56 protein-coding genes and 1 tRNA gene (2 of these 57 cut by a window edge) are annotated in these 56,020 nt (G+C 64.1%); 36 read left to right on the top strand and 21 right to left on the bottom strand.

Going from position 1 to position 56,020, the window contains the following annotated elements; translation table 11 throughout:
* The 5 genes from pstC to phoB all read left to right on the top strand — a co-directional run.
* On the top strand, positions 1-761 hold the 3' portion of the coding sequence (gene pstC / locus CK489_RS02375; protein WP_050630055.1) for a phosphate ABC transporter permease subunit PstC. It extends 229 nt beyond the left edge of the window; the window shows 761 of its 990 coding nt (coding positions 230-990); its start codon lies beyond the left edge, outside the window; it ends in the stop codon at positions 759-761.
* A 4-nt stretch (positions 762-765) separates the two neighbouring features.
* Positions 766-1,611 carry a phosphate ABC transporter permease PstA gene (gene pstA, locus CK489_RS02370; protein WP_050630056.1) on the top strand — a complete coding sequence of 282 codons (846 nt, stop codon included), beginning with the start codon at positions 766-768 and terminating at the stop codon, positions 1,609-1,611.
* Positions 1,608-2,426, top strand: coding sequence for a phosphate ABC transporter ATP-binding protein PstB (pstB, locus tag CK489_RS02365; protein WP_050630057.1), 819 nt, complete (start codon positions 1,608-1,610; stop codon positions 2,424-2,426). Before pstA ends, pstB begins: the two co-directional genes overlap by 4 nt.
* Before the next feature lie 107 nt (positions 2,427-2,533).
* Positions 2,534-3,253 carry a phosphate signaling complex protein PhoU gene (gene phoU, locus CK489_RS02360; RefSeq protein WP_021076558.1) on the top strand — a complete coding sequence of 240 codons (720 nt, stop codon included), beginning with the start codon at positions 2,534-2,536 and terminating at the stop codon, positions 3,251-3,253.
* A 60-nt stretch (positions 3,254-3,313) separates the two neighbouring features.
* Positions 3,314-4,024, top strand: a complete 711-nt coding sequence (gene phoB, locus CK489_RS02355; protein WP_016844067.1) for a phosphate regulon transcriptional regulator PhoB — start codon at positions 3,314-3,316, stop codon at positions 4,022-4,024.
* A 186-nt stretch (positions 4,025-4,210) separates the two neighbouring features.
* On the opposite strand, the gene CK489_RS02350 is transcribed toward phoB, so the two are convergent.
* Positions 4,211-4,723, bottom strand: a complete 513-nt coding sequence (locus CK489_RS02350) for a GcrA family cell cycle regulator (protein ID WP_018269585.1) — start codon at positions 4,721-4,723, stop codon at positions 4,211-4,213.
* A 498-nt stretch (positions 4,724-5,221) separates the two neighbouring features.
* Here CK489_RS02350 and CK489_RS02345 point away from each other — a divergent pair, with 498 nt between their 5' ends.
* The 3 genes from CK489_RS02345 to CK489_RS02335 all read left to right on the top strand — a co-directional run bounded on the left by CK489_RS02345 (position 5,222) and on the right by CK489_RS02335 (position 8,546).
* A complete protein-coding gene (locus tag CK489_RS02345) occupies positions 5,222-6,424 on the top strand; it encodes an aspartate aminotransferase family protein (protein ID WP_198960806.1) in 1,203 nt (400 codons plus the stop codon).
* Positions 6,424-7,350, top strand: a complete 927-nt coding sequence (gene argF, locus CK489_RS02340; RefSeq protein ID WP_095731199.1) for an ornithine carbamoyltransferase — start codon at positions 6,424-6,426, stop codon at positions 7,348-7,350. The genes CK489_RS02345 and argF overlap by 1 nt, the downstream gene beginning before the upstream one ends.
* Before the next feature lie 194 nt (positions 7,351-7,544).
* Positions 7,545-8,546: an Hsp33 family molecular chaperone gene (locus tag CK489_RS02335; protein WP_050630058.1), complete on the top strand. Its 1,002-nt coding sequence runs from the start codon at positions 7,545-7,547 to the stop codon at positions 8,544-8,546.
* Between the two features lie 78 nt (positions 8,547-8,624).
* Here the strand turns inward: CK489_RS02335 and apaG are convergent, their stop codons facing one another.
* Positions 8,625-9,023 (bottom strand): Co2+/Mg2+ efflux facilitator ApaG/CorD, encoded by a 399-nt coding sequence (apaG, locus tag CK489_RS02330; RefSeq protein ID WP_050630059.1) that lies wholly within the window; start codon positions 9,021-9,023, stop codon positions 8,625-8,627.
* A 273-nt stretch (positions 9,024-9,296) separates the two neighbouring features.
* Between apaG and CK489_RS02325 the strand changes: the two genes are divergently transcribed.
* The 5 genes from CK489_RS02325 (at position 9,297) to CK489_RS02305 (ending at position 16,581) form a co-directional block, all read left to right on the top strand.
* Positions 9,297-10,550, top strand: coding sequence for an OpgC domain-containing protein (locus tag CK489_RS02325; protein WP_095731136.1), 1,254 nt, complete (start codon positions 9,297-9,299; stop codon positions 10,548-10,550).
* Positions 10,547-11,320: an SGNH/GDSL hydrolase family protein gene (locus CK489_RS02320; protein WP_095731135.1), complete on the top strand. Its 774-nt coding sequence runs from the start codon at positions 10,547-10,549 to the stop codon at positions 11,318-11,320. The genes CK489_RS02325 and CK489_RS02320 overlap by 4 nt, the downstream gene beginning before the upstream one ends.
* Positions 11,321-11,334: 14 nt before the next feature.
* Entirely contained in the window at positions 11,335-12,348 is a 1,014-nt protein-coding gene (locus tag CK489_RS02315; protein WP_095731134.1) for an SGNH/GDSL hydrolase family protein, read from the top strand.
* Between the two features lie 225 nt (positions 12,349-12,573).
* Positions 12,574-14,076: a glycerol kinase GlpK gene (gene glpK, locus CK489_RS02310; protein ID WP_095731133.1), complete on the top strand. Its 1,503-nt coding sequence runs from the start codon at positions 12,574-12,576 to the stop codon at positions 14,074-14,076.
* Positions 14,077-14,136: 60 nt separating this feature from the next.
* Positions 14,137-16,581 (top strand): penicillin acylase family protein, encoded by a 2,445-nt coding sequence (locus tag CK489_RS02305; protein WP_095731198.1) that lies wholly within the window; start codon positions 14,137-14,139, stop codon positions 16,579-16,581.
* 356 nt (positions 16,582-16,937) lie between these two features.
* Here CK489_RS02305 and CK489_RS02300 read toward each other — a convergent pair whose 3' ends face one another.
* Positions 16,938-17,213: a hypothetical protein gene (locus CK489_RS02300; RefSeq protein ID WP_050630063.1), complete on the bottom strand. Its 276-nt coding sequence runs from the start codon at positions 17,211-17,213 to the stop codon at positions 16,938-16,940.
* A gap of 148 nt (positions 17,214-17,361) precedes the next feature.
* Here CK489_RS02300 and CK489_RS02295 point away from each other — a divergent pair, with 148 nt between their 5' ends.
* The 6 genes from CK489_RS02295 to CK489_RS02270 all read left to right on the top strand — a co-directional run bounded on the left by CK489_RS02295 (position 17,362) and on the right by CK489_RS02270 (position 23,533).
* Entirely contained in the window at positions 17,362-17,955 is a 594-nt protein-coding gene (locus CK489_RS02295; protein WP_095731132.1) for a GNAT family N-acetyltransferase, read from the top strand.
* 328 nt (positions 17,956-18,283) lie between these two features.
* Positions 18,284-18,910 carry a glutathione S-transferase family protein gene (locus CK489_RS02290; RefSeq protein WP_095731131.1) on the top strand — a complete coding sequence of 209 codons (627 nt, stop codon included), beginning with the start codon at positions 18,284-18,286 and terminating at the stop codon, positions 18,908-18,910.
* A 476-nt stretch (positions 18,911-19,386) separates the two neighbouring features.
* Positions 19,387-20,802: a threonine synthase gene (gene thrC / locus CK489_RS02285; RefSeq protein ID WP_198960805.1), complete on the top strand. Its 1,416-nt coding sequence runs from the start codon at positions 19,387-19,389 to the stop codon at positions 20,800-20,802.
* The gene (locus CK489_RS02280) at positions 20,802-22,091 is read left to right on the top strand and encodes a M16 family metallopeptidase (RefSeq protein ID WP_095731129.1); all 1,290 of its coding nucleotides are present in this window, start codon (positions 20,802-20,804) and stop codon (positions 22,089-22,091) included. Before thrC ends, CK489_RS02280 begins: the two co-directional genes overlap by 1 nt.
* A 58-nt stretch (positions 22,092-22,149) precedes the next feature.
* On the top strand, positions 22,150-22,737 hold the full coding sequence (locus CK489_RS02275) for a GNAT family N-acetyltransferase (protein WP_021076543.1): 588 nt from the start codon (positions 22,150-22,152) through the stop codon (positions 22,735-22,737).
* Positions 22,738-22,885: 148 nt separating this feature from the next.
* A complete protein-coding gene (locus CK489_RS02270; RefSeq protein ID WP_095731128.1) occupies positions 22,886-23,533 on the top strand; it encodes a hypothetical protein in 648 nt (215 codons plus the stop codon).
* A 158-nt stretch (positions 23,534-23,691) separates the two neighbouring features.
* On the opposite strand, the gene CK489_RS02265 is transcribed toward CK489_RS02270, so the two are convergent.
* From CK489_RS02265 to CK489_RS02245, 5 genes are all read right to left on the bottom strand, one after another.
* The gene (locus tag CK489_RS02265) at positions 23,692-24,177 is read right to left on the bottom strand and encodes a F0F1 ATP synthase subunit B family protein (protein ID WP_095731127.1); all 486 of its coding nucleotides are present in this window, start codon (positions 24,175-24,177) and stop codon (positions 23,692-23,694) included.
* A gap of 3 nt (positions 24,178-24,180) precedes the next feature.
* On the bottom strand, positions 24,181-24,747 hold the full coding sequence (locus CK489_RS02260) for a F0F1 ATP synthase subunit B (protein ID WP_050630068.1): 567 nt from the start codon (positions 24,745-24,747) through the stop codon (positions 24,181-24,183).
* A gap of 83 nt (positions 24,748-24,830) precedes the next feature.
* Positions 24,831-25,061: a F0F1 ATP synthase subunit C gene (locus tag CK489_RS02255; protein WP_016847054.1), complete on the bottom strand. Its 231-nt coding sequence runs from the start codon at positions 25,059-25,061 to the stop codon at positions 24,831-24,833.
* A gap of 55 nt (positions 25,062-25,116) precedes the next feature.
* Entirely contained in the window at positions 25,117-25,866 is a 750-nt protein-coding gene (locus tag CK489_RS02250) for a F0F1 ATP synthase subunit A (RefSeq protein ID WP_095731126.1), read from the bottom strand.
* A gap of 72 nt (positions 25,867-25,938) precedes the next feature.
* Positions 25,939-26,310, bottom strand: coding sequence for an AtpZ/AtpI family protein (locus CK489_RS02245; RefSeq protein ID WP_050630070.1), 372 nt, complete (start codon positions 26,308-26,310; stop codon positions 25,939-25,941).
* A gap of 275 nt (positions 26,311-26,585) precedes the next feature.
* Here CK489_RS02245 and CK489_RS02240 point away from each other — a divergent pair, with 275 nt between their 5' ends.
* The 3 genes from CK489_RS02240 to CK489_RS02230 all read left to right on the top strand — a co-directional run bounded on the left by CK489_RS02240 (position 26,586) and on the right by CK489_RS02230 (position 28,381).
* On the top strand, positions 26,586-27,209 hold the full coding sequence (locus CK489_RS02240) for a 2-hydroxychromene-2-carboxylate isomerase (RefSeq protein ID WP_095731125.1): 624 nt from the start codon (positions 26,586-26,588) through the stop codon (positions 27,207-27,209).
* Positions 27,210-27,240: 31 nt separating this feature from the next.
* The gene (locus CK489_RS02235; protein ID WP_095731124.1) at positions 27,241-27,750 is read left to right on the top strand and encodes a hypothetical protein; all 510 of its coding nucleotides are present in this window, start codon (positions 27,241-27,243) and stop codon (positions 27,748-27,750) included.
* A gap of 157 nt (positions 27,751-27,907) precedes the next feature.
* Positions 27,908-28,381, top strand: a complete 474-nt coding sequence (locus CK489_RS02230; protein WP_095731123.1) for a secondary thiamine-phosphate synthase enzyme YjbQ — start codon at positions 27,908-27,910, stop codon at positions 28,379-28,381.
* 58 nt (positions 28,382-28,439) lie between these two features.
* On the opposite strand, the gene CK489_RS02225 is transcribed toward CK489_RS02230, so the two are convergent.
* Positions 28,440-30,104 carry an MFS transporter gene (locus CK489_RS02225; protein ID WP_050630074.1) on the bottom strand — a complete coding sequence of 555 codons (1,665 nt, stop codon included), beginning with the start codon at positions 30,102-30,104 and terminating at the stop codon, positions 28,440-28,442.
* Positions 30,105-30,413: 309 nt separating this feature from the next.
* Here CK489_RS02225 and CK489_RS02220 point away from each other — a divergent pair, with 309 nt between their 5' ends.
* On the top strand, positions 30,414-31,088 hold the full coding sequence (locus tag CK489_RS02220; RefSeq protein ID WP_050630075.1) for a response regulator: 675 nt from the start codon (positions 30,414-30,416) through the stop codon (positions 31,086-31,088).
* A gap of 99 nt (positions 31,089-31,187) precedes the next feature.
* Here CK489_RS02220 and CK489_RS02215 read toward each other — a convergent pair whose 3' ends face one another.
* Positions 31,188-31,823 (bottom strand): helix-turn-helix transcriptional regulator, encoded by a 636-nt coding sequence (locus CK489_RS02215; protein WP_095731122.1) that lies wholly within the window; start codon positions 31,821-31,823, stop codon positions 31,188-31,190.
* A gap of 92 nt (positions 31,824-31,915) precedes the next feature.
* Between CK489_RS02215 and CK489_RS02210 the strand changes: the two genes are divergently transcribed.
* On the top strand, positions 31,916-33,322 hold the full coding sequence (locus CK489_RS02210) for an MFS transporter (protein ID WP_158226396.1): 1,407 nt from the start codon (positions 31,916-31,918) through the stop codon (positions 33,320-33,322).
* A 21-nt stretch (positions 33,323-33,343) separates the two neighbouring features.
* Here CK489_RS02210 and CK489_RS02205 read toward each other — a convergent pair whose 3' ends face one another.
* The 6 genes from CK489_RS02205 to CK489_RS02180 all read right to left on the bottom strand — a co-directional run bounded on the left by CK489_RS02205 (position 33,344) and on the right by CK489_RS02180 (position 43,247).
* Positions 33,344-36,853 (bottom strand): PAS domain-containing hybrid sensor histidine kinase/response regulator, encoded by a 3,510-nt coding sequence (locus tag CK489_RS02205; protein WP_095731120.1) that lies wholly within the window; start codon positions 36,851-36,853, stop codon positions 33,344-33,346.
* Between the two features lie 114 nt (positions 36,854-36,967).
* Positions 36,968-38,197, bottom strand: a complete 1,230-nt coding sequence (hemA, locus tag CK489_RS02200) for a 5-aminolevulinate synthase (RefSeq protein ID WP_095731119.1) — start codon at positions 38,195-38,197, stop codon at positions 36,968-36,970.
* Positions 38,198-38,377: 180 nt separating this feature from the next.
* Positions 38,378-39,442: an MBL fold metallo-hydrolase gene (locus tag CK489_RS02195; protein WP_095731118.1), complete on the bottom strand. Its 1,065-nt coding sequence runs from the start codon at positions 39,440-39,442 to the stop codon at positions 38,378-38,380.
* A 130-nt stretch (positions 39,443-39,572) separates the two neighbouring features.
* Positions 39,573-41,717, bottom strand: coding sequence for a methyl-accepting chemotaxis protein (locus tag CK489_RS02190; protein WP_095731117.1), 2,145 nt, complete (start codon positions 41,715-41,717; stop codon positions 39,573-39,575).
* Between the two features lie 217 nt (positions 41,718-41,934).
* Positions 41,935-42,681: an outer membrane protein gene (locus CK489_RS02185; RefSeq protein WP_095731116.1), complete on the bottom strand. Its 747-nt coding sequence runs from the start codon at positions 42,679-42,681 to the stop codon at positions 41,935-41,937.
* A 245-nt stretch (positions 42,682-42,926) separates the two neighbouring features.
* Entirely contained in the window at positions 42,927-43,247 is a 321-nt protein-coding gene (locus CK489_RS02180) for a hypothetical protein (RefSeq protein ID WP_095731115.1), read from the bottom strand.
* 104 nt (positions 43,248-43,351) lie between these two features.
* Here CK489_RS02180 and CK489_RS42570 point away from each other — a divergent pair, with 104 nt between their 5' ends.
* Positions 43,352-43,477, top strand: a complete 126-nt coding sequence (locus CK489_RS42570) for a hypothetical protein (RefSeq protein WP_283807239.1) — start codon at positions 43,352-43,354, stop codon at positions 43,475-43,477.
* A 1,610-nt stretch (positions 43,478-45,087) separates the two neighbouring features.
* Here CK489_RS42570 and CK489_RS02170 read toward each other — a convergent pair.
* Genes CK489_RS02170 through CK489_RS40505 form a run of 3 tightly spaced genes read right to left on the bottom strand, consistent with a single transcriptional unit; the run spans position 45,088 to position 45,924 of the window.
* Positions 45,088-45,513 carry a hypothetical protein gene (locus CK489_RS02170; RefSeq protein WP_095731113.1) on the bottom strand — a complete coding sequence of 142 codons (426 nt, stop codon included), beginning with the start codon at positions 45,511-45,513 and terminating at the stop codon, positions 45,088-45,090.
* A complete protein-coding gene (locus CK489_RS40510; RefSeq protein WP_143278075.1) occupies positions 45,491-45,715 on the bottom strand; it encodes a hypothetical protein in 225 nt (74 codons plus the stop codon). Before CK489_RS40510 ends, CK489_RS02170 begins: the two co-directional genes overlap by 23 nt.
* Positions 45,712-45,924, bottom strand: coding sequence for a hypothetical protein (locus CK489_RS40505; protein WP_143278074.1), 213 nt, complete (start codon positions 45,922-45,924; stop codon positions 45,712-45,714). The genes CK489_RS40510 and CK489_RS40505 overlap by 4 nt, the downstream gene beginning before the upstream one ends.
* A 114-nt stretch (positions 45,925-46,038) precedes the next feature.
* Between CK489_RS40505 and CK489_RS02165 the strand changes: the two genes are divergently transcribed.
* The 3 genes from CK489_RS02165 (at position 46,039) to CK489_RS02155 (ending at position 47,942) form a co-directional block, all read left to right on the top strand.
* Positions 46,039-46,347, top strand: coding sequence for a hypothetical protein (locus CK489_RS02165; RefSeq protein ID WP_095731112.1), 309 nt, complete (start codon positions 46,039-46,041; stop codon positions 46,345-46,347).
* A 235-nt stretch (positions 46,348-46,582) separates the two neighbouring features.
* Entirely contained in the window at positions 46,583-47,164 is a 582-nt protein-coding gene (locus CK489_RS02160; RefSeq protein WP_095731111.1) for a hypothetical protein, read from the top strand.
* Positions 47,154-47,942 (top strand): hypothetical protein, encoded by a 789-nt coding sequence (locus tag CK489_RS02155; RefSeq protein WP_095731110.1) that lies wholly within the window; start codon positions 47,154-47,156, stop codon positions 47,940-47,942. The genes CK489_RS02160 and CK489_RS02155 overlap by 11 nt, the downstream gene beginning before the upstream one ends.
* Before the next feature lie 13 nt (positions 47,943-47,955).
* Here CK489_RS02155 and CK489_RS02150 read toward each other — a convergent pair whose 3' ends face one another.
* Both CK489_RS02150 and CK489_RS02145 read right to left on the bottom strand, forming a co-directional pair.
* Positions 47,956-49,233 carry a tyrosine-type recombinase/integrase gene (locus CK489_RS02150; RefSeq protein ID WP_143278073.1) on the bottom strand — a complete coding sequence of 426 codons (1,278 nt, stop codon included), beginning with the start codon at positions 49,231-49,233 and terminating at the stop codon, positions 47,956-47,958.
* Between the two features lie 98 nt (positions 49,234-49,331).
* Positions 49,332-49,406 (bottom strand) — tRNA-Thr (locus CK489_RS02145).
* A 317-nt stretch (positions 49,407-49,723) separates the two neighbouring features.
* On the opposite strand from CK489_RS02145, the gene CK489_RS41650 reads away from it, so the two are divergent.
* From CK489_RS41650 to CK489_RS02105, 8 genes are all read left to right on the top strand, one after another.
* Positions 49,724-49,933 (top strand): hypothetical protein, encoded by a 210-nt coding sequence (locus CK489_RS41650; RefSeq protein WP_167350171.1) that lies wholly within the window; start codon positions 49,724-49,726, stop codon positions 49,931-49,933.
* Positions 49,934-49,975: 42 nt separating this feature from the next.
* Complete coding sequence (locus CK489_RS02135; RefSeq protein WP_095731108.1) at positions 49,976-51,676, top strand: FAD-dependent oxidoreductase; 1,701 nt, start codon at positions 49,976-49,978, stop codon at positions 51,674-51,676.
* 8 nt (positions 51,677-51,684) lie between these two features.
* Entirely contained in the window at positions 51,685-51,993 is a 309-nt protein-coding gene (locus CK489_RS02130; protein WP_050630083.1) for a UBP-type zinc finger domain-containing protein, read from the top strand.
* Between the two features lie 170 nt (positions 51,994-52,163).
* On the top strand, positions 52,164-52,664 hold the full coding sequence (locus tag CK489_RS02125; RefSeq protein ID WP_095731107.1) for a hypothetical protein: 501 nt from the start codon (positions 52,164-52,166) through the stop codon (positions 52,662-52,664).
* A 148-nt stretch (positions 52,665-52,812) separates the two neighbouring features.
* Positions 52,813-53,637, top strand: a complete 825-nt coding sequence (locus CK489_RS02120; RefSeq protein ID WP_095731106.1) for an alpha/beta fold hydrolase — start codon at positions 52,813-52,815, stop codon at positions 53,635-53,637.
* A gap of 432 nt (positions 53,638-54,069) precedes the next feature.
* Positions 54,070-54,498, top strand: a complete 429-nt coding sequence (locus CK489_RS02115; RefSeq protein WP_050630086.1) for a DUF2948 family protein — start codon at positions 54,070-54,072, stop codon at positions 54,496-54,498.
* Between the two features lie 110 nt (positions 54,499-54,608).
* Positions 54,609-55,904, top strand: a complete 1,296-nt coding sequence (hisD, locus tag CK489_RS02110; protein WP_095731105.1) for a histidinol dehydrogenase — start codon at positions 54,609-54,611, stop codon at positions 55,902-55,904.
* Positions 55,901-56,020: the 5' end (the start) of a UPF0262 family protein gene (locus CK489_RS02105; protein WP_050630088.1), read on the top strand. The gene runs 387 nt beyond the window's last position; 120 of the gene's 507 nt are visible here — the first part of the coding sequence; the start codon lies at positions 55,901-55,903; its stop codon lies beyond the right edge, outside the window. Before hisD ends, CK489_RS02105 begins: the two co-directional genes overlap by 4 nt.

The following is a 56,020-nucleotide window of genomic DNA, read 5'->3' as shown; positions in this document are numbered from 1 at the left end:
CCGATCCGCCGGTGCTCGGCGCGCTCGGTCCGATCTACGGCACGCTGATCACCTCGATCATCGCGATGCTGATCGCCATTCCGGTCGGCATCGGCATCGCGGTGTTCCTTACCGAGCTGTGCCCGCAAGTGCTGCGCCGCCCGATCGGCATCGCCATCGAGCTGCTGGCCGGCATCCCCTCGATCATCTACGGCATGTGGGGCTTCTTCGTGCTCGGCCCGTTCCTGGCCAACACGTTCCAGCCCTTCATGATCAGGATCTTCGAGGGCGTTCCGGTGCTGGGCGCGGTGTTCGCGGGCCCGCCGTCCTATCTCAGCCTGTTCAACGCGGCCCTGATCCTCGCCATCATGGTGCTGCCCTTCATCACCGCGATCTCGGTCGACGTGTTCAAGACCGTGCCGCCCGTGCTGAAGGAGGCCGCCTACGGCATGGGCTGCACCACCTGGGAAGTCGTCCGCAGCGTGGTGATCCCCTACACCCGCGTCGGCGTGATCGGCGGCGTCATGCTGGCGCTCGGCCGCGCCCTCGGCGAGACGATGGCGGTGACCTTCATCATCGGCAACTCGTTCCGCATCTCGTCGTCGATCTTCGCGCCGGGCACCACGATCTCCGCGGCGATCGCCAGCGAATTCGCCGAGAGCGACGGTCTGCACCAGTCCGGCCTGATCCTGCTCGGCCTCCTGCTGTTCGTGCTGACCTTCTTCGTGCTCGCCGGCGCGCGGCTGATGCTGATGCGGCTTGAAAAGAAGGCGGGGAAGTAACGCCATGAACCCGATCTACAAATCCCGCCGCCGCAGCGACATCGTCATCCGCACGCTCTGCGTCGGCGCGGCGCTGTTCGGCGTCACCTGGCTGGCGCTGATCCTGATCACGCTGCTCTACAACGGCCTTGCCGGCCTCAGCGTACAGCTGTTCACCCAGAACACGCCGCCGCCGGGCTCCACCGATGGTGGCCTGCTCAACGCCATCGTCGGTTCGGTCATCATGACCGTGATCGGCGTCGGCATCGGCGCGCCGCTCGGCCTGTTCGCCGGCACCTACCTCGCCGAGTACGGCAGACACGACAGGCTCACCTCGGTGATCCGCTTCATCAACGACATTCTGCTCAGCGCGCCATCGATCATCATCGGCCTGTTCATCTATGGCGCGGTGGTGGTGCCGATGCGCGGCTTCTCGGCAATCGCCGGCGCGCTTGCGCTCGCCGTGATCGTGATCCCGGTCGTGCTGCGCACCACCGAGGACATGCTGCTGCTGGTGCCCAATCCGCTGCGCGAGGCGGCCTCTGCGCTCGGCCTGCCGCGTTCGCTGGTGATCAAGCGGATCGCTTATCGTGCGGCCAGGTCGGGTCTGATCACCGGCGTGCTGCTGGCGACCGCGCGCGTCGCCGGCGAAACCGCGCCGCTGCTGTTCACCGCGCTGTCGAACCAGTTCTTCAGCCTGGATCTGACCAAGACGATGGCCAACCTGCCGGTGACCATCAACAACTTCGTGCAGAGCCCCTACGCCTACTGGAAAGAGCTGGCGTGGAGCGGCGCACTGCTGATCACATTCACCGTGCTCGCGCTGAATATCGGCGCGCGTATCCTTGGTGCCGAAAGGGCCGCAAAATGACCGAGCTTTCCGTCTCCACGACTGCCGCGGGCCACGTTCCCCAGGTTCCGCTTCCGGAAGCGCCGCCGAAAGTCACGGTGCGCAACCTCAACTTCTATTACGGCGAGCACCACGCGCTGAAGAACATCAACCTGACGCTGGGCACCAACCGCGTCACGGCGTTCATCGGCCCGTCGGGCTGCGGCAAGTCGACCCTGCTGCGCATCTTCAACCGGATGTATGACCTTTATCCGGGACAGCGCGCCACCGGCCAGCTGATGCTGGACCAGACCAACATCCTCGATCCCAAGCTCGACCTCAATCTGCTGCGCGCGCGGGTCGGCATGGTGTTCCAGAAGCCGACGCCGTTCCCGATGACGATCTACGAGAACATCGCCTTCGGCATCCGCCTTTATGAGAAGATCTCGAAGTCCGAGATGGACGACCGGGTCGAGAAGGCGCTGCGCGGCGGTGCGCTGTGGAACGAGGTCAAGGACAAGCTGAACGCCTCCGGCCTGTCGCTCTCCGGCGGGCAGCAGCAGCGCCTGTGCATCGCGCGCACCGTCGCGGTGCGCCCCGAGGTGATCCTGTTCGACGAGCCCTGCTCGGCGCTCGACCCGATCTCGACCGCCAAGGTCGAGGAGCTGATCCAGGAGCTCTCCGAGGACTACACGATCGCGATCGTCACCCACAACATGCAGCAGGCGGCGCGCGTCTCCGACAAGACCGCCTTCATGTATCTCGGCGAGCTGATCGAGTTCGACGACACCAACAAGATCTTCACTTCGCCGAGCGATCGACGCACCCAGGACTACATCACCGGCCGGTTCGGTTGACCGGCGCATGATCCGGAAAAGTGGAGACCGGTTTTCCGATCGGATCATGCTAAAATTCAGGACACGAAATCATGATCCCCGGGATCATGATTGAGGGGAGACAAGCGATGGCTTCTGAACATACCGCCAAGGCATTTGACAGCGACCTGCAGGAGTTGACCCGCCTGGTCGCCGAGATGGGCGGCCTCGTCGAGCGGATGATTACCGAGTCGGTCGACGCGCTGATCCGCCGCGACGTCGCGCTCGGCAAGCGCGTGGTCGCCGCCGACATCGAGATCGACAATTTGCAGCGCGTCATCGAAGAGCGCGCTGTGCTGACGATCGCCCGCCGCCAGCCGATGGCGATCGACCTGCGCGAAATCGTCAGCGCGATGCGCGTCGCCACCGACCTCGAGCGGATCGGCGATCTCGCCAAGAACATGGGCAAGCGCGTCGCGGCGCTGGAAAGCGATTTTCAGCCGCTGAAGCTGATCCGCGGCCTCGAGCACATGACCGATCTCGTGCTGTCGCAGGTCAAGTCGGTGCTCGACGCCTATGCCGCGCACGATCTGCCGGCGGCGATGAATGTCTGGAAGGGTGACGAGGAGGTTGACGCGATCTGCACCTCGCTGTTCCGCGAACTGCTCACCTACATGATGGAAGATCCGCGCAACATCTCGTTCTGCATCCATCTGATGTTCTGCGCCAAGAACATCGAGCGGATCGGCGATCACGCCACCAACATCGCAGAGACGGTGTTCTACATGATCGAAGGCCAGCAGATCACCGACAAGCGCCCGAAGGGTGACATGACCAACTTTGCCACCACGGTGCCGGGTAACACATAGTCGACGGCGTTTCGGTTTGCGTCAGGGCAACGGATCACCACACAGAAAGAACTTAGACCGATGAGCGCACGCATTCTGGTAGTCGAAGACGAGGAAGCGCTGACGACGCTGTTGCGCTATAACCTCGATGCGGAAGGCTACGATGTCGAAACAGTGGGGCGCGGCGACGACGCCGACACCCGCCTGAAGGAGCGCGTTCCTGACCTCGTGGTGCTCGATTGGATGCTGCCGGGCCTGTCCGGCATCGAGCTGTGCCGTCGCTTGCGGGCGCGGCCCGAGACCAAGCAGCTTCCGATCATCATGCTGACCGCACGCGGCGAGGAGAGCGAGCGCGTGCGCGGGCTGGCCACCGGCGCCGACGACTACATCGTCAAGCCGTTCTCGGTACCGGAACTGCTGGCCCGTGTGAAGGGCCTGCTGCGCCGCGCGAGCCCGGAACGGCTTGCGACCGTGCTGACCTATGGTGACATCGAGCTCGACCGCGAGAAGCGCCGTGTGGCGCGCTCGGGTCGTCCGATCGATCTCGGCCCGACCGAATATCGCCTGCTTGAGTTCTTCCTCGAGCATCCGGGCCGCGTGTTCAGCCGCGAGCAGCTGCTCGACAGCGTCTGGGGCCGCGACATCTACATCGACGAGCGCACCGTCGACGTGCACATCGGCCGCCTGCGCAAGCTGCTCAATCCGGGCCGTGAGCAGGACCCGATCCGCACCGTGCGCGGCGCCGGCTATGCGCTCGACGACCGCTTCGCAAAGGCCGAGCCGCAGCCGTAACGGCCGCGGGGCAATCTCAAGCCACAACACGCGTCGTCCCGGCCTAGTGCGCAATTGCGCACTAGGCCGGGACGACGCCGGTGATGTAGACCTCGCCTTGTTGGCTCCATGAAGAGCTACTCGGCACAAAAAAATCCCCGCTTGCGCGGGGATTTGTTTTGCAGTCCAGGCTGGTTTCCCGAGTGCTTACTTGATCTGCGGCTTCGCCGACGGCCGGCGGCGATCGGCGGCGGGCTGGTAGGCGACGCGCGAGTGATGGGCGCAATAGGGCAGGCCGGCGAGCGCCTTGCCGCCGCAGAAGAAGAATTCCGGGCTCGAGGGATCGCCGACCGGCCAGTGGCAGGTGGCCTCGTTGAGCTCGAGCAGCGACAGCCGCTGGCTCATCGGCACCACGTTGTCGTAGGAGATCGGATCGGGCTCCATCTCGACCTCGAAGGCGTGCGCCAGCGCCGTGTTGCCGCGCGAGACCGGGCGCGCCACCCGCATCATGTGCTGGGCGGGGCGCGCCTTGCGCTGCCGCGGCGCCGCCGTCGAAGGTGCCTTGGCGCGGCCGGAGAGGCCGAGCCGATGCACTTTGCCGATCACGGCGTTTCGCGTCACATTGCCAAGTTCCGCTGCGATCTGGCTGGCCGAAAGGCCAGACTCCCAGAGCTTCTTCAGCTGCTCGACGCGATCGTCGGACCAGGTCAATACCGTCATCGCATTCTTCCTTTCGCATGGCGCCGGCCAGTCATTGGAGCGGCGCTGCGAGCCAAATCTGGACAAATATCCCTGCGGCCAGAATCCCTTAGCCCTCGCCGGGCACGGTGTTGCGCCCGAACGTTTACGCGAGACACAAAGGCTACTTAGAGGGTCCAGTACTGCCGCACGAGATGTCGTACCCGACAGGCCAAACGCTACAATATGGCGTGACTCTGGCGCAAGAGTCCGCGGCCGCGCGTCCACATGTTCCCACACAGTTAAGCATTGTAATGAGGCTTTTCCACCGCACCGGAATGCTCCGGATTGCGCTCGCTGCGCATTGCAGAAAGGCCACCAAAAGGGCGGCTCCTGGCGATTGACACGGTCCCCCCGCAGCATAGAATGTTGGCCACGTGCCGCCCGCAAAGGCGGCCGTTTTGTTTTCCGAAGCTGGCCGTTGCTGCGCTGGCGTCAAGGCGCGCGGCAATTGTCGGCCTCAAACCGGCAGTGAACGCCATGACCAACGCCTCGTCGCATCTGCTCCCCGTCTTCGCCAGGGTCGATCTCGGCTTCGAGCGCGGTGAGGGCGCCTGGCTGATCGCAACCAACGGCGACCGCTATCTCGATTTCACCTCGGGGGTTGCGGTGAACGCGCTCGGGCACGCGCATCCGCATCTGGTCAAGGCGCTGCAGGAACAGGCGACCAAACTCTGGCACATGTCGAACCTGTTCAAGAGCCCGGACGGCGAGGTGCTCGCCGCGCGGCTGTGCGAGCAGAGCTTTGCCGACTTCGTGTTCTTCTGCAATTCCGGCGCCGAGGCGATGGAGGGCGTGATCAAGCTGGTCCGCCACTATCACTTCTCCAAGGGACATCCCGAGCGCTACCGCATCATCACCTTCGAAGGCGCCTTCCATGGCCGTACGCTCGGCACGCTGGCTGCGACCGGCTCGGCGAAATATCTCGAGGGCTTCGGCCCGCCGATGGACGGCTTCGACCAGGTGCCGCATGGCGACATCGAGGCGGTGAAGAAGGCGATCGGCCCGCACACCGCCGGCATCCTGATCGAGCCGGTGCAGGGCGAGGGCGGCGTGCGCGGCGCGCCGCAGGCGTTCTTCAAGGCATTGCGCGCCCTGTGCGACGAGCATGGCCTGCTGCTGGCATTCGACGAGGTGCAGACCGGCATGGGCCGCACCGGCGAGCTGTTCGCCTACAAGCGCACCGGTGTGACGCCCGACGTGATGTCGCTGGCGAAGGCGCTCGGCGGCGGCTTCCCGATCGGCGCGGTGCTGGCGACCGCGCAGGCTGCGGCCGGCATGGCGCCGGGCTCGCACGGCTCGACCTTCGGCGGCAATCCGCTCGCGGTCGCCGCCGCCAATGCCGTGCTCGATGTGATGCTCAAGCCCGGCTTCTTCGAGCACGTGCAGAAGATGTCGCTGCTGCTCAAGCAGAAGCTCGCCTCCGTGGTCGACCGCTATCCCGGCGTGCTGTCGGAGGTGCGCGGCGAGGGCCTTCTGATCGGCGTCAAGGCCGTGGTGCCGTCGGGCGATCTGATCGCCGCGCTGCGCAACGAGAAGCTGCTCACCGTCGGTGCCGGCGACAACGTGGTGCGGTTCCTCGCGCCGTTGATCGTGACCGAGGCTGAGATCGACCAGTCGATCACCTCGCTCGAGCGCGCCTGCGCGACATTGTCCGCGGCGCAGCCGAGGAAGGCCGGATGATGAGCAAGCCGGTCCGTCACTTCCTCGACATCAACGAGTTGCCGCTCGGCGAGCTGCGCAACATGCTGTCTGCCGGCGCCGCCATGAAGGCGAAGCTGAAGGCGCATGAGAAGGCCAGGAAGCCGCTCGAGGGCAAGACGCTGGCGATGATCTTCGAGCGTCCCTCGACCCGTACCAGGGTGTCGTTCGACGTCGGCATGCGCCAGCTCGGCGGTGAATCCATCATGCTGACCGGCGCCGAGATGCAGCTCGGCCGCGGCGAGACCATCGCCGACACCGCGCGCGTGCTATCGCGCTATGTCGATGCGATCATGATCCGCATCCTCAACCATGACGCGCTGCTCGAGCTCGCCGCGCACGCCACCGTGCCGGTCATCAACGGCCTGACCCGGCGCTCGCATCCCTGCCAGGTGATGGCCGACCTCATGACCTATGAGGAAAATCGGGGTTCGATCGCGGGCAAGACCGTGGCGTGGACCGGCGACGACAACAACGTGCTGGCCTCATGGGCGCACGCCGCCGAGCGCTTCAAGTTCCAGCTCAATGTCGCGACCCCTCCGGAGCTGTCGCCGAAGAAGCCGATGCGCGACTGGATCAAGGCGACCGGCGCGCCGATCGTGCTCGGCACCGACCCGGAAGCCGCGGTGCGCGGCGCCGACTGCGTCGTCACCGACACCTGGGTGTCGATGGGCGACAAGGAGGGCGAGCACCGCCACAACGTGCTGCAGCCCTATCAGGTCAACGCCAAGCTGATGTCGCTCGCCAAGCCGGACGCGCTGTTCATGCACTGTCTGCCCGCGCATCGCGGCGAGGAGGTCACCGACGAGGTGATCGACGGGCCGCAGTCCGTGGTGTTCGACGAGGCGGAAAACCGCCTGCATGCGCAAAAGGGCATTCTGGCCTGGTGCTTTAACGAAGTCGCGTAGTTGTAAATCTGTAAGCGTTGTCGTCCCTGCGAAAGCAGGGACCCATACGCCGCGGCCCGTGGAAAGGGCACAAGGGGAGACACCTTGTGCGGCGACAAAATCCTGTGGTTATGGGTCCCGGCCTTCGCCGGGACGACGATCTCTCGCTGAGTGAACCCCTTTATTTCACGGTCCGAGACCCCAGATAGAGCGCCATGGTTTCACAATCCCCCGACATCAAAATCACGACCGAGGCGCCGGTTCGCGCGCCGTCTTCGGTGCCTGTCGACGATGCCGTGCTGGCCTTCGAGGTCGACGCGCTGGACCTGCGCGGCCGGCTGACCCGGCTCGGCCCCGCGCTCGACGAGATCCTGCACAAGCACGACTACCCGCCGGCGGTGGGCAAGCTGCTCGGCGAGGCCATCGTGCTGACCACGCTGCTCGGCTCGACAGTCAAGTTCGAGGGCCGCTTCATCCTGCAGACCCGGACCGAAGGCCCGGTGTCGCTGCTGATCGTCGATTTCCAGGCGCCCGACCGGCTGCGCGCCTATGCGCGCTACGACGCGGCGCAGCTCAAGCCTGGGCAGACGTCCGGCGAGCTGCTCGGCAAGGGCCACCTTGCGATGACGATCGACCAGGGCTCCAACACCAGCCGCTACCAGGGACTGGTCGCGCTCGACGGCGGCGGCCTCGAAGAGGCGGCCCACGAATATTTCCTGCGCTCGGAGCAGATTCCGACGCGGGTGCGGCTCGCGGTCGGCGAGGAGATGCGCGGCGGCGAGGGCGGCAAGCTGCACTGGCGCGCCGGCGGCATCCTGCTGCAATTCCTGCCCAAGGCGCCCGAGCGTGCCAAGCAGGCCGATCTGCATCCCGGCGATGCGCCCGAGGGCACGGTCACGCACTCCGTGCCGGACGATGACGCCTGGGTCGAGGGACAGTCGCTGATATCAACCGTCGAGGACGTCGAGCTGATCGATCCGGATCTCTCCGGCGAGCGGCTGCTCTACCGGCTGTTCCACGAACGCGGCGTTCGCGTCTTCACCCCGCAACCGCTGCGCGCGCAGTGCTCCTGCTCGCGCGATGCGGTGTCGTCGATGCTGAAGAGCTTTGCGCCGAACGATCGCGCCGAGATGGTCAAGGACGGCAAGGTGGTCGTGACCTGCGAGTTCTGCTCGTCGGTCTACGAGTTCACGCCGCAGGAAGCCGGCGTCGAGTAGGCGCGCTTCCCGCCACGCGCAACACTGTCATCGGGCTCGCCGAAGGCGAGATCCGGTGGCGTGGCATGACGGCAGGGATTAATTGAGCACCCTCTTCCCATCCGGGCTCGGGCTGTCCAGCGAGAATGTCGGCACGTCGATCTCGAAGCGCTCGCCGGCTTCGGTGACCATCTGGTAGCTGCCGGTCATGAAGCCGGAGGCCGTCGGCAGCGGCACGCCTGAGGTGTATTCGAAGCGTTCGCCCGGCGCCAGCACCGGCTGCTCGCCGACCACGCCCTCGCCACGCACCTCCTGACGGCGGCCGGTGGCGTCGGTGATGATCCAGTGCCGCGTCCGCAGCTGCACCGTTTCCGGGCCGGAATTGACGATCACGATCTTGTACGACCAGAAATATTCGCGCCGGTCGACCGACGAGCGCTCGGGCATGAAGTTCGGCTCGACAGTGACTTCGATCTGGCGGGTAATGGCGCGGTACATAGAGCTCAATCCGATGGTCGTGGCGCGTGATCCGCTTTCGACCGGATCACGCTCAATCAGGGCGCCATCATAGCCAATTGGTCAGCCGGAACCAATCGCCTGGCAGGCTGTGAAAACCCGGTCCCGGGGACAGTCTGTTCATCGCGCTTTCAACATAGTTCCGCTCTAAAGCGCGGCCGCATGTCGCCGCACTCTGCGCTTTGTCGGCAAGTCGCGGACCGATATTATCTTTTCAACTGGGCATGCGGGCGTCCGCGGCCGACACGGTGTTTGATGAGCTCGATTGCCGATCCCATAGCCGGTTCGCCGGTGGCTGACGCCAAGACCGAGGCAAACGCCGAGGTCAAGGCGAAAGCGCCTGCGATCACGCTGCCGGTGACCGGCGAGCGTGAGCTGCGGCTGGATCTGTTCCGCGGGCTCGCGCTGTGGCTGATCTTCATCGATCATCTGCCGACCAATCTCCTGACCTGGCTGACGATCCGCAACTACGGCTTCTCCGACGCCACCGAGATCTTCATCTTCATCTCCGGCTACACCGCGGCCTTCGTCTATGGCCGCGCCATGCTGGAGGGCGGCTTCGTGATCGCGACCGCGCGCATCCTGCGCCGGGTCTGGCAGATCTATGTCGCGCACGTCTTCCTGTTCACGATCTTCCTCGCCGAGATCTCCTATGTCGCGACCTCGTTCGAGAACCCGCTGTACAGCGAGGAAATGGGGATCATGGACTTCCTCAAGCAGCCCGACGTCACCATCGTGCAGGCGCTGCTGCTGCGCTTCCGCCCCGTCAACATGGACGTGCTGCCGCTCTATATCGTGCTGATGCTGTTCTTGCCGCTGATCCTGGGGCTGATGAAGTGGAAGCCCGATGTCACGCTTGGCCTGTCGGTGCTGCTCTACGCGCTGACCTGGCAGTTCGATCTCTATCTGTCGGCCTATCCGAACGGCTTCTGGGCGTTCAATCCGTTCGCCTGGCAATTGCTGTTCGTGTTCGGCGCCTGGTGCGCGCTCGGCGGCGCGCGGCGGATGTCGCGCATCCTGTCGTCGAATATCACGATGTGGATCTGCATCGTCTACCTCGTCGCCGCGTTCTTCGTGACGCTGACCTGGTATGTGCCGCAGCTCGGCCACATCATGCCGAAGGTGATCGAGCAGTGGATGTATCCGATCAACAAGACCGATCTCGACGTGTTGCGGTTCGCGCATTTCCTGGCGCTCGCCGCCCTCACGGTGCGCTTCCTGCCCCGGGATTGGCCGGGCTTGAAATCGCGCTGGCTGCGACCATTGATCCTGTGTGGCCAGCATTCGCTTGAGATATTCTGTCTCGGGGTCTTCCTCGCTTTTGCCGGTCACTTCGTGCTGGCCGAAGTCTCGGGTGGTGCCGCACTGCACGCCTTGATCAGCGTCTGCGGCATCCTCATCATGTGCGGCATGGCGTGGATTATTTCGTGGTACAAGCACTCCGCCGACAAAGGCGCCTCGAAAAAAGGTGCCGCCGGCAACGCCGATCTGGCGGGAGGGGGAGCATGAAGTCCGCGCGGACGATGCTGGGCCTGCTGCTGCTGGCCGCCACTTTGGCGGCCGCGCCCGCGCGCGCCGGCGACACCTCCGAGCCTGCACCACCGGCGCCGCCCTGCGACGTGCCCGGCTATCTGCTGTCGAGCGAGAGCTCGCTGCCGAAGGTCACCGACGTCATGAAGGCCAATCAGCCGCTCAACGTGCTGGTGGTGGGCAGCCGCTCCTCGACCATCCCGGGCAACGAGGCGAGCGCCTATCCGGCCACGATGCAGGCGGCGCTCAAGGAGGCGTTTCCTGCGGCAAATATCGATGTATCCGTAGAATTACAGGGAAAAAGCACCGCGGAAGAGACCGCGGGAACCCTTGTTAAGCTTGTTGAAGCAAAAAAGCCTACTTTGGTTATCTGGCAGACCGGCACGGTCGATGCTATGCGAGCGGTCGATCCCGACGACTTCCGTACCGCCATCAACGACGGCGTTGTTGCGCTGCGGGGCGCCGGGGCAGACGTGGTGTTGGTCAATCTGCAATACAGCCCGCGCACGGAGACGATGATCTCTGCACCGCCCTATCTCGACAATATCAAGGTGGTGGCGCAGCAGCACGACGTTCCGCTGTTCGACCGGTTCTCGATCATGAAGCAGTGGAGCGACGCCGGATATTTTGACCTGTTCAGCACCGCGCATGGTGTCGACCTGGCCAAGAAGGTTCATGCCTGTCTCGGCCGCGCCCTGGCGAAATTCGTGATCGATGCGGCTCATCTGGGCCCGGTGCAGCAGAATTAGAGGAAGCAGAGTTGATGCGTTTTGCGTTCCCTTTTCGCTTTCGTGCAGGGCCGAGCCTGTGCGCCGTAGCGGCGCTCCTGCTGCTCGCGCCATTGTCGGTCGCGCCGTCGCGCGCGCAGAGCGGCGGCCAGGCCGACCAGCATGCAGCGCTGTCATCGGGCGCGAAGGCCGAGGCCGCAAAGCCTGACGCGGCGAAACCCGCCACGATCGAGGCCGACGCAACCAACCAGCAGCAACCGGGTGTCGCCGTAAAGGCGCTCGACAAGATGAAGCAGGTCGCGAAGTCGGCATCCGACATCTTCCACCGCGTGCCCTGCCATCAGCCGACCGGCGTGCCGAACAGCACCGGCTCGCTGCCGCATGTCGCAGCCAAGCTCGCCGCTGGCAAGCCGGTCGTCATCATCGCGTTCGGCTCGTCCTCGACCCAGGGCTACGGGTCGTCGTCGCCGGAATTCACCTATCCGAACCGGCTCGCCGCGCAACTGCGCCGGCAATATCCCTCCGCCGACATCACCGTGCTCAACCGCGGCAAGGGCGGCGAGGACGCGCCGGAGATGATGAAGCGGCTGCAGACCGAAGTGATCGACATGCATCCGGACATGGTGATCTGGCAGGTCGGCACCAACGCGGTGCTGCGCAACCTCGATCCCGTCGAGACCGCCAAGCAGGTCGAGGACGGCGTCGCGCGCATCCAGGCCGATGGCGCCGATCTCGTGCTGGTCGATCCGCAATATTCGCCGCGCGTCACCGAGCGCCCGGAAAGCGCGCGCGGCATGGTGAAGCTGCTCGGCCGCATCGCCGCGCTGCGCCATGTCGGCATCTTCCCGCGCTTCGAGGTGATGCGCGACTGGCACGAGAAGCAGGCGATCCCGATCGACGATTTTGTCATCGCCGACGGCCTGCACATGAACGACTGGGGCTATGCCTGCTTCGCCCAGTTGCTCGGCGACGACATCATCCGCTCGGTCGGCGCCATCAAGATCGGCGTCAACGTGCCGTCTGACGTGCGGACCTACCGGCCGATGTGATCGGCCAGTCCTACCGCTTCAGCCGTCATTGCGAGCGAAGCGAAGCAATCCATCTGTCCCCTTGTGCCGATGGATGGATTGCTTCGTCGCTTCGCTCCTCGCAATGACGCCGGTGGGAGAGGTGCAGCTACCTAAAAGTGCCGCCGTCCTAGCCTTGCCCTGCTTGACCTCGCCGCGGTAATCCGCTCCCTTGGCGCCTGCTACCAAGCCTCAAGGGAAACGCTCATGTCTTTCGTGCTGGCCATCGATCAGGGCACCACTTCGTCGCGCGCCATGGTGTTTCGCGGCGACATCTCCATTGCCGCGGTCGCGCAGCAGGAGTTTCCGCAGCATTTCCCGGCCTCCGGCTGGGTCGAGCACGAGCCGGAGGACATCTGGACCTCGACCGTGATGGTGTGCCGCGAGGCGCTGGAGAAGGCCGGCCTCAAAGCCAAGGACATCGCCGCGATCGGCATCACCAACCAGCGTGAGACCACGGTGGTGTGGGACCGCGCCACCGGGCAAGCCGTGCACCGCGCCATCGTCTGGCAGGACCGCCGCACCGCCGACATCTGCGCCAAGCTGAAGGCCGAGGGCCATGAGCCTGTTATCTCGGCCAAGACCGGCCTGATCATCGACCCCTATTTCTCCGGCACCAAGGTCGCCTGGATCCTCGATCACGTGCCGGGCGCGCGCGAACGCGCCGAGCGCGGCGAGCTCTTGTTCGGCACCGTCGATTGCTATTTGCTGTGGCGGCTCACCGGCGGCCGGGTGCACGCTACAGATGCGACCAACGCCTCGCGCACGCTGCTGTTCAACATCCATACCGGCGCTTGGGATGACGATCTCATCAAGCTGTTGCGCGTGCCGCGCTCGATGCTCCCCGAGGTGAAGGATTCCTCCGCCCGGTTCGGCGAGAGCACAGCCGATCTGTTCGGCGGCCCGATCGCGATCTCCGGCATCGCCGGCGACCAGCAGGCCGCGACCATCGGCCAGGCCTGCTTCGAGCCCGGCATGATGAAGTCGACCTACGGCACCGGCTGCTTCGCGCTGCTCAACACCGGCACCACGCCGGTCGCCTCGAAGAACAAGCTGCTCACGACGATTGCCTATCAGCTCGGCGGCCAGCGTACCTACGCGCTCGAAGGCTCGATCTTCGTCGCAGGAAGTGCGGTGCAGTGGCTGCGCGACGGGCTCGGCATCATCAAGCACGCCGCCGAGACCGGGCCGCTCGCCGACAAGTCCGACTCGATGCAGAGCGTCTACCTGGTGCCGGCCTTCGTCGGCATGGGCGCGCCGTACTGGAATCCGCGCGTGCGCGGCGCGCTGTTCGGCCTGACCCGCAACACCGGCCCGGCCGAGCTCGCGCATGCGACGCTTGAGAGCGTCTGCTACCAGACCTTCGATCTGTGGGCCGCGATGCGCACCGACTGGCCGGAGGCGAATGCCGCCAACACCGTGCTGCGCGTCGACGGCGGCATGACCGCATCCGACTGGACCATGCAGCGGCTCGCCGACCTGCTCAACGCGCCGGTCGACCGCCCGATGATCCAGGAGACCACGGCGCTGGGCGCCGCCTATCTCGCCGGCCTCGAGGCCGGCGTCTATCCGGAGCCCGCAAAATTCGCCGACAATTGGCGGCTCGAGCACCGCTTCCGCCCGGCGATGAGCGAGGCCACCCGCGAGCGCAAGCTCGCCGGCTGGGCCCGCGCGGTGAAGGGCGTGCTGGCGAGCGACGAGGGGGAGTAGCGCCGGAGAAAAATTCCGGCTCAAGTCGCGTACCAAAAATAACAACCATTGGAGAACAACATGAACACGGATCTCAACCGGGTCATCAGACTACTCGCCGCCGCGCTCTGCACCGCGATGCTGACGACATCCGCCATCGCGCGCGAAAAGCCGAGCGCGCTGGTCGCGGCGCGCGAGGTCAAGACCGACGTCGCCGGGCTGAAGGCGCCGGGCCAGATCCTGGTCGACGTCTGGGGCATCCCGCACATCTATGCCGGCAACGACCACGACCTGTTCTTCCTGCAGGGCTTCAACGCGGCGCGCGACCGGCTCTGGCAGATCGACCTCTGGCGCAAGCGCGGCCTCGGCCTGCTGGCGAAAGACTTCGGCCCCGCCTATGCCGAGCAGGACAAGGCGCTGCGGCTGTTCCTCTATCGCGGCGACATGAATGCGGAATGGGCCGCCTACGGCCCGAAGGCGAAAACCTATGCCGAGGCGTTCGTCGCCGGCGTCAACGCCTATGTCGCCGACGTCAATGCGGGCAAGCGGCCGCTGCCGATCGAATTCAGGATTGCGGGGACGAAGCCGGAGCTATGGTCGGCGGAGGATGTCGTGCGCGTGCGCAGCCACGGACTGACGCGCAACGTCGCCTCCGAGGTCAAGCGTTCTCTGGTGGCCTGCGCCGCCGGCCTCGATGCCGATCGCTTCCGCGTCAAGCTGGAGCCTGAGTGGAAGACGAAGATTCCGGACGGCCTCGATCCCTGCAGCGTGCCGAAGGGCGTGCTCGCGGCCTATGACCTCGCCACGCGCCCGGTGAAGTTCGCAGCGCCCAAGGACCAGAAGGCGGCGCTGGCGCACGATCCCGACCAGTTCTTGGCCGAGGCCGATCAGCAGCGTGACACCATCGGTTCCAACAATTGGGTGATTGCGGCCTCGCGCACCGCGACCGGACGTCCGATCCTCGCCAACGATCCGCATCGCGAGCATTCGGTGCCGTCGCTGCGCTACATCGTCGCCCTCAACGCGCCCGGCATCTCGGTGATCGGCGCCGGTGAGCCGGCGCTGCCGGGCATCTCGATCGGCCACAACGACACCATCGCGTTCGGCCTCACCATCTTCAACGTCGACCAGGAAGACCTCTACGTCTACGAGCTCAACCCCGACAATCCGAACCAGTACCGCTACGGCACGGGTTGGGAGGATATGAAGATCGTGCATGAGAAGGAAGCGGTGAAGGGCGAGGCCGACCGCGACCTCGAGCTGAAGTTCAGCCGCCACGGCCCGGTGATCTTCGTCGATGCCGACAACAAGCATGCCTTCGCGGTGCGCTCGATCTGGTTCGAGCCGGGCACCTCGGCCTATTTCGGCTCGTCCGACTACATGACCGCGAAGTCGTGGAACGGCTTCCTCGGCGCGATGCGGCGCTGGGGCGCGCCGTCGGAGAACCAGGTCTATGCCGACACCTCAGGCAATATCGGCTGGGTCGCCGCCGGCAAGACGCCGCGCCGCACCAGCTTCGATGGACTGATGCCGGTGCCGGGCGACGGCCGCTACGAATGGCAGGGTTTTCTGTCGCTCGACGAATTGCCGAAGCTCTACCAGCCGAAGCAGGGCTTCATTGCCACCGCCAACCAGATGAACCTGCCGGCGGATTATCCGGTCAACGAGCGCCGGGTCGGCTTCGAATGGGCCGACAGCGCGCGCTGGCAGCGCATCACCGAGGTGCTGCAGGCCAACAACAAGGTGACGCTGGCGGATGCGATGGCGTTGCAGAACGACGACACCGGGATGCTCGCGCGGCGTCTTGTTGCGCTGCTGAAGCCGCTCACGTCAGATGATGCCAACGTCAAGAAGGGCCTCGATCTGCTCAATGCATGGGACGCGCGCGACACCGCGGACAGCGCCGCGGCTGCTGTCTATGAAGTGTGGATCGCCAACCATCTCGGCCCGGTGCTGCTCAAGACCACGGCGCCGAAGGCCGCCGGTATGATCGCGCCGGAGGCTTCCAGCATTTCCGCCATCGTCGGCTATCTCGAAAAGCCTGATGCTGCGCTCGGCAGCGATCCGGCAGCGGAGCGTGACCGCGTGCTGCGCGACAGCCTCGGCGAGGCCGTCGCCGACGTGACCGACAAGCTCGGCTCCGATGTCTCGACCTGGCGCTGGGGCCGCCTGCATGTCGCGCAGTTCAACCACGCGCTGATGCCGCTCGCCGACAAGGCGACCGCGGCGCAGATGCAGGTCGGCCCGCTCGCCTTCGGCGGCGCCGCCAACGTGCCGCGCGCCGCCACCTATCGCCGTGCCGATTATCACCTGATCTCCGGCGCCTCGTTCCGCATGGTGCTCGATGTCGGCAATTGGGATGCGAGCCGCACCATCAACACGCCAGGCCAATCCGGCGATCCCTTCAGCGGCCACTACCGCGATCTCGCCCCGCTCTGGGCCACCGGCCAATATGTCCCGCTGCTCTACAGCCGCGGCGCCGTGGAAGCCGCGACCGCGGAGGCGATCACGCTGACACCGAGGTGAGGGGGATTACGCCTCACCAGCGGCGCCACAAACTCATTGTCGTCCCGGGCAAGCGAAGCGCGACCCGGGACCCATAACCACGGGGTCGCGTTGTGGCGCGATGCTGGGGCCACAGCGCGCCACAACAACTCAACCCTGTGGTTATGGGTCCCTGCTTTCGCAGGGACGACAGCGAGTGTGTATTGGTCGCGCGCCCAAAACTCCGCCGTCGTCCTGGCGAAGTCCGGGACCCATAGCCACGAATGCCAATTGTCTTGCGATGCTGGGGCCGCAGCGTGCTTCAACCGCACAACCCTGTGATAAAGAGTCCCGGCCTGCGCCGGGACGACACTGAATGTGTGGCAAGCGCCGTGCGCTCACCCCGTCTGCTTCTCCTGCACCTCCAGCATCGCGCGCAACGTGTCGTCGCTGAGCTTGCCGTTTGGTGACGGCACGCGCCGCTCGACCGTCTCGACCGGGCGCGCATGTTGCGGGACGATCGGCGCGCTGTGCGCGCCGTTGCCGATATCCTCAGTCTCGCCAGCCGCGCCCGCCCCATAGGCGTAACCGATGCCGCGCCGGCGCCGCGTGGACTTCGGCTTCGGTGGCGGCGGCGTGTAGATGATCGGCGGCAGCGTGTGATGGCGCGACACGGTCTCTGCTCCGGTGGCCTCTGCACATCGAGCGCCTGATTCGCGCAAATCCTCACTGACAAATCGGTAACATTGTTACGCCGCGTTGCATTGCATCCGCCGCGACATGCGGATATGTCCGGCAAACAATGCAGAAAAAGGTCGCTTAATGCTGCTGCCCGATGGTTATTCCGATATCCCTCACGGCAAGATCGCGGCCGTCGTCACACATCTGGAAATGACTGCGCGCCCGCCGTTGCTCGACGATCCGCCGGGCGCGTGGCGGCTCCGCAAGGTCGATCCGCCGGCGCTCGATTGGTACCGCGATCTCTACCGCCGCATCGGCGAGGAGTGGCTGTGGTTCACCCGCACCGGCCTCGAAGACGCCGATCTCGCTTCACGGATTCATGCGCCGGGCGTTGAACTCTACGGGCTGGTCGTCGATAGCCAGGATGAAGGCCTGCTCGAACTCGATTTCAGCGTGCCCGGCGAATGCCAGCTGCTCTATTTCGGCGTCACCGCGAAATTCATCGGCACCGGGGCCGCACGCTTTCTGATGAACCGCGCGCTCGAGATCGCCTGGTCGCGCGACATCGGCCGCGTCTGGGTGCACACCTGCACCTTCGATCATCCTTCTGCGGTCGCGTTCTACCAGCGCTCCGGCTTCCGCCCGTTCCTGCGCCAGATCGAGGTGGCGGATGATCCGAGGCTCAATGGCAAATTGCCGCACGATGCGGCGAGGCATGTGCCGGTGATTGGGTAACGCTGCCAAGAACTCTGCTGTCGTCCCGGGTGAGCGTAAGCGCGACCCGGGATCCATAACCACCGAAGTGAGTTGGCCTGCAGCGCTGGGGCACCAGCTTTTGCCACGACGGAAGCCGGTGGTTATGGGTCCCTGATTCCGCAGGGACGACACTGCATATTTGGCTTGCGGGCAATGCTTCACTGGAATGACTCGGCATGTTGCAACGCAGCCCAGTCCATCTAGGATAGTGCAAAGCGCAACCTTTGACCTCGGTTTGGCCGCCGCCTCTCGAAAGCCCTGCTTTCGCGGGCAACGGCTTGCCGCGGCATGACCGACGAGATGACAGATGTTTTTGATCGGCCAGTACGACTCGCCCTTTGTCCGCCGCACCGCGATCGCACTGCGGCTCTATGGATTGCCGTTCGAGCACAAGCCGTGGTCGACCTTCGGCGATGCGGAGAAGGTTGCGGCCTACAATCCGGTGCAGCGGGTGCCGACGCTGGTGCTGGATGACGGCGAGGCGCTGATCGAGAGCGGCGCGATCCTGGATTATCTCGACGAGCTGGTCGGGCCGGAGCGCGCGATGATCGCGCGTTCGGGCATCGAGCGGCGCCGGCATCTGCGCATCATGGCGCTGGCGACCGGGCTCGCCGACAAGGCGGTGAGCCTGGTCTACGAGCGCGTGCTGCGCAAGGAGCAGCTCAAGCTGTGGGTCGAGCGTTGCGAGGGGCAGATCTCCCGCGTGCTCGCGGTTCTGGAGCAGGAGCGGACGGCGGTGCAGACGCCATATTGGCTCGGCGATCGCATCGGTCACGCCGACATCGCGGTGGCCTGCGCGCTGCGCTTCACCGGCGAGGCGCATCCGCATCTGTTCGACGCGCGCTATCCGGCGCTCAAGGCCCACGCCGAACGCTGCGAAGCGCTACCGCCGTTCCAGGAGATCGTGCAGCCGCTGGCGCCGCCGAAAGGGTAGGGCGTATATCGCCGACCTCTCTCCGCCGTCATTCCGGGGCGACGCGTAGCGTCGAGCCCGGAATCCATTCCACTGCTTGTTTTGCGGCCCAACGGATTCCGGGCTCGGCCCCTCGGGCCGCCCCGGAATGATGAAGCAATGCCGTGCTGCAAACTCAGTGTCGTCCTGGCGAAAGCCAGGACCCATTACCCCGAAGCTCAATTGTTGCGCGACGCTGTGCGGCCATCGCGTTCATCACCGCATGCGGTGATTATGGGTCCTGGCTTTCGCCAGGACGACATCGATGAACGCGGCGGCGCTGCCGGTGATCAGGCCAAGGCGACGCCACTCACCACTCCGCGCGACCCCGCAGCGCTTCGGACTACCCATTGCCGGCCCGATCTTCTATGGTGAATTGTTCGGGCCGCATGCGGTGAGCTCGATAATTCCACGATATCAAAGGCTTAAGGCTCTGATCGAAGCCTTTGGAGGGCGGTTTGACGCGGTATATTTCGACCAGGGGTGAGGCCCCGGTGCTTGGCTTCTGCGATGTGATGCTGACCGGGCTTGCCCGCGACGGCGGGCTCTACGTGCCCGAGACCTGGCCGCAGCTGTCGCATGAGACCATCGCCGGCTTCTTCGGCCGTCCCTATTGGGAGGTCGCGGTCGAGATCATCAGGCCGTTTGTCGCCGGCGAGATTTCCGATGCCGAGCTCGGTCGCATGGCGAATGAGGCCTATGCCACCTTCCGTCATCCTGCGGTGGTGCCGCTCGACCAGGCCGGGCCGAACCAGTTCCTGCTCGAGCTGTTCCACGGGCCGACCTTGGCGTTCAAGGACGTCGCGATGCAGTTGATCTCGCGGCTGATGGACCACGTGCTGGCCAAGCGCGCGCAGCGCACCACCATCGTGGTCGCAACCTCGGGCGATACCGGCGGCGCCGCGGTCGAGGCGTTTGCCAATCTCGACAATGTCGATCTCGTGGTGCTGTTCCCGAACGGCCGCATCTCCGAGGTGCAGCGCCGCATGATGACGACGACCGGCGCCGGCAACGTCCATGCGCTCGCGATCGAGGGCACGTTCGACGATTGCCAGGCGCTGGTGAAGGAGATGTTCAACAATCATCGCTTCCGCGACGCGGTGGCGCTGTCCGGCGTCAACTCGATCAACTGGGCGCGCATCGTGGCGCAGGTGGTCTATTATTTTACCTCGGCGGTGGCGCTCGGTTCGCCCGCACGCACCGTCGACTTCACGGTGCCGACCGGCAATTTCGGCGACATCTTCGCCGGCTATGTCGCCAAGCGGATGGGGCTGCCGATCCGCTGGCTGCGCATTGCCGCCAACGTCAACGACATCTTGCCGCGCACCCTGAAGACCGGGAATTACGAGGTGCGCGAGGTGCACGCCACGGCATCGCCATCGATGGACATCCAGGTGTCGTCGAATTTCGAGCGGCTGTTGTTCGAAGCGTCTGGCCGCGATGCCGATCAGGTCCGCCGCCTGATGGCTTCGCTGAAGCAGTCCGGCCGCTTCGTGCTCCCGGATGCGACGCTGGCCGCGGTGCGCCGCGATTTCGACGCCGGCCGTGCCGACGAGACCGAGACGGCAGCGGCGATCCGCGCCGCCTGGCGCGAGGCCGGCGATCTGGTCGATCCGCACACTGCGGTGGCGCTCGCGGTCGCCGACCGCGACACCTCGGATTCAGGGATACCGAACATCGTGCTGTCGACCGCGCATGCGGCCAAATTCCCCGACGCGGTCGAGGCCGCCTGCGGGGTGCGTCCGCAGCTGCCGGCCTGGCTCGGAGGGTTGATGACCAAGTCCGAACACATGACGGTCATGAAGAATGATGCCGCCGAGGTCGAGCGCTTCGTGCTGTCGGTCAGCCGTGCCGCCAAGCAGGGAGTTGCCTGATGAGCGTTGAAATCACCAAGCTGCCGAGCGGCTTGACCGTCGTCACCGACACCATGCCGCATCTGGAAACCGCGGCGCTCGGCGTCTGGGCCGGGGTCGGCGGGCGCGACGAAAAGCCGAACGAGCACGGCATCTCGCATCTGCTGGAGCACATGGCGTTCAAGGGCACCGCGCGGCGCTCCTCGCGCGAGATCGTCGAGGAGATCGAGGCGGTCGGCGGCGACCTCAACGCCGGCACCTCGACCGAGACCACCGCCTATTATGCGCGGGTGATGAAGGCCGACGTGCCGCTGGCGCTCGACGTGCTCTCCGACATCCTCGCCAATCCGTCCTTCGTGCCGGACGAGCTCGAGCGCGAGAAGAGCGTCATCGTGCAGGAGATCGGCGCGGCGCAGGATACGCCCGACGACGTCGTGTTCGAGCATCTCAACGAGCTCTGCTATCCAGACCAGCCGATGGGGCGCTCGCTGCTCGGCACCGCTAAGACGCTGAAAGCCTTCAACCGCGATACGCTGCGCGGCTACCTGTCGACGCATTACCGCGCTCCGGACATGGTGGTCGCCGCCGCCGGCGCCGTCGATCACAAGCGGGTCGTCGAGGATGTGGCGCAGAAATTCGCCAGCTTCGACCCGACCCCGGCGCCGAAACCGCAGCCGGCGATGTTCGGCAAGGGCGGCTCGAAGGTGGTGCACCGCGATCTCGAGCAGGCGCATCTGACGCTGGCGCTGGAAGGCGTGCCGCAGACCGACCTGTCGCTGTTCTCGCTGCAGGTGTTCACCAACACGCTCGGCGGCGGGATGTCGTCGCGGCTGTTCCAGGAGGTGCGCGAGAAGCGCGGGCTGTGCTACTCGATCTACACTTTCCACGCCCCCTACACCGACACCGGCTTCTTCGGCCTCTACACCGGGACCGATCCCGCCGACGCGCCGGAAATGATGGAGGTCATCGTCGACGTCATCAATGACGCCGTGGAGACCCTGACCGAAGCCGAGGTAGCGCGCGCCAAGGCGCAGATGAAGGCCGGGCTGTTGATGGCGCTGGAAAGCTGTTCATCCCGGGCCGAACAGCTGGCGCGCCATGTGCTAGCCTATGGCCGGCCGCAGACGGTGGACGAACTGGTGGCGCGGATCGATGCGGTCAGCGTCGAATCGAGCCGCAACGCCGCCCGTGCGCTGCTGTCGCGCAGCCGGCCCGCCGTTGTCGCCCTCGGCAGCGGAAGGGGTCTGGACACGGCGGTGTCTTTTGCGGAAGGATTGACGAAGTCGAAGGCAAAGACGCTGCTGCACTAAGGGGCCGCGAGGCCCGGGGCAGGGTGTCACGCCCGAATGGGCGGGGGAGTGTTGGGCCATGGCCCTGTTTCGTTTGCCGTCCGGTGGACCTGCTGCACTGATGCCGCGCGGTCACGGGCTGTTGCTGCGTGCGCCGCAAATGTCGGATTTCCCGCAATGGGCGCAATTGCGCGAGTTCAGCCGTGCCTATCTGACGCCGTGGGAGCCGATCTGGCCCTCCGACGACCTGACCCGCGCCGGCTTCCGCCGCAGGCTGCGCCGCTATTCCGAGGATATCGCCGCCGATCGCTCCTATCCGTTCATCATCTTCCGCGAATCGGATGGGGTGATGATCGGCGGGATCACGCTCGCCAATGTCCGCCGCGGTATCGTCCAGGCGGGCACGATCGGCTATTGGGTCGGGCTGCCGCACGCCCATCGCGGCTATATGACCACGGCGCTGCGGGTGCTGCTGCCCTCGCTGTTCGGCGAGCTCAATCTGCATCGTATCGAGGCGGCCTGCATTCCCTCCAATGCGTCGTCGATCCGGGTGCTGGAGAAGTGCGGCTTCACCCGCGAGGGCCTGGCGCGGCGCTATCTCTGCATCAACGGGATCTGGCAGGACCATCTGCTGTTCGGCCTGCTGCACGAGGATTTCCGCGGCTGAACCACAGGCCTGTCGGCGGGATGGCCGGCGCCGCCCGGCGCCTTCCGGATGCCGTGTTACATGCCTTTCACATGCCTTGGGTTCGCCGCCATTGACTTGCTATAACGCCCGCGAAACGGGAACTCGGTTTGGAGATTTGAGGATACTGATGGGTGACAGGGTGATCAGGTTCGTGCTCGCGGCGGCGGTATCGATCGGTCTCGGTGCCACCCTGCTGCCGGAGGCCAGCTCGGCGCAGTCGCTGAGCGACCGCTTCAAGAGCCTGTTCGGCGGCGGGTCGTCGGATTCGAAGCCGGAGACGCCGGCGGCGCCGCAGCAGCTGAACGACGCGGACGCGGAGCTGACCTGCCCGCCGGTGCAGATCCGCTCCGGGGCCTCGACCTATTCGGTGGCCGTGGACGGCAAGGAGGCGGTCGGCAACGACGTCAAGTTCCTGGCCTCGATCACGCGCACCGCGCGGCAGTGCAACCTCAATGCCGGCATGATCACCGCCAAGATCGGGATCCAGGGGCGGATCATCGTCGGTCCCCAGGGCGCTCCGCCGACCGTCCAGGTGCCGCTGCGTGTCGCCGTGGTGCTGGGCGGCGTCGGCGAGAAGACCATCGCGACCAAGGCCTACACGACCACGGTGCAGATGGACGATAGCGGCAGCGTGCCGTTCAGCCTGGTCGCCGAGGACGTCGTCTATCCGGCGCCGTCGCCGGCCGACAACGACAATTACATCTTCTATATCGGCTTCGATCCGCAGGCACTGAAGCCGGAACCGAAGCAGCGCGCGCCGCACAAGAAGAAGTAGCAGCAGCGCGTTTTCCAGCGAAGCGGATACCGGTTCGCGTAAACGCAACGCGTCAAGACAAGAGCGCCCGGCGCGGCGCGGACAGATCTGAATAAAGAAAAAGGCCGGCGCGATGATCTCGCGCCGGCCTTTTTTTGGAAGAAGGAGTTGGTATCGCGTCAGTTCAGCTTGGAGCGGACTTCGGCGATGCCCTTGCCGACGAGGTCGTCGGCAACCGAGCCCTTGACCGACTGCGACAGGATGGTCGAGGCGGCGGTCACGGCGGCGTTGGCCGCGGCGGCGCGGACATCGGCCACGGCCTGGGCCTCGGCCTGGGCGATCTTGCTCTCGGCGGTCTTGGTCCGCCGGGCGACAAAATCTTCCATCTTGGTCTTGGCTTCAGCCGCGATCCGTTCGGCTTCGGCCTTGGCGCTGGAGATGATGTCCTGGGCCTCGCGCTCGGCGCTGGCGCGGCGTGCCTTGTACTCGCCGAGCAGCTTGTTGGCTTCGTCCTTCAGACGACGGGCGTCCTCGAGCTCGGCCTTGATGCGCTCGGCACGATGATCGAGCGCCGTCAGCAGGGTGCGATGGACGCCGAGATAGCCGAACACGACCAGCAGAACGACGAAGGCGATCGCAACCCAGGTTTCCGGTTCGTAAAACATCGTCTATCCCTTCAGCGACGCGTCGACGGCGCTGTTGACCGCATTCGCGTCCGGCGTGACGCCGGCGAGTTGCTGGACGATGGCGCCGGCCGCATCCGCCGCGATGCCGCGGACGTTGCTCATGGCGTTGGTCCGGGTCGTTGCGATCTGCTTCTCGGCGTCGGCGAGCTTGGCCGCCAGCTTCTCTTCCAGCGCCTTGCGCTCGGCTTCCGAGGCCGCGTTCAGCTTCTCGCGGGTCTCGTTGCCGATCGCCTGCGCGTTGGCACGCGCATTCGCCAGCTCGGTCTCATAGGCCTTCAGCGCCGCGTCGGACTCGTCCTTCAGCTTCTGCGCCTCGGCCAGATCGCCCTCGATCTTGTTCTGACGTGCGTCGATCGTCCCGCCGACGCGCGGCAGTGCGATACGCGACACGATCAGGTAGAGCGCGACAAATGCAATCGCCAGCGACACCAGCTGCGAGGCGTAGTTGGACGAATCGAACGGCGGAAAGGCTCCGCCGTGATGTCCGCCTTCGGCCTCGGTGTGGGCGCCGGCCGCCTGGCCTTTTGCCTCGCCATGACTCTCAGCCATGGTGTTCTCCTGTTGCTGTCATGCGCGCCGCCCCTGGAACGATCCCCTGGGATGATCCCCGGGCGGCGCGAAGGAAGTGCCGCTCAGAGCGGAACGAACAGCAGAAGCAGCGCGATCAGCAGCGAGAAGATGCCGAGCGCTTCGGTCACGGCGAAGCCGAAGATCAGGTTGCCGAACTGGCCCTGAGCGGCCGAGGGGTTACGCACCGCAGCGGCGAGGTAGTTGCCGAAGATGATGCCCACGCCGACGCCCGCACCGCCCATGCCGATGCACGCGATGCCCGCGCCGATAAGTTTTGCTGCTGCCGGTTCCATTTGTAGCTCCTTGAGAAAGATAGACAGATTGGTGGGTGGAGATTCCCCGGACCGCTTAGTGTCCCGGATGAATGGCGTCGTTGAGGTAGATGCAGGTCAGGATCGCGAACACGTAGGCCTGCAGGAACGCGACCAGCAGTTCGAGCGCGTAGAGCGCGACCGTGAGCGCCAGCGGCAGCACGCCGCCGACCCAGCCGAGCGCGCCCAGCGAGAAGCCGAGCATCGCGACGAAGCCCGCGAACACCTTGAGGGCGATGTGGCCGGCCAGCATGTTGGCGAACAGACGAACGCTGTGCGAGACCGGCCGCAGGAAGAACGACAGGATCTCGATGAACATGACCAGCGGCAGGATGTAGATCGGAACGCCGTGGGGAACGAAGATGCTGAAGAACTTCAGGCCGTTCTTGTAGACGCCGTAGATCAGGACCGTGAAGAACACCAATATCGCCAGCGCAGCGGTGACGATCAGGTGGCTCGCGATCGTGAAGGTGTAGGGGATCACGCCAACCAGGTTCGAGACGCACAGGAACATGAACAGCGAGAAGATCAGCGGGAAGAACTTCATGCCTTCCGAGCCGGCCGTGCTGCGAATCGTCGAGGCGACGAACTCGTAGGAGATCTCGGCGACCGACTGCAGCCGTCCCGGAACCAGGTCGCGGCCGCTCGCCAGCATCAGCAGCGCAATCAAGAGCACCGCGACGAACATGTAGAGCGACGAATTGGTGAAGGCGATCGTGTGATTGCCGATGTGGCCGAGCGTGAAGAGGGGCTCGATATTGAACTGATGGATCGGGTCGATTTTCATCCGCGCGGCTCTTGGTCCACCGGCCGTGTCGCCGGTTATCGAATTTCAAATGTCGTGACTTCCCGCCAGCGCTCAGCGCTTGCCCGAGGCCACGCCCGCGGACCTCACCACGTTGACCACCCCGGCGACGAAGCCGAGCAGCGTTAACACGATGAAGCCGAATGGCGACGTCGACAGCAAACGGTCGAACCCCCAGCCAATCGCCGCCCCGACGGCAACGCCCGCGATCAGCTCCGACGAAAGACGAAAACCGAGCGCCATCGCCGAAGCTCTGGCCGCACTGTCCCCGCTTTCAGTACCGGATTGATCAGTCTTGCTCCTGCGGCTGTCGCGAATTTCTGACAACCGATGATCGAGACTTCCGAGCCTTGCGGAAAGCGCAGCTTCGTCAGGAGGCGATTGATCGCGACTTCCACCTGCGTCGTGGTTGGTGTTCTCAGCCATGCTGCAAACACTAACCGATGCCGCGGATGATGGAAATTGCGCCCGTCCCCGTCAAAAGCCGCGCGGACCATACTTACCGCGTCTAATCAAGTCAAGATTGCGTCGTAACCAGTTATTGCTTTGATTCTGCTGGATTTATTCTGAGATATTCAAGGTCAGAGTGACGCAGTGTTCGCAGTGCAACAGCTTGCGTGACATTGAGCGATGTTGCGCGGCTTTTCCCGCTCTGCTGGGATCACCGAAAGTCTTCATCCTTCGTGCAGCCAAGGTTCCGCATGCCGCGCCAGATCGACTACTATTTTTCACTGCAATCGCCCTGGGCCTATATCGGCCACGGGCCTTTCGTTCGACTCGTAAGCACTTACGATCTCAAGGTAAATTACCGTCCGGTGCTGCTGGTCGATCTGTTCTCGGAGACCGGCGGGCTGCCGCTCGCCAAGCGTCATCCGGTGCGGCAGCGCTACCGGCTGATCGAGTTGCAGCGCTGGCGAGACAAGCGCGGGCTGAATTTTCACCTGCAACCGGCCAACTGGCCGTTCAACGCGCGCCTTGCCGATGGTGTCGTGATCGCGGTGCTGGAGGCCGGGCTCGATCCCGAGCCGTTTCTGCAACGTGCCTATCCCGCAGTCTGGGAGCTTGAGCTCAACCTCGCCGATCCCGCAACACTGGTGAAACTCGCCGACGATGCAGGTTTGCCGGGCCGCCAGCTGGTGGAGCGCTCGGGCTCCGATGCGATCAGCGCGGCCTACGAGCAGAATCGCCAGAACGCATTGGACGCCGGCGTATTCGGCTCGCCCGGATATGTGCTCGATGGCGAGGTGTTCTGGGGACAGGACCGGATCGAATTGCTCGAGGACGCGTTGAAGTCGGGCCGCAAGCCCTATAGCTCTGTGGTGTAGGGGCAGCAATCAAGTTGAGGCGGAGCAAGCCATGCCCATCGCGATGTCGTTCTCGAAATTGTCCATCGCAGTTGCCGCCATACTGATCGCGAGCGGTGCGGCATTGGCGCAAACCGCGCCCGACACCGAGAACGGCCGCTACGCGCTGTCGCCGGCCGGCGATGGCTTCCTGCGGCTCGACACCCGCACCGGCGCGGTGTCGACCTGCACCAATTCCAGCGCCGGCTGGGCCTGCTACATGGTGCCGGACGAGCGCGCGGCGCTCGATGCCGAGATCGGGCGCCTGCAGTCCGACAATGACAGGCTGAAGGGCGAGCTTGCTGCGCGCGCACCATCGGCCAAGACCGACGAGGCGCTGCCGAAATCGGATTCGTTGAAGAAGCCGGATGCGAAGACCGCCGAAGGCGAGCGCAAGATCGAGATTCCGCTGCCGAGCGATCGCGACATGGATCGCATGATGTCGTTCGTGGAGCGGGCCTGGCGCCGGCTGATCGAGATGGCCAACCGCGTGCAGCGCGATGTCAATGGCGGCAAGATTTGATTTGGCTCTCTCCGCTGCGTCGTCCCGGCGAATGCCGGGACCCATAACCACCGAAGCGAATTGTCTACAAAGAATGTCCACTCCGAGTCTTCGAACTTGAGGGGCCGCGGAGTATGGGTCCCGGCCTTCGCCGGGACGACAGGTTGAAAGAGCTCAGATGACCTCACCGAGAACAATGTCGCGCTCGGCGCCATCCTCCGTCGCGGCAACCAGCATCGTCTCGTCGCGTCTGACGGTCGAAACGCAGGGCGCAGGCTTCACCGACATCACGCGCGAGGTGGCAAGATTCCTGCGCGAGGTGCGCGCGGGCGAGGGCGCGGTGACGCTGTTCATCCGCCATACCTCGGCCTCGCTGACGATCCAGGAGAATGCCGATCCGACCGTGCTGGCCGACCTGATGACGGCGCTCGACCGCGCCGCGCCCGAAGACGGCGGCTGGCGCCACGACACCGAGGGGCCCGATGACATGCCAGCGCATATCAAGACCATGCTGACGGCGACCTCGCTGCAAGTCCCGGTGCTCGATGGCGAGATGGCGCTCGGCACTTGGCAGGGCATCTATCTGATCGAGCATCGCGCCCGGCCGCACCGGCGCGAGATCGTGCTGCAATTCATCGGCGCCGCGCGCTGAAACGACATCGGCCGCGGATCGCTCCGCGGCCGATGCATTTTGACTGATCCGTCGACCGTCAGGTCTTGGTGATGTCGACGTCCTTGGTTTCCGGAATGAAGAGGGCGCCGACCACGACGGTGATCGCCGCGAAGATGATCGGATACCAAAGACCGGAGTAGATATCGCCGGTCGAGGCGGTGATCGCGAACGCGGTCGCCGGGAGCAGGCCGCCGAACCAGCCGTTGCCGATGTGGTAGGGCAGCGACATCGAGGTGTAGCGGATGCGGGTCGGGAACAGTTCGACCAGCATGGCTGCGATCGGGCCGTAGACCATGGTGACGTAGAGCACCAGGATGAACAGCAATCCGATGATCGAAGCCACCTGCGGACGGAAGATGTCGAACGGGTGCGACATCTTCACGATGCCTGCGTCACCTGCCTTCGGATAGCCCGCCGCCTGCACCGCCGCCGTGATCGCGGGGTTCGACGTCTTGGCGTCCGTGTAGGGCACCTCCTTGTCGTTGACCACGATCTTTACCGGCGAGCCGGCGGGGCCCGGCACGGTGGAGTACTTCACCGACGACTGGGCGAGGAAGGCGCGGGCGGTGTCGCAAGGCGCCGTGAAGACGCGGGTGCCGACCGGATTGAACAGGTCGCCGCAGCCCGCGGGATCCGCAACCACCTGCACCTTGACCGTCTCATAGGCCTTTTCCAGCGCCGGGTTGGCGTTGGTCGTGATCATCTTGAAGATCGGGAACAAGGTGAGCGCGCCGATCAGGCAGCCCGCCAGGATGATCGGCTTGCGGCCGATCCGATCCGACAGCGCGCCGAACACCAGGAAGAAGCCGGTGCCGAGCAGCAGCGCCCAGGCGATCAGGAGGTTGGCGGTATAGCCGTCGACCTTCAGGATCGCTTGCAGGAAGAACAGCGCGTAGAACTGGCCGGTGTACCAGATCACCGCCTGGCCCATGGTGAGGCCGAGCAGTGCGAGGATCACGATCTTGGCGTTGGCCCAGTTGCCGAAGGCTTCGGTCAGCGGCGCCTTGGAGGTCTTGCCCTCCTCCTTCATGCGCTGGAACACCGGCGATTCGTTCAACCGCATGCGGATCCAGACCGAGATGCCGAGCAGCAGCACCGACACCAGGAACGGAATGCGCCAGCCCCACTCGGCGAAATCCTTCTCGCCGGTGAAGGTGCGGGTGAACAGGATCACCAGCAGCGACAGGAACAGACCCAGCGTTGCCGTGGTCTGGATGAACGAGGTGTAGTAGCCGCGCCTGCCGGGCGGTGCGTGCTCGGCGACATAGGTCGCCGCACCGCCATATTCGCCGCCGAGCGCGAGGCCCTGCAACAGGCGGAGCGAGATCAGGATGATCGGCGCGGCGATGCCGATGGTCTTGGCGTTGGGCAAGAGGCCGACGATGAAGGTCGACAAGCCCATGATCAGGATGGTGACCAGGAAGGTGTACTTGCGGCCGACGATGTCGCCGACCCGGCCGAACACGATCGCGCCGAACGGGCGGACCAGGAAGCCTGCGGCGAAGGCCAGCAACGCGAAGATGTCGCGGGTCGCCGGCGGATAGTCGGAGAAGAACTGTGCGCCGATGATTCCGGCCAGTGAACCGTAGAGATAGAAATCATACCACTCGAACACGGTGCCGAGCGACGACGCGAGGATGACGAACCGCTCATCCTTCGTCATGCCGGCGGGCCGCGCCGAAGTTGCAGTCATTGTGGACATCTGGATTGCTCCCCCCGAACTATTGTTGCCATGCTCGCCCCCGGCTGGCGGGTTACGCTCAAATGAGCGTTAGGCTTAAGTTGAGGGTAACATCGCAGTGAAACCCGTCCCAATAAGACTTTTGGCTTTTGCACGCTTGAACTTATCCTGGGAGGCGAGCGCTGGATGGAACGCCCCCGCGTGCGTCTATTGCGGCGCACAAGCTGGGCGGGTTAACTGCGTTGGCATCTGGTATTTGCAAGCCCTTGCGTGATACTGCCGCGCGGGCGACAACCGAGCGTCGCGGGCTTGCCCGCTTGTGGGACTGAGATGACTGCTGCTGCCAATACTCATCTTGTCATCGCCGACGACCATCCGCTGTTCCGCGATGCGTTGCGCCAGGCGGTGTCGAGCGTCGTGAGTTCGGCCACGATCAGCGAGGCCGGATCGTTCGAGGACCTGACTGCGCTCTTGGAGCGGGACTCCGAGGTCGACCTGATCCTGCTCGACCTCAGCATGCCCGGGATCAGCGGCTTTTCCGGCCTGATCTATCTGCGCGCGCAATACCCGGCCATTCCGGTGGTTATAGTCTCGGCCAGCGACGATGCCGGAACCATCCGTCGCTCGCTCGACTTCGGTGCCTCCGGTTTCATTCCCAAGCGTTTCGGCGTCGAGACGCTGCGCGATGCCATCATGAAGGTGATGGAGGGCGACGTCTGGGTTCCGCCGGACACCGATCTGTCGGCCGCCGGCGATCCCGACATGACGCGGCTGCGCGACCGCCTGGTGACGCTGACCCCGCAGCAGGTGCGGGTGCTGATGATGCTGTCCGAAGGGCTGCTCAACAAGCAGATCGCCTACGAGCTCGGCGTCTCCGAAGCGACCATCAAGGCCCATGTCTCGGCCATTTTGCAGAAGCTCGGCGTCGAAAGCCGGACGCAGGCCGTGATCGCCGCCGCCAAGATCGCCGGTGGCCAATGGCGCCAGGGCACGCCGTCGAGCTGACCCCGGAGCGTCTTCGGTTCTGATCGAACCCAGAAGCCCTGGATTCTCGTTGACCCGTTCCCTTCACGTGAACCGGCGCCGACGTCGCTCGAAAATGCTCTAGCGGACCGGCGTGACGCGGTAGGCGCAGCGCCGCGCACCGGCGAGGATGTGATCGACGCGTTCGATCACGACATCGGGGCCCAGAACGGCGCGAAACACCGCAAGCTCCGAACGGCAAAGACCCTGGCAGGCCGCCGCCGCGGCGCAGATCGGACAGTGGTTCTCGATCAGAAGAAAGCCGTCCGCGCGCTTGAGCACACTCGCCATATAACCTTCCCGGCTGCGCAGGCGGGCCAGCGACGCCAGCCTCTGGCGCAGCGAGCCCTCCGTGCCGACCGCCGTGAGGTAGTCGGCGATGGCGGCGCGTTCCCGGTGCTCGATCAGCGTCTCCAGGCCGCGCTCGCCAAACACCTCGTGCATCGAGCGCAGCAGGTCGAGCGTGAGGTCGGAATGGCGGTCGGGGAAGCGCTCGTGACCGCGCGGCGTCAGCCGCCAGTACTTCCGCGGCCGCCCGCGGCCCTCCCGCTGGTTGTCGCTTTCGACGAGGCCGGCCGCCTCGAGCTTGACGAGGTGCTGGCGCGCGCCGGCCGACGTCATCTCGAGGCGCGCGCCGACCTCAGCGGCGGTCTGCGGGCCGCGCGTCTTCAACTGGAACAGGATGCGGTCCTGGGTTCGGGGGTCGTCTTGACTCATGGGAATATTTTAGAAACAAGATGCTATCTAAAATAACACGATTGCTATCGCAGGCAACTGCCGGAGCGTCGGTCCGGAAGGAGGCTTCCGACATGAAGCAGGCCGTGGTTCAGGGGTGGCGATCGCTGCTCAAGCGCGAATGGATTCCGACACTCGCCATCCTGCTCGGCGGCGTCCTGCTGCAATCCATGAACGTGCTGATGCTGACGACGGTGTTGCCTTCGATCGTCGGCGAGCTCGGCGGCGTCGCGATGCTGAGCTGGCCGACCACCGCCTATCTGGCTTCCTCCATTGTCGCGGCAAGCTGCGTCGGCGTGCTTTCGACCGCCTTCGGTGCGCGTCGGGTCTATTGTGGCGGGGTCGTGATCTTCGGCCTCGGCGCCGTGTTGTGTTCGCTAGCCCCGGCGATGGGGTGGATCGTGGCCGGCCGGCTGATCCAGGGATTTGGCGGTGGTTTGGAGGCCGCGGTGGCCTATGTGCTGGTGCGCGCCACCTTTCCCGAGCGTATGTGGTCGCGAACCATCGCCGTGATGTCGATGAGCTGGAGCATGTCGGTGCTGATCGGGCCGCTGGTCGGCGGACTGTTCGCGCATTTCGCCAGCTGGCGCGGCGCCTTTGTCGCGAGCGCCGTGAGCGCCGTCGTGCTCGCGATCGCAGCCTTTTTCGTCCTGTCGCCTGCCGCCGCGGCGAGGCCGACGTCTGCGGCGCGCATGCCGCTCGGCCGCGTCGCGCTGATCTGTCTTGCGATTGCCGCGACGTCGGTCACGTCTGCCGTGGGGTCGTCATGGCTGAAGCTCGGGCTGATCATCACCGCAATCCTGGCGTTTGTCGCGATGCTGCGGCTTGACCGCACCGCGCCCACGCGGCTGCTGCCGAGTGACGCATTCTCCTGGCGCAGCGGAACCGGCATCGGCCTCTGGGTCGCGCTGCTGCTCTGCGTCACCTTCAGCCCGCTCCAGATCTACGTGCCGATGTTCCTGCAGCAATTGCATGGCTTCGACCCGCTCTCGGCCGGATTTGCCGTTGCTTGTGCGTCGATGGGGTGGAGCGTGGCCTCGATCCTGACGGCCGGCGTCTCGAGCCGCTGGGCCGACCGTTTGATGCTGATCGGTCCGGCGATGATGGGAGCAAGCCTGATGGCAATCGCGCTGCTCGGTCCGAATGCGACGGCGTCCGTCGTGCTGCTGATTCCGGCCATCGCACTGCTGGGCGCAGGCATCGGGCAATGCTGGCCGCTGGTCGCGCATCGCATCATGGACAGCGCCAGGCCGGGCGACGAGGTGGTTGCGGCGTCATCGGTGCCTACCATCCAGCAGATGGGATTTGCATTCGGTGCCGCGATCGCCGGATTGGTCGCCAATGCCAGCGGACTGGCGGCGGCGGTTGCGGACGCGACGATGGAGCGCGCGGCGTTCTGGGTGCCGGCAAGCTTCGTCGCGTGGGCCATGCTCGCTTTTGTTGCGGGGCTGCGCCTGCGTGCCCTGCGCCGGCGCGGGTGAGCGCTTCGGAACAGGCGGAGATTACTCCGCCGCCACCATCTGCTGCGTCCGCCACTGCCCGAGCAGCGCGCGCAGCGAGGCCGGTTTGACCGGCTTGTTCAGCACGGCGATGTTTTCCTCGCGCGCGGCGGCGCGCACGGCCGGGCTGCGGTCGGCGGTGATCAGGATCGCCGGGATGTTGTCGCCGAAGCGGCGGCGGATCTCGCGGATTGCGGCGACGCCGGTGCCGCGGTCGAGGTGATAGTCGACCAGGACGCCGGTGACGCGGCCGCCGGCGGCCTCGATCGCGCTGATCGCGCCATCGGCATCGAGCACCGCGATCACCTCGGCGTCCCACGCCGTCAGCAGCGTCTTCATGCCGTCGAGAATGGCGGGATCGTTCTCGATGCAGACGATCAGCGAGCCGCTCATCGGCGTCTTCGACAGCGGGGTGGCGCTGGTGACGGCCGCGGTATGGTTGACGGCGGTCGCGACCGGCACGGTGACCGAGAACGCCGAGCCGCCGCTGACATTGGCCGAGATCGCGATGCGGTGGTTGAGCACGCGCGCCAGCCGCTCGACGATCGACAGTCCAAGGCCGAGGCCGCGGGCGATCCGGGCGCCCTGCTCGAGGCGATGGAACTCCTTGAAGATCTCGCCGCGCTTCTGCACCGGGATGCCGACGCCGGTGTCGAAGATGCTGATCTGGAGCGCGTCGCCGCGGCGGCGGCAGCCGATCAGCACGCGGCCGCGCGGGGTATATTTGATCGCGTTGGAGATGAAGTTCTGCAACAGCCGGCGCAGCAGCGAGCGGTCGGATTCGACCGGCAGCGAGCAGGCCACGAAGCGCAGATCGAGGCCCTTGTCGCGCGCGATCGGCATGAACTCGATCTCCAGCGAGCGCATCAGATCGGCCATCCGGAAGCTCGTGATCGCCGGCGTCATGGCGCCGGCATCGAGCCTGGAGATGTCGAGCAGCGCGCCCAGGATGTCCTCGATCGCCTCGAGCGAGTCGTCGATGTTCTCGACCAGCCGCGAATCCTCGCCGCCGTTCTGGCGCTCGACCAGGCTCGTGACATAGAGCCGCGCCGCGTTGAGCGGCTGCAGGATGTCGTGGCTGGCGGCCGCCAGGAAGCGCGTCTTGGAGGCGTTGGCGTCCTCCGCGATGCCCTTGGCGAGCGCGAGCTCCGAGTTCAGCCGGGTCAACTCCTCGGTGCGGTCGCGCACCCGCTTCTCCAGCGTTGCATTGGCGCGTTCCAGCGCCTCGGCGGCCTCGAAGCTCGGCGTGACGTCGGAGAAGGTGATGACGAGCCCACCGCCCGGCATCCGGTTGGCGCGCACCTCGATCACCAGATGGCGGTCGGTGAAGCGTTCCAGATAGGGCTCGCCCTCGGTGGTGTAGGCGCGCAGCCGCAGTTGCAGCAGGTTGTCGCTGTCGCCGGCCGGCGGCGGACTGATCGCGCCCATGAATTCGAGGATCTCGGGCAGGGGTATGCCGAGCTGCACCAGATGCGGCGGCAGGGCGAGCAGTTCGGAGAACTGGCGGTTGGAGCAGATCAGCTGCAGGTCGGCGTCGAACACCGCGATGCCCTGGCGGACGTGATTGAGCGCGGTCTGCAGGATTTCGCGGTTGAAATGCAGCGCGGCGTGGGAATCGTCGAGCAGTTTCAGCGCGGCCTTGGCCGACACCGTGCGCCGTTGCAGCAGCAGCGACATCACGAGGCGCGAGGACGCCGCCCCGATCGAGGAGGCGATCAGCCGCTCGGCGTGCTGCAACAGTTCGAAATCGGCCGGTGCCGCCGCCAGCAGCACGATGTTGCGGTCGACGGCGAACGAGGCGAACGCCTCGCGGGTGCGGTCGGGGCCGAGATATTGCCTCACCGTGCTCTCGATGTCCTGCACCGTCACCGTGGTGCGCCAGCGCCGGAAGCTCGGTGCGATCGGAGCCAGCGCATTGGGCACGAACACATCGGCCTGCAACAACTCGATCGAGGACGGTGCGCGCGCCAGCGAGAACAGCACGTAGGTGAGGATATTGAGCGCAAGGCTCCACAGCACGCCGTGCAGCAGCGGCGGCAAATCAGCGCCGAACAGCGCCTGCGGCCGCAGCGCCTCGATCCCGAACGGCCCATGCTGCAGCAGCATCAGGCCGGCGGTCGAATTCTCCAGGAAGCTCGGGATGAACAGCGTGTAGAGCCACATCGCGAAGCCGACCAGCATGCCCGCCATCGCGCCGCGCGCGGTGGCCCGGCGCCAGAACAGGCCGCCGAAGAAGGCCGGCGCGAGCTGGGTGATCGCGGCAAAGGACAACAGGCCGATCGCCACCAGCTGGGTGTTGCCGAGCGCGCGATAGTAGAAATACGCCATCACCATGATGGCGAAGATCGAGAAGCGGCGCGCCTTGAGCAGGAAATCGCCGAAATCCTTCTGGCCGATGCGGGCGTCGTCGCTGCGCGGCAGCACCAGCGGCAGCACGATGTCGTTGGAGACCATGATCGACAGCGCGACGCATTCGACGATCACCATCGCGGTCGCCGCCGACAGCCCGCCGACGAACACCGCAAGGCTCAGCAATTGCGCATTGCCCTCGATCGGCAGCGCCAGCACGAACATGTCGGCATCGACCGCGCCGAACGGGAAGATGACGAGGCCTGCGATCGCGATCGGGATCACGAACACGTTGATGGCGATGAGGTAGAGTGGGAATAGCCAGCGCGCCCTCGTGACTTCCGCGCCGGTCGAATTCTCGACCACGCTGACATGGAACTGGCGCGGCAGCAGCATGACCGCGCAGAACGACAGCAGCGTCATGATCAGGAAGTTGCCGATCGACGGCACATATTCGATCGCACGCACCGCCTCCGGCGTCTTCAGCGCGCGCTCGTAGAGTTCGACCGGGGAGAACATCCAGAAGGTGACGAAGGCGCCGGCGGCGATGAAGGCGACCAGCTTGACGATGGATTCGGCGGCGATTGCCAGGATCAGCCCGTGCTGGTGCTCGGTCGCGTCGGTGTGGCGGGTGCCGAACAGTACCGCGAACACCGCCATCGCCAGCGTCACCATCAGCGCAATGTCGCCGATCACGGGGATTTTCGAGAACGCCTGGTCCTCGCTCAGGATGGTTTCCAGAGACGAGGCCATCGCCTTGAGCTGCAGCGCGATGTAGGGCACCGAGCCGATGATCGCGATCAGCGCCACCGTCGCGGCGACCGCCTGGCTCTTGCCGTAGCGGGCGGCGATGAAGTCGGCGATCGAGGTGATGTTCTGCGACTTGGCGAGCGCAATCACGCGGCGGAGCAGCGGCGTGCACAGCCCGACCATCACGATCGGGCCGACATAGATCGCCAGGAAGTCGACGCTGGTGCGGGTGGCGAAGCCGACCGAGCCGAAGAAGGTCCAGGAGGTGCAGTAGATCGCCAGCGACAGCGGATAGATCCACTGGCTGGCGCGGCCGCGCTCGCCCGCCGACATCCGGTCGCCGCGGCTGGCAATGAAGAACAACAATCCGATGTAGGCGAACGCCGTGGCGATGACGCCCCAGTCGTGCAGCATCGCTGCTCATCTCCTGTCCCGGCCGCTGGGAGGGCCGGGTCGCAGGATTATAACGCAAAGGGCCGGCCATGCGATGCACGGCCGGCCCAAATTCGGGACCCGTAACGGATAGGGTTACTCGGCGGCCAGCGACTTCTGGTGCAGGGGCAGGCCGAGCCGGTCCCAGACCTGGAGCAGGGCTTCGGCCAGCCCATCGATCAGGCCGTCGTCATGGTAGGGCGAGGGGGTGATGCGCAGCCGCTCGGTGCCCTTGGCCACCGTCGGGTAGTTGATCGGCTGGATGTAGATGCCGTGCTCCTCGAGCAGCAGGTCGGAGGCCCGCTTGCACTTCTCGGGATCGCCGACGAACAGCGGCACGATATGGGTGTCGCTCGACATCACCGGCAGGCCGGCGGCGGTCAGGATCGCCTTGGTCCGTGCGGCGCGGTCCTGGTGGCGCTCGCGCTCCCAGCTCGAGGTCTTGAGATGGCGGATCGCGGCGGTCGCGGCCGAGCAGATCGCCGGCGGCAGCGCGGTCGTGAAGATGAAGCCCGGCGCGTAGGAACGCACCGCATCGATGACTTCGGCCTTGCCCGCGATGTAGCCGCCGAGGCACCCGAACGCCTTGGCGAGCGTGCCCTCGACGATATCGACCCGGTGCATCACGCCGTCGCGCTCGGCAATGCCGCCGCCGCGCGGGCCGTACATGCCGACCGCATGGACCTCGTCGACATAGGTCATGGCGCCGTATTTCTCGGCGAGATCGCAGATCTTGCCGAGCGGCGCGACGTCGCCGTCCATCGAATACAGGCTCTCGCAGACGATCAGCTTCGGCCGATCGGGACCGGCGGCGATCAGGAGCTCCTCGAGATGCGCGACGTCGTTGTGGCGGAAGATCTGGCGTTCGCAGCCGGCCTGGCGCACGCCTTCGATCATCGAATTGTGGTTCAGCGCGTCCGACAGGATCAGGCAGTTCGGGATCAGCTTGGCGAGCGTCGAGATGCCGGTCTGGTTCGAGACATAGCCCGAGGTGAACAGCAGCGAGGCTTGCTTGCCGTGCAGATCGGCGAGCTCCGCCTCGAGCGCCACCAGGGGATGATGGGTGCCGGCGATGTTGCGGGTGCCGCCGGCGCCGGTGCCGACCCGGGTCGCGGTCTCGACCATGGCGCCGACCACCTTGGGGTGCTGGCCCATGCCGAGATAGTCGTTGGAGCACCAGATCACGACGTTGCGGCTGCCCTTCGGCGAATGCCAGGTCGCGTGCGGGAAACGTCCCGCGATCCGTTCGAGGTCGGCGAACACCCGGTAGCGCCGCTCCTCATGCAGAAGATTGAGGGCGGAATTGAAGAACTGGCTGTAATCCATCGGCAAACCCAGAAAGCGGAACCTGACCGGAATGACTGCTTCTTCTTAGAGCTTTTCCAGCTCTAATGTCTATGCATTGGCCCACATCTGGGCATGCGTCGCAGTTGGGCAAATTGCCCTATCTGGCGATATTTGGTTTGATTTTGCTCAAATCGCCGGGGGCGGCCGCCCGCGGCGGGTTCAGGTCGTCTTGAAGCGCAGCATGCCGTCGCCTTGCATTTCGGCCGTCAGGCGGCCCTCGACCAGCATGTAGTTGACATGGGCGACCAGCTCGCCAGCGGCAAAGCCCATCTGGTGCTCGTCCAGCACGTGCTTGTGGAACACCACCGGCACCAGTTCCTTGGAGGTCTGCGGCACCTCGCGGCAGGCCTCGGCGATCAGCCGGCAGCGCTCCTCATGGTGATCGGCGAGCTGCTTGATCCGGGTCTTCAGCCCGTAGAACGGCACGCCGTGGCCGGGCAGCACCATCACGTCATAGGGCAAGGTCGTGGTCAGGCTCGCCAGCGAGGCCAGATATTCGCCGAGCGAGTTCTGCTCGGGCTCGACCGCCCAGACGCTGACATTGGGCGAGATCTTGCTCAGCACCTGGTCGGCGGAGAGGAACAGCTTGTCGGCGGCGCAATACAGCATCACCTGGTCGAGCGCGTGTCCGCCGCCGGTGATCACCTTGAAGCGCCTTGAGCCGATCACGACTTCGTCGCCATGGGTCAGGCGGTGATAGGACGGCGGCAGCACCGACACCCGCTTCAGATAGTCCTGGCCGCGGCCGAGCAGCTTTTCGGTGAGGTCCTCGTCCATGCCGTGGCGGCGGAAGAACAGCCGCTGCGCATTGCGCCGTTCCTCGGTGCCGCGGTTCTGGTGATAGACCGATTGCAGGTACTCGACCTGCGACATGAACAGCGGGCAGTTGAAGCGCTCGGTGATCCAGCCGGCGAGACCGACATGGTCGGGATGCGAGTGCGTCACGATCAGCCGCTTGACCTTGACGTGCTTCAGCGGTCCCTCGAACAGCGTGGTCCAGGCCGCGATCGATTCCTCGTTGCCGAAGCCGGCATCCACCATGGTCCAGCCGTCGCCGTCGGCGAGCAGATAGATGTTCACATGGTTGAGTCGGAACGGCAGCTTCAGCCGCGCCCACAGCACGCCGGGCGCCACCTCCACGACCTGGTCGTGGCCGGGGTGGTTCTCCCAGGGGTATCGCAATGCCTCCGCCGAGGAAGGCAGGCTGTCGGTCTTCTTGTCCATGCTACGGGCTTAGCGGGACATGGGCCGCCGCGCCAGCCGAAAATCAGATAGCCGTCCGGAGAAAAGGGTGCGGATGCGCCCGAATTCCGTAGCCCGGATCAAGCCGGGCTACGGATCGCACAGAGCCCTGCTAGGCGGCGCGGATGTTCGACAGGAAACCGTCGATCTCCGAGCGCAGCACGTCGGCCTCGCGGCGCAAGGCGTCGGAGGCGCTCAGCACCTCGCCGGCGGCGGCGCCGGCCTCGGCCGAGGCGGTCGAGACGCCGACGATGTTGCTCGACACCTCGCTGGTGCCGCCGGCAGCGTGCTGGATGTTGCGGGCGATCTCGCGGGTCGCCGCGCCCTGCTCCTCGACCGCGGCGGCGATCGCGGTGGTGACGTCGTTGATCTCGCCGATCGTGCTCGAGATGTTGCGGATCGCGGAGACCGCGGTCGTCGTCACCTCCTGCATGCTGACGATCTGCTGGCGGATCTCCTCGGTCGCTTTCGCGGTCTGGCTCGCCAGGTTCTTCACCTCGGAGGCGACCACGGCAAAGCCGCGGCCGGCTTCGCCCGCGCGCGCCGCCTCGATGGTGGCGTTGAGCGCCAAGAGGTTGGTCTGCGAGGCGATGGTCTGGATCAAATCGACCACGACGCTGATCCGCGCGGCGTTGTCGGCAAGGCCCTGCATCGTGCTGTCGGTGGCGCTGGCTTCTTCGACGGCCTTGCGGGCGATCTCGGCCGAGGTGACGACCTGGCGGCTGATCTCCTGGATCGAGGACGACAGCTCCTCGGTGCCGGCCGACACCGTCTGCACGTTGACCGAGGTCTCCTCGGCGGCCGAGGCCACCGCGTTGACCAATGCGCTCGACTGGTCGGCGGTCGCCGACATGCTCTGCGCGGTCGACTGCATCGAGTTTGCCGCGGTCTGCAGGCTGCCGAGCGCGTTGCGGACCGTCGATTCGAACGTCGTGATCTGGGTCTCCATGCGCGAGGCGCGCTCCGCCTTGGCGGAGCGGTCCTTGTTCTGGTTCTCGGTGAGCTCGCGGCTCTCGATCATGCTCTCGCGGAACACCTGCAGCGCGTCGGCCATCACGGCGATCTCGTCGCGCTGGCGGCTCTGCGGGATCTCGGTGTCGAGGTCGCCGTCGGACAACAGCTGCATCGAGCGCTGCAGGCCGCGGATGCGGCGCAGGATGTTGCGCCCGACATAGAGCCAGACGAACAGGAACGAGCCGACCAAGGTCAGCGCCCCGAGGCCGATCATGACGGTGGTCGCGAGCGAGATCTGCTGCCGCGCCTGGAAGGTCGAGGCGTCGGTCTCCTTCTGGACCGCATCGACCAGCTGCTGCACGCTGATGCCGAGCCCAACATTGAGCTTGCGGGTCTCCTCCAGGATGGTCTGGCCGTAATCGATCGAGTCGAGCTCCTTCTGGCGGACCTTGAACACGCCGGTCTTGCCTTCGCCGAGCACGAGCAGCTTCTGCGCGGTGTCGCGCACGGCGACGATCGCCGGATTGTTCGGCAGATCGTCGAGGTTCGACTTGATGCGTTCGCGGCCCTTCTTGAACTCCGCCTCGATCGCATCGAGCGTCTCGCTGGAATTGGCCGACAGCGCCGCGGTCATGTCGGCGGCCATCAGATTGCCGATGGACAGCACGTTGCTGATCTGCCCGACGGTGCGGGCCGCTTCGGTGGCATCGTCGGCGGAAACCTCGGCCGAGGCGAGAATGGCGTTGAGCCGGGTCTGCGCGTCGAGCATTGCGGGACCGGCTGCGGAGGCGAAGGCGCCTTGCGCCTTGCGCAGCGCGTTGTACTGCTTGTCGCGTAGCGCGCCGACCTCGAGCCGCTCGCGCGCCGCCGAGATCAGGCTCTTGGTCGCCTCGTCGGTGTTCTTGACGTTTTCCTGCAGCGCGCTGACGACGGATTTGTCGGCGCCGAGCTCGATGATCTCGCCAAGCTTGGCGTTGGTCTGCTGCGCGACCTCCTGCACTTTCTGGGTGCGCTCATTCAGCGCATCCTCGCTCTGCACGGCGAGCAGGCCGGGACCCTGGGCTGCCAGCGAGGCGCTCTGCGCGGAGAGCTGCAGGCTCGCGGCAAGCCGCGGAATGTCGCGGCCGGAGAGATCGCTCATGGTGCCGCCGAGCCGATGCAGCACGATGCCGGCCCCTGCGCTGATCACCAGCGCCATGGCTGCGATCACGGCGAATGCCGCGAACAGGCTGCCCCTGACGCCCATCTGCGGCAGGCGGATGCGCTTGAGATTGAGTTTGCCGAGCTTGAACCGAAACGCCATTGCCCCCGTACCCCCTGGCCCACTACTCTTGGATGTTTCCCCGGCGCGGGAGTATCGGTGCGGCGGGTTAACAAAATCGGGAAAATTGCGACGATCTGCTGGATTTTTAGGGCTTCCGCGCACCGGCTTGGTTCGCTGTGCGGAATCGATGCGCGCGATCGGACGCAAAAAGGCCGGCTTGCGCCGGCCTCTCCACTCTTGGTTGTGGTGTGTAACGTCAGTAGCGGCCGTAGGCGGGGCCGCCGAGGTTGCCGAGGTTGAAGCGGTAGTTGAGGCCCGCCTTCACGGTGTGCTCGTCATTGTGGAAGCTGCCGGCCGGCACCAGCGCGGCCGGCGCGGCGAAGCGGCTGTCGCCGAAGTCGTAGTACTGGTACTCGACCTTGGCCGACCAGTTCGGCGCGAACATGTATTCGGCGCCGCCGCCGATGGTCCAGCCGTTGCTGTGGTTGTCGGTGAGCGCAAAGCCGACCGGCGCGCCGCCGAGCGTCACCGTCTCGTTGTTGTCGGAATAGGCGTAGCCGCCCTTCACGTAGATCATGCCCGGGCCCCAGGTGTAGCCGACGCGGCCGGTGATCGAGCCGATGCCGCGCTGGTTGTTGTTGTAGGCGTAGCCACCCGGGAAGATCGCGTTAAGCTGGTGACCGCCGAGCCAGGAATACTGGCCTTCGACGCCGATCACCCACATCGGCGACAGCTGCCAGTCGTAGCCGGCCTGCACGCCGCCCATGAAGCGGGCATCGGAATTGGTCAGCGCGAGGCCGTTGAAGGCGTTGTTGCTGCCCGAGAACACGCCGCCGAGATGGCCGCCGAGATAGAAGCCGGTCCAGTTGTAGAGCGGTGCGGCGTAAACAGGCGCGGGCGCCTTCTGGTAATAGCCGCGGTTGAAGTCGGCGGCGTGAGCGGTCGCGCCAAAGGCAGCGAGGGCAGCCGCTGCGGCTGCGGTTGCGAGCAGGAACTTCTTCATAAGGCAGTCTCCGGACAAGTCATGAGGCGCAGCGTGAGTGGCGCCATCCATGGCCGAGGGGTTAGACCGCATTTGAATAAAATTTCTCACCGAAAGACGGCTTGGAGCGTTAAGTCGCACCCTTCGCAGCGAAACGTTTTGTTGTGCCTAACGAACGCTTAAAGCGGAGTGACGGAAGGCTTAACGCGCCGCGCACGGCGCGCGTCTCCCGTTAACCAAGCCGCATCGGCTCATCGGGACGCTGCTCAATCGAGCCGCCTGCGCACGTCGTCGCGGATCTGCTCGCGGAACGCTTCGCGGCGCGCGGCGCGTTCCTTGACCGGAACGTCGTGGCGATCGAACACGTCGAACTTCTCCAGGATCGGATAGTGCTCGCTCGCCATCGCCAGCACGCGCAGCAGGCCCGCGACCTTCGGGGTCGGACCGGTGACTTCCCACTTGCGGAGCTTTTCGGCCCCGCCGGCCGCCGGCAACCCGCACAGCTTCGCCATGTCCGCCGCCGTCAGCTTGCGGCCGAGCGCTTCGCCGAGATGGTCGCGCAATTTTCTTAGTTCTGGGCCGGTCACTCTCTCAGTCCGTTCCGCGATGGCAAATGTGAAGTGAGTCACATGCGGTGCTCGAGGCGCAGGCTATACGCCGCGCATGCGACGATTTCCAAAGGAAAACCACCATGCACGGCATCATCGAAAGCCTTAGCCCCGAGCACGGAGAGATCGATTGGAAATGGGTCGGCAGTGTGTTCGCGTTCTACGTCGTGCTGATGATCGGCGGGGCAGGTGCGCTGCTGGCGCACTGATGCGTGGCACGCGACCCGCCGCGTGCTTGTGACGACCATAGCTTGCGAAGATCCTGGTGCTGCCAGACAGGATTGAACTGTCGACCTCTCCATTACCAAGGGAGAGACCGATCTAATTGATCAGTGAAAGTTGATAAAAATCAAACGGTTGGAGATATAGCGAGGTTAATCGGAGGATCGAAAGCAGTCAAGTCAATAGGTTGCCGGTTACACCACGGTTACACGACCTCAAGACCTCACGTCCGACCCCGCCCGTATTGGGCTCTAGGAACCGCTAGGAAGCCCGCTGGTGCGTTCCAATGGGTGGGAGCTACCGAACCACCCCAATCAGAATGGCCAATCAGCAGCCGATTGAGCGAAGCACCGTTCATCTACATGAACGTATCGATCCGTTCATCTACATGAATGCAACCCATCGAACAGGATGTGGGGGCCGGGGGGTGTCCGAAGGGGCTTGAATAGCTGCCCAAAAGTATCGGGCAGAAATTTCTCTTACGTATACATATGGATACGCGAGAATACCCGATGATCTCTCGCGTTATTCTTGAGTGTTCTTAAGCGTACTTAAAGATACATAAGTTCAGATAAGGATTGTCTAGCATACGTACTTCTAATGTAAGGCTTATATTCTTTAGTTTGATTAGTGTATTTCTTTTCTTAATGTGAGAATTACATACGGATACATCGGGTATATCGCTGATGTATTCTAATATGGAGACCATCACGGATGTAATGTATCCATATGTACACTCGTTGATACGTATGGATACGTATCTAGGCCGAGCTAACCTAACCTAGTTCCATTCTTTCCCCATGATGCCAAGTCTACCTCTCTTAGGCGTAATGCTATCTCCACGGTCACTACGACCAATCGGCTGAGAGGTCTCGGCTATGTTCGTTACGTGTGCTTTCGAGATGGTAGCATTCTCCGCCTCAGTATGGACTTTGTGAACCAGAATAGTATTCGGATTGCCTTTGGTTGTCTTGATTTTAGTCATTGAAATTCCTTTGTTTTTGTTGGTTTCTGAAACCCCCTTTTCCTGCGGAAAAATCACCGGAATGGGGAAAGGTAAGGGGATCGATTTAAAACCCCTTGTTCCTGCATGAACCGAGGGTTTCGGAGGGGGTTGGTAGGTTGTTTTTCAACCTGGCCCGGAATGCGGGGTTCAAATCGGGCTTTTTCTTCAGTCCTACGGCCTTCCGGATGATAGGTTTTTCGAGATCGGTCGGCTCGTGGTCTAGGTAGAACCTGCCTGCTCTTTCCTTCATGAAAGACAGCTTCTTTCTAGATGCCGATAGCTGTCTTTGGCTCACCTCAAGCTGGATTGAGCCGTCCGGAAATACGCTCCCTTTCCGGCCTTGGATACTTCCGTTCCGGATTGATCGTCTAGATACCTCAAGCCGGTCGGCTATTAGCTCTAGGCTTTCGCCCCTGTCTGCTACGGGGTTGGCGAACAGGCTTGCAGTGAATTTCTGTTGCCGGTCGTGGGAGGGGTTGCCGTCGTCAAACCACTCCCTACAACGTTCCGAGCAAAACCAATCCGCGCAAATCCCGCGTCCCTCACAGTAGGTAAACCCGCATGAGTTACATTGCTTGATCGCAGGCAGCGTCACGTCATGACGCTACCCGCAATGGTACCGGTCTGACCGTGCTTATCTTTGTAGACGTGTTGGATTTCGATCTTGCTGTACAGTCTAGGGGTAGGAACTACAAAATCCCTAGCTCGTATCTTGCTGTTGCCTTTACCGGCAAACACTAGGTTGCTGCGCCGGAGATCGGTCTTATCGCCATTCGCATAGGCTACCCGCTCTCCAGCCGCATCCGTAATGATCCTAGCGACCGAGAGGCAGGACCGCTTAGGAACACAAATGCTGACAATGCCCTGATTGAGAGTCCACCGGGAGCTAACCCCCAAGGCCATCAGTTCGTTGTAATCTTCAAGGTAAAGCGTAGCAAAAGAGGTAGATTTTGAAAGTGGTACGTTGACGATTTCGTTCCCGTCATCGTCTATGTCATGCAATATTTGTAGTTTCATCCGTTTGTTTCAGTAGATTGTAGTCATCAATAGCTTTCTTAACTCGCTCAATCGTTGTGAATTTGCTTGTCAGCGCTCTTGGGACTGGTGTTTTTCCGAGAGGTTCGATTTTGAAGAAGTAATATTCGCGTTCTAGTACAATCTTGTACCCGCCATAATCGACACCGTGGAAGTAGGATTGGGTAGGAATACCATCGATCACAGTGCATTCTCACCGGTAGGAAGATGATCCATCAGCTTTTGAGCCAGCTTAGGTGCAATCCTCTTAAGGAATACGGGTTCGTTTCCATAGCGGCGAAAGAAACGCTCTACCTCTTCATCAGCTTGAATATCAGCTAGAGCAGCCTCTTCGGAGGAAGGGGCTTCTTTGTTTCTCATGTAGTGATCTGTATATTGTTTGTATCGTTCCATTGTTTTTCCTTATTGGTTGACTAGGTCTTTAGCCTAGCTTGCCTACAAGTATGACATACTTTGATAGGTAAGTCAATACAAACGTGTGTAATATCAATGATTTAGGAGGATATCGTGGCGCTAGATGCAGGTAAGAAGGGCGTCCAATGGAAGCCGGTCAAGATTTCCAGTCTCAGTGACCGGGCCGGAAAGCTGTATGACCGCTACACCGAAGCACTTGCTAAGACTAAGGAACTATCTAGCGAACTAAAGGAACAACTTAGAACGGATTGGAACACCGCGTACCCGGAAGGGAGAGACGGAAAGGTATGTTCCTTCAACGTCATGGGTGACAAAATCCAATACACGTGGACGGACAAGACCAAGGTCAAGGCCAAGACTGTCGATGAAGATGACGGGGATGACGTTTTCTCAAACCCTTAGGGGCAGTAAGCCCGAAGGCGGATCAGCCTGAGGCAGTAAGTCCGAAGAAGCGGCCGAACATGTTCTCGAAACATGACAAGGACAACAAAGAGGGGGCCTAACAGCCCCCTTTAGTTTTGGCTGAAAGTCTAAGCCCCTTAGACTCTCTGGTTGTGGAGGGGGACGGCCGCACGCTTGGATTCTGTGATCGAGAACTCTAACGTGCCGCACATTCCCTTGATTCTTTGGTGTTTTGATGAGTGATGACTTCAAAAGCCTTGTGAACGGCCTTTACGATCTCCTGCTGCCCGTGACGGATGCAGAGTTGCGCAAGCGCGCCGTGAAGTCGGCGCTCGTGATGCTCGGTGAGGATCCGGGATTTGTCGAGCAGAAGCAGCAGCCGAAGGGCGGCGGAAGCAGCTCAGCACATCACGCTGATGACGATGGAGGTGCCGATCACAATGCGAAGGCTGCTCGCTGGATGGAGCGAAATAAGATCAGCGCCGAGCAGATCGGGCATGTTTTCCATGTCGACGGCGAAACGGTCGAAATCATCGCCGACAAGATACCGGGCGCGAAGCAAGGCGAGAAGGTAATTAACACATATGTCCTAGTGGGCATCCGCGAACTGTTCCGAACGGGCGAGCCTCGTTTCGCTGACGAGCTTGCCCGCACAGAATGCGAGCGTATGGGTACGCACGGGAAGACTAATCACGCGACCTACCTCAAAACGCCGGGCAAGGCGCTGACCGGTTCTGTAAAGGCTGGCTGGACGTTGACTGTACCGGGTCTGACCGCCGGTGCTGAACTTGTGAAAGAGCTAGCTGGTGAGTCTTGATCCCAGCAAGCTGCTAGCGGCGATCCCAGCCGGTCTTCGCGATCCTCTGCTCGAAACGTATCGGGAGATCGCCTCGAATTTCGCAGAACATCGCTGGTCGCCCTCTGAGCTCGAAGGCGGCAAGTTTTGCGAGGTCGTGTACTGGATTTGCCACGGCTTTATCACCGGGGCTTACGTCGCTGCGCCAACTAAGCCATCGAACATGCGGCGCGACTGCCAAACACTGGAGGGAAAACCAGACACCGGCAAACCTGGCGATCGTAGCCTCCGAATCCTCATCCCGCGCTTGTTGCCAGTGCTGTACGAAATCAGGAACAATCGTGGCGTCGGTCATGTCGGAGGCGACGTTAACCCGAACCTTATGGACGCTAGCGCCGTCTACTCGATGGCGAGCTGGACACTGGCCGAACTGGTAAGGATATTTCACAACGTCAAAACCGACCAAGCAGAAGCTGCGGTCAACGGACTAGTCGAACGAAAGACGCCGCTCATTTGGTCGGTGGGAACCGCGAGGCGTGTCCTAGATGCCGACATGACAGCATCGGACCAAACGCTTCTTCTGTTGCATCAGGCGACAGGCTGGATGTCAGAGGCCGATCTGCTCAATTCAATCGAATATAGCAATCCGAGCGTTTACCGCGCCGGTGTGCTCGCTTCACTGCATAAGGCGCGCAAGATAGAATACGACAGGACAGGAAAGCGCGCTCACATTTCACCGACGGGAAGTGATTACGTTGAAAAAACGCTGATAGGTCCCCGAATGGCGTTGAAAAAGTGAGGTCCTAAGAGCCTTACTCGGCTGCATTGGCCTTTCGCTTTGTCTTGATCTCATTTGAAGCATCGATAGCTGGGAAGGAAATAACTCGCCCTTCCGGTGAGTTGGTCACCCATACCAACTGCCCCTCAAACGTTAGCGGTTCTCTTTCAGCCTCAACCTGTGCAAGCGTCTTGCCTAGATGATACTCATCAAGCTTGTCTTGGATTAGTTTCAATGCTGCCGTTCTATAGATGGCGTTCGTGCCGTTGCCTTTGTGGCCTAGCATTAGTTCGCACTCTGCCACGGTAAGCATCTGATCGAACCTAGAGTTTGCCTCCCTTCGGAGATCACGGAATTGCAGCCGCTCGCCGCGCTTGTCGGCAGTGATCTTCGCTCGCGTGAGAACGTCGTCAAAGGCTTGCTCGAATGCATCCTTAGTCATCGGGAAGACTGCATCACTAGGCTGCACGGAAAACTCACCGTGGATCGCTTTAAGCTGGTGCGGCAGACGGGACGCATGCAGCATTGCTCTCACTGACATGACGATAGTACGGCCATCGTACTCCGATACGTGATCGGTCTTGCTCTTTCTGATCTCGATACGCCGGTTCACAACGTCTAGGTCTTCCCAAGTCAGATTGAAGATTTCATCTAACCGCATGCCGGTCTCAACCGTGAGGTAGATCGCGAGAGGGATGTATGTCCGATTGAGGCCAAGGCATTTCTTGCAAGCTTCAATCAGCCGCTCTAGCTCGCCTTCTTCCAAGCGACGACTACGCTGGCGTTTGCTCCCTTTGATCCTGTTGACCTTGCCTGCAAACGGATTGGTGAGGTTGTCGTAACCCCACTGCTCTCGCGCGGTCTCAAAGACGTGGTGAAGCACTACCATCTCGCGCTTAACTGTGCTGGCCTTGATAGGCTTGGCCGTCTTCCAGTTACCTTGCGGACCTCTCCAAGTATCCCTCAATCGCTTGGCACGGTAGGCGTAGGCGTCTTCCCTCGCGAAGGATGCCAGTGACTTGCCTTTCGCAAACACCTTGAACCGTTCAAGCGTGTACGTCTCGCTTTCGTTGGTCTTGGTTGGCGTGATCTCGTTGAGATAGCGATCAACGATTGCCTCGACCGGCGTATCCGCCAGCTTGTCTATCCCGATGGGGATGCCGGTGAGGTCAATGCTGCGCTCTTGCTCGCGCGCCCATCGCTCACCGTCATCCTTGATGACAAACGCCTTGGTCAGCGTGCGGTGGCCCTTGCGCTTGACGATGAAGCGGTGCGGTCGCGGATTGCCCTTGAGGTATTGATAGCCTGCCATGGTGCGTCCCTCAGACAGAAAGCCGAGGGCCAAGTTACACAGGGATTACACGAAAGGGCTATTCGGTTTATCGGAACAAGCTAAGTCCTTGAAAGGACTGGTGCTGCCAGACAGGATTGAACTGTCGACCTCTCCATTACCAATGGAGTGCTCTACCACTGAGCTACGGCAGCATGCCCGGGAATAATTGAATCGGCCCGATGGGCCCGTCCAAGCGGGCGGTTCTTGCCACAGGCCTCCCCTTCGCGCAAGCGAAACAGCGTCCGTCCTGCCGAGCAAATCGGCAGAAATCGCGTTCCGTGCCGGTGATTTCGACCAATCCGGCCGATTCCGGGCCGGATTGGGTTCCCGATCGCGCCTGAACCCTCCGAACCGCCTGCGGCCGAATCATATCGCGGTGTGCAACTGGCCGACCGGGCAGGGTGCGCGCCCGGCGGCCATTGTCTATGCTCGGCGCGCGCAATGGCGTCGACGGTTCGAGAGTTCAGCAATGACGGGTGATCGGGACAGTGGCGGCGGGCAGGCCGGAGCCCGCCTGAAGGATTCGCGGCAGGATCGCCTCAAGCTGGCGCTGCGCGAAAACCTGAAGCGGCGAAAATCCCAGGCTCGCGGTCGCGAGGATGTGGCTTCCGAACCGGCAGACGGCTCGCTAGATCACGTCTCGCCGGATGACGCCGGCGGAAGCGAGCCGGGCCGCTAACCCCGGCTCGGGTGTGTGCAAAAAGAGAAGCGGGTCGCCGACATGGCTGCAATCGATGAGACGACAATCAATCGCCTGAACGCAACGGCCTACGCCTTCCCGCGCCATGAGCAGACCTTTCCGACCCTAACAGCGCATGAGATCGAGCGGATGCGCCGGTTCGGCGAACCGCGTTCGTATAAGGACGGCGAGGCGCTGTTCGAGACCGGGACGCCGGGACCCGGCATGTTCGTGGTGCTGTCGGGCAATATCGCGATCACCCAGCGCGACGGCCTCGGCCACGTCACGCCGGTCATCGACCAGGGCCCGGGACAGTTTCTCGCCGAGATCGGTCAGCTCTCCGGCCGTCCGGCGCTGGTCGACGGCCATGCCGACGGCGCCGTCGAGACCCTGCTGCTGCCGCCCGAGCGGCTGCGCGCGCTCCTGGTGGCCGAGGCCGACCTCGGCGAGCGCATCATGCGCGCGCTGATCCTGCGCCGCGTCAGCCTGATCCAGGGCGGTGCCGGCGGGCCGGTGCTGATCGGTTCGGCGTCGGTCGGCAACACGGCGCCGCTGCAGAATTTCCTGGCGCGCAACGGCCAGCCGCACCACGTGCTCGATCCCGAGACCGACAAGGATGCCGCCGACCTCGTCGCGCGCTACTCGCCGACGCGCGCCGAGCTGCCGCTCGTGGTCTGTCCGAACGGCACGGTGCTGCGCAATCCGTCCGAAACCGCGCTTGCGATGGCGCTCGGCATGATCGGCAAAGGCGCGCATGAGAAACTCTACGACGTTGCGGTGGTCGGCAGCGGCCCGGCCGGGCTCTCCACCGCGGTCTATGCGGCCTCCGAGGGCCTGTCGGTCGCGGTGTTCGATTCGCGCGCTTTCGGCGGCCAGGCCGGCGCCAGCATGCGGATCGAGAATTATCTGGGATTCCCGACCGGCATCACCGGCCAGGCGTTGGCCGGGCGCGCCTTCAACCAGGCGCAGAAATTCGGTGCCGAGATGCTGATCCCGGTCTCGATCAAGTCGCTCGACTGCTCGAAGGTGTCGGGTGCGTTCGCGCTCGCCACCGGATGCGGGCATACGCTGCGCGCCAAGTCGGTGGTGGTGGCAAGCGGGGCGCGCTATCGCCGGCCGGTGATCGACAATCTGGAGAACTATGAAGGCCGCGGCGTCTGGTACTGGGCTTCGCCGATCGAGGCGCGGCTTTGCGCCGACCAGGACGTCGTGCTGGTGGGCGGCGGCAACTCCGCAGGCCAGGCGGCGGTGTATCTGTCGGCGCATGCCCGCCGGGTCAACATGATGATCCGCGGCGGCGGTCTCGGGGCCAGCATGTCGCGTTATCTGATCGAGCGCATCGAGGCGACGCCGAACATCGAATTGATGTTCAACACCGAGGTGATCGGGCTTGAGGGCGCGGAGACGCTGGAGCGGGTGCGCTGGCGCAGCCGGCTCGCCCCCGACGAATTCACCATGGATATCCGCAACCTCTTCCTGTTCGTCGGCGCCGATCCGGCGACCGGCTGGCTCGAGGGCTGCGGCGTGCAGGTCGACCGCGGCGGCTTTGTGATGACCGGCGTGCAGAACGGCGAGGGTACGCCCGCCGTGCCGCTGCTCGAGACCACGGTGCCCGGCGTGTTCGCGGTCGGCGACGTCCGCTCCGGCTCGGTCAAGCGCGTCGGCGGCGCGATCGGCGAGGGCGCGCAGGTCGTCGCCGCGCTGCACGGCTATCTCGCCGATGCCGGCAGTCCGTCGCTGTAGGAGGCTCAATGCCAAAAGGCTGCACCCATATCGCCGGCATCCAGGACGTCACGCCGAGTGCGCGCGGCTGCGAGGAATGCCTGAAGAGCGGCAGCCGCTGGCTGCATCTGCGGATCTGCCGAACCTGCGGCCATGTCGGCTGCTGCGACGACTCGCCGAACCGGCATGCGACGGCGCATTTCCACGCCACCGGCCATCCCGTGATCGAGGGCTACGATCCGCCGGAAGGCTGGGGCTGGTGCTATGTCGACGAGGTGCTGTTCGACCTTTCGAAGCGCAAGACGCCGCATGACGGGCCGATCCCGCGCTACTATTGATTCAAGGTCTCACGACGCGCACGTGCTTCGGCGCGCAGCATCGGTGCCAATTCTCTTGGCGAGAACCGGCATCATTTCATGAGATGTCGGCCGTCCTGCCATCGAACCATGTAGCAATTTTCGAAGATGCATCGTAACGTGGCGTGGGTTCTCAACGGAGAGTGCACCACATGTCGACGATCGTGCTTGTCCACGTCATCATCAGCCTGATTGCGATTGTCGCCGGTGTGGTCGTGATGTTCGGCCTGCTCGGCTCGCGCGCGATGCCCGGGCTGACCTCGATCTTCCTCATCCTCACGATCCTGACCAACGCCACCGGCTTTGTGATCCCGCCTTTGGTGACCGAGAAGCTGCTGCCGTCGCACATCATCGGCGGCCTCTCGCTGGTGCTGCTCGCGATCGCCTGCATCGCGCTCTATGCGATGCAGCTCAAGGGTGCCTGGCGTCCGATCTATATCGTGACCGCGATGGTCTCGCTCTATCTCAACGTCTTCGTGCTGGTGATCCAGAGCTTCCTCAAGGTGCCCGCGCTGCAGGCGCTGGCGCCGGCCGTGCCGCCGAACCCGCCGTCCGGGCCGGTATTCGGGGCAGTGCAGGGCATCGTGCTGGTGTTCTTCGTCGTGATGATCATCGGCGCATGGCGCCGGTTCAGGCCGGTCAATTTTGCCTGATCCAGGCGAGAATTGACATCATTTCAAGACGACGCACAGCATAGAAGATGATGCGCGGTGGCGTGTCGAGAACACGCGCCGTCGCTCGAGATCCGTTCACGCCTGGCGTGCCGGACCTGGAAAGATCAGCAACAAGAGGAGCAATCAAATGCCCATCATCACCACCAAAGACGGCGTCGATATCTTCTACAAGGATTGGGGTTCGGGACAGCCGATCGTGTTCAGCCATGGCTGGCCGCTGTCGTCGGACGATTGGGATGCGCAGATGCTGTTCTTCCTCAACCATGGCTTTCGCGTCGTTGCCCATGACCGCCGCGGTCACGGCCGCTCCGCCCAGGTCGCCGACGGCCATGACATGGACCACTATGCCGACGACCTCGCGGCGGTTACCGCGCATCTCGACCTGAAGAACGCCGTCCATGTCGGTCATTCCACCGGCGGCGGTGAGGTGGTGCACTACATCGCCCGTCACGGCGAGAGCCGGGTGGCGAAGGCCGCGATCCTGAGCGCGGTGCCGCCTCTGATGGTGCAGACGGCGAATAATCCGGGCGGCCTGCCGAAATCGGTGTTCGACGGCCTGCAGGCCCAGCTCGCGGCCAACCGCTCGCAGTTCTACCGCGATCTCCCCGCGGGCCCGTTCTATGGCTATAACCGGCCAGGTGCGAAGCCGTCGGAAGCCGTGATCCAGAACTGGTGGCGGCAGGGCATGATGGGCGGCGCCAAGGCGCATTACGACGGCATCGTCGCGTTCTCGCAGACCGATTTCACCGAGGATCTGAAGAAGATCAACGTGCCGGTGCTGGTGATGCACGGCGACGACGACCAGATCGTGCCCTATGCCGATTCCGGCCCGCTCTCGGCCAAGCTTCTGAAGAACGGCACGCTGAAGACCTACAAGGGTTTCCCGCACGGCATGCCGACGACGGAGGCCGAGACGATCAACGCGGACCTGCTGGCGTTCATCAAGGGGTGAGGGCCGGGGCTGTGTGCTTCGCACTTCGCAACGCCATCCAATGCGGACTTGGCAGGCTGTTGCGTAAGGGAAGCACTGGCGGAAGGGTTCCCTCCCCCCTTCGGGGGAGGGTTAGGGAGAGGGGGGCCACACGGCGTGCGCTCTCGAAATGCATTCCAATCCGCGCATTCAAGGTTGCGAAGCCCATCGCTTCATCGATTACCTCGCCCGAGGCTTACCCCGCTCCCCAGCCCTCCCCCAACGCAAGTCGGGCCTGCCCGACCTACGCAAATTTACAATGCGCAACCGGGGATCGGGTCATGCCGCGGAGCTTCCAGCTCCTTTGCATGGGGTTGTTTTCGGTATTTTGCTCGTGTGCCCGCCGGTTCCCTCGAGCGGGATTTCCTTGCGGCCACTGGTACCTCCCGGGCCGCAAGGCGTTATAGTCATCGCATGTCCTCACCCCCACCGCTGAAACTGATCGCCCTCGACGCCGATGACCTCGCGGTCATCTCCGCCCATGTGCAGGACGCCCGCGTCCAGCCCGCCGACATCATCTGGCGGCAGGACGAGAAGCGCCTCGTGGTCGGCCTGAACCGGCTCGACTGGGAGCAGACCCTGTCCGGCGGCACCTGCTCGCGCCGGCTGATTGCCGCGCTCAGGTTCGACCGGGTGCTGGCATGCAAGTCGCGCAATATCGACCTCGAAGCCCCGGAGGCGGCCCTGGAACTGCTCGGGATCGAATTCCACGCCTCCGACCCGCCGGGCGGCAGCGCGCTGCTGATGTTCGGCCATGGCGGGGCGCTGCGGCTCGATGTCGAATGCCTGGAGTGCGAACTGACCGATCTGGGACCCGACGACCTCGGGGTGGGGCCTGGGTAACTCTCGGCCGTGGTCCCGGCTTTCGCCGGGACGACGGGAGCCAAGGGTTGACGGCCATTATCCGCCGCGCCATTGAGCAGGGACCCAAGAGTCCTTTTCAGAAAGCCGCCATGCCCGTTCGCCTGGACCGACAGAGCGCCGATTTCGACCAGCGTTTCCGCGACTTCCTGGCGGCCAAGCGCGAGGTATCGGCCGACGTCGAGCGCGCCACCCGCGCCATCGTCGACGACGTGGCGGCCCGCGGTGATGCGGCGCTGCTCGAGGCGACCAAGAAGTTCGACCGGCTCGATATCGACGCCGCCGGCCTGCGCATCACACCGGCCGAGATCGACGCCGCGGTCGCAGCCTGCGACCCCAAGACCGTCGAGGCGCTGAAATTCGCGCGCGACCGGATCGAGACCTTCCATCGCCGCCAGCTGCCGAAGGACGAGCGCTTCACCGATGCCGCCGGCGTCGAGCTCGGCTGGCGCTGGAGCGCGGTCGATGCGGTCGGGCTCTACGTGCCGGGCGGTACCGCGGCCTATCCGTCCTCGGTGCTGATGAATGCGGTGCCGGCCAAGGTCGCCGGCGTGCCGCGCGTGGTGATGGTGGTGCCGGCGCCGGACGGCAAGCTCAACCCGCTGGTGCTCGCGGCCGCCCATCTCGGCGGCGTCTCCGAGATCTACCGTGTCGGCGGCGCCCAGGCAGTGGCCGCCTTGGCCTACGGCACGGCGACGATCGCGCCGGTGGCGAAGATCGTCGGGCCCGGCAACGCCTATGTCGCCGCCGCCAAGCGGCTGGTATTCGGCAAGGTCGGCATCGACATGATCGCCGGGCCCTCCGAGGTGTTGGTCATCGCCGACGACACCGGCAATGCCGACTGGATCGCGGCCGATCTGCTGGCGCAGGCCGAGCATGACGTCAGCGCGCAGTCGATCCTGATCACCGACAGCGCGCGGCTCGCCGCCGACGTCGAGCGCGCGGTCGAGGCGCAGCTCGCGACGCTGCCGCGTGCGGCGATTGCCCGCGCCTCGTGGGACGAATTCGGCGCCGTCATCAAGGTCGCGAAGCTCGACGACGCGGTCGAGCTCGCCAATGCCATCGCGGCGGAGCATCTGGAGATCATGACCGCGGACGCCGAGGGCCTGTCGAAAAAGGTCCGCAATGCCGGCGCGATCTTCCTCGGGGCCCATACCCCGGAGGCGATCGGTGACTATGTCGGCGGCTCCAACCACGTGCTGCCCACGGCGCGCTCGGCCCGGTTCTCTTCCGGCCTCGGGGTGCTTGACTTCATGAAGCGAACCTCGATCCTGCGGTGCGGGCCGGATCAGCTTCGCGCGCTCGGGCCCGCCGCGATGACGCTCGGCCAGGCCGAGGGTCTCGATGCCCATTCACGTTCCGTCGGATTGCGCCTCAACCTCTCATGAACAAGCCACCAGACGACGAGGATTCCAACAATCGCATCGTCGCGGTGACGCTCGACGAGGAATCGATCGGCCGTTCCGGCCCCGACATCGAGCATGAGCGGGCGATCGCGATCTAC

The organism is Bradyrhizobium sp. UFLA03-84, from assembly GCF_002289535.1.
Lineage (GTDB): Bacteria > Pseudomonadota > Alphaproteobacteria > Rhizobiales > Xanthobacteraceae > Bradyrhizobium > Bradyrhizobium viridifuturi.
The sequence above is the reverse complement of the archived record's forward strand: the minus strand, read 5'-3'. Positions and strand labels throughout refer to the sequence as shown.

Bases quoted from the DNA above. Each gene is read 5' to 3' on its own strand.
- CK489_RS40505 (WP_143278074.1), bottom strand. From the start codon at position 45,924: ATGGAACGATACAAACAATATACAGATCACTACATGAGAAACAAAGAA.
- CK489_RS02225 (WP_050630074.1), bottom strand. From the start codon at position 30,104: ATGTCCACAATGACTGCAACTTCGGCGCGGCCCGCCGGCATGACGAAG.
- CK489_RS02325 (WP_095731136.1), top strand. From the start codon at position 9,297: ATGAGCTCGATTGCCGATCCCATAGCCGGTTCGCCGGTGGCTGACGCC.
- CK489_RS02130 (WP_050630083.1), top strand. From the start codon at position 51,685: ATGCCAAAAGGCTGCACCCATATCGCCGGCATCCAGGACGTCACGCCG.
- CK489_RS02220 (WP_050630075.1), top strand. From the start codon at position 30,414: ATGACTGCTGCTGCCAATACTCATCTTGTCATCGCCGACGACCATCCG.
- CK489_RS02305 (WP_095731198.1), top strand. From the start codon at position 14,137: ATGAACACGGATCTCAACCGGGTCATCAGACTACTCGCCGCCGCGCTC.
- CK489_RS02315 (WP_095731134.1), top strand. From the start codon at position 11,335: ATGCGTTTTGCGTTCCCTTTTCGCTTTCGTGCAGGGCCGAGCCTGTGC.
- CK489_RS02195 (WP_095731118.1), bottom strand. From the start codon at position 39,442: ATGGACAAGAAGACCGACAGCCTGCCTTCCTCGGCGGAGGCATTGCGA.
- CK489_RS02335 (WP_050630058.1), top strand. From the start codon at position 7,545: ATGGTTTCACAATCCCCCGACATCAAAATCACGACCGAGGCGCCGGTT.
- CK489_RS02160 (WP_095731111.1), top strand. From the start codon at position 46,583: ATGAGTGATGACTTCAAAAGCCTTGTGAACGGCCTTTACGATCTCCTG.
- CK489_RS02280 (WP_095731129.1), top strand. From the start codon at position 20,802: ATGAGCGTTGAAATCACCAAGCTGCCGAGCGGCTTGACCGTCGTCACC.
- apaG (WP_050630059.1), bottom strand. From the start codon at position 9,023: ATGTACCGCGCCATTACCCGCCAGATCGAAGTCACTGTCGAGCCGAAC.
- CK489_RS02125 (WP_095731107.1), top strand. From the start codon at position 52,164: ATGTCGACGATCGTGCTTGTCCACGTCATCATCAGCCTGATTGCGATT.
- CK489_RS02170 (WP_095731113.1), bottom strand. From the start codon at position 45,513: ATGAAACTACAAATATTGCATGACATAGACGATGACGGGAACGAAATC.
- CK489_RS02290 (WP_095731131.1), top strand. From the start codon at position 18,284: ATGTTTTTGATCGGCCAGTACGACTCGCCCTTTGTCCGCCGCACCGCG.
- CK489_RS02350 (WP_018269585.1), bottom strand. From the start codon at position 4,723: ATGACGGTATTGACCTGGTCCGACGATCGCGTCGAGCAGCTGAAGAAG.
- pstB (WP_050630057.1), top strand. From the start codon at position 1,608: ATGACCGAGCTTTCCGTCTCCACGACTGCCGCGGGCCACGTTCCCCAG.
- CK489_RS42570 (WP_283807239.1), top strand. From the start codon at position 43,352: ATGCACGGCATCATCGAAAGCCTTAGCCCCGAGCACGGAGAGATCGAT.
- phoB (WP_016844067.1), top strand. From the start codon at position 3,314: ATGAGCGCACGCATTCTGGTAGTCGAAGACGAGGAAGCGCTGACGACG.
- CK489_RS02265 (WP_095731127.1), bottom strand. From the start codon at position 24,177: ATGTTTTACGAACCGGAAACCTGGGTTGCGATCGCCTTCGTCGTTCTG.
- CK489_RS02245 (WP_050630070.1), bottom strand. From the start codon at position 26,310: ATGGCTGAGAACACCAACCACGACGCAGGTGGAAGTCGCGATCAATCG.
- glpK (WP_095731133.1), top strand. From the start codon at position 12,574: ATGTCTTTCGTGCTGGCCATCGATCAGGGCACCACTTCGTCGCGCGCC.
- CK489_RS02185 (WP_095731116.1), bottom strand. From the start codon at position 42,681: ATGAAGAAGTTCCTGCTCGCAACCGCAGCCGCAGCGGCTGCCCTCGCT.
- CK489_RS02205 (WP_095731120.1), bottom strand. From the start codon at position 36,853: ATGCTGCACGACTGGGGCGTCATCGCCACGGCGTTCGCCTACATCGGA.
- CK489_RS02260 (WP_050630068.1), bottom strand. From the start codon at position 24,747: ATGGCTGAGAGTCATGGCGAGGCAAAAGGCCAGGCGGCCGGCGCCCAC.
- CK489_RS02235 (WP_095731124.1), top strand. From the start codon at position 27,241: ATGCCCATCGCGATGTCGTTCTCGAAATTGTCCATCGCAGTTGCCGCC.
- CK489_RS02250 (WP_095731126.1), bottom strand. From the start codon at position 25,866: ATGAAAATCGACCCGATCCATCAGTTCAATATCGAGCCCCTCTTCACG.
- argF (WP_095731199.1), top strand. From the start codon at position 6,424: ATGAGCAAGCCGGTCCGTCACTTCCTCGACATCAACGAGTTGCCGCTC.
- CK489_RS41650 (WP_167350171.1), top strand. From the start codon at position 49,724: ATGACGGGTGATCGGGACAGTGGCGGCGGGCAGGCCGGAGCCCGCCTG.
- CK489_RS02275 (WP_021076543.1), top strand. From the start codon at position 22,150: ATGGCCCTGTTTCGTTTGCCGTCCGGTGGACCTGCTGCACTGATGCCG.
- CK489_RS02270 (WP_095731128.1), top strand. From the start codon at position 22,886: ATGGGTGACAGGGTGATCAGGTTCGTGCTCGCGGCGGCGGTATCGATC.
- pstA (WP_050630056.1), top strand. From the start codon at position 766: ATGAACCCGATCTACAAATCCCGCCGCCGCAGCGACATCGTCATCCGC.
- CK489_RS02135 (WP_095731108.1), top strand. From the start codon at position 49,976: ATGGCTGCAATCGATGAGACGACAATCAATCGCCTGAACGCAACGGCC.
- CK489_RS02320 (WP_095731135.1), top strand. From the start codon at position 10,547: ATGAAGTCCGCGCGGACGATGCTGGGCCTGCTGCTGCTGGCCGCCACT.
- CK489_RS02210 (WP_158226396.1), top strand. From the start codon at position 31,916: ATGAAGCAGGCCGTGGTTCAGGGGTGGCGATCGCTGCTCAAGCGCGAA.
- CK489_RS02240 (WP_095731125.1), top strand. From the start codon at position 26,586: ATGCCGCGCCAGATCGACTACTATTTTTCACTGCAATCGCCCTGGGCC.
- CK489_RS02115 (WP_050630086.1), top strand. From the start codon at position 54,070: ATGTCCTCACCCCCACCGCTGAAACTGATCGCCCTCGACGCCGATGAC.
- CK489_RS02150 (WP_143278073.1), bottom strand. From the start codon at position 49,233: ATGGCAGGCTATCAATACCTCAAGGGCAATCCGCGACCGCACCGCTTC.
- CK489_RS02120 (WP_095731106.1), top strand. From the start codon at position 52,813: ATGCCCATCATCACCACCAAAGACGGCGTCGATATCTTCTACAAGGAT.
- phoU (WP_021076558.1), top strand. From the start codon at position 2,534: ATGGCTTCTGAACATACCGCCAAGGCATTTGACAGCGACCTGCAGGAG.
- CK489_RS02190 (WP_095731117.1), bottom strand. From the start codon at position 41,717: ATGGCGTTTCGGTTCAAGCTCGGCAAACTCAATCTCAAGCGCATCCGC.
- CK489_RS02215 (WP_095731122.1), bottom strand. From the start codon at position 31,823: ATGAGTCAAGACGACCCCCGAACCCAGGACCGCATCCTGTTCCAGTTG.
- hemA (WP_095731119.1), bottom strand. From the start codon at position 38,197: ATGGATTACAGCCAGTTCTTCAATTCCGCCCTCAATCTTCTGCATGAG.
- CK489_RS02255 (WP_016847054.1), bottom strand. From the start codon at position 25,061: ATGGAACCGGCAGCAGCAAAACTTATCGGCGCGGGCATCGCGTGCATC.
- CK489_RS02295 (WP_095731132.1), top strand. From the start codon at position 17,362: ATGCTGCTGCCCGATGGTTATTCCGATATCCCTCACGGCAAGATCGCG.
- CK489_RS02230 (WP_095731123.1), top strand. From the start codon at position 27,908: ATGACCTCACCGAGAACAATGTCGCGCTCGGCGCCATCCTCCGTCGCG.
- CK489_RS02345 (WP_198960806.1), top strand. From the start codon at position 5,222: ATGACCAACGCCTCGTCGCATCTGCTCCCCGTCTTCGCCAGGGTCGAT.
- hisD (WP_095731105.1), top strand. From the start codon at position 54,609: ATGCCCGTTCGCCTGGACCGACAGAGCGCCGATTTCGACCAGCGTTTC.